The organism is Pseudomonas sp. P65(2024), assembly GCF_057480955.1.
On the sequence record NZ_JBLIYX010000011.1, the window covers coordinates 108,999 to 164,297 of the forward strand.

Here is a 55,299-nt window from a genome sequence, read left to right on the forward strand (position 1 = left end):
TGCCGGGGAGCAGCTGATGGGCGTGTTCCGCGAGGTGCAACGCAAGCAGGCGATCCTCGACGCGATTTCGCGGCCGGCCGAGCGCGTCAAACCGTGGAAGGAGTACCGCCCGATGTTCATCACCGACGCGCGCATCGCCCGCGGTGTGGACTTCTGGCGCCAGCACGAAGCCGTGCTGGCCCGCGCCGAGCAGGAATACGGTGTGCCGGCGCAATACATCGTCGCGATCATCGGCGTGGAGACCTTCTTCGGCCGCAACACCGGCAACTACCGGGTAATCGATGCCCTGTCCACGCTCGGTTTCGACTACCCGCCGCGGGCCGAATTCTTCCGCAAGGAGCTACGCGAGTTCCTCCTGCTGGCCCGCGAGGAACAGCTCGATCCGCTTACGCTCAAAGGCTCCTACGCCGGCGCCATGGGCCTGCCGCAGTTCATGCCGAGTAGCTTCCGCGCCTATGCCGTGGACTTCGACGGCGACGGCCACATCAATATCTGGAACAACCCGGACGATGCCATCGGCAGTGTCGCCAGCTACTTCAAGCGCCACGGCTGGGTGCCCGGGGAGCCTGTGGTCAGCCGCGCCGACGTGGCCGGCGCGCGGGCCGACGAAGGCCTGACCACCGGCATCGAGCCGACCAGGACTGTCGCGCAGTTGCGGGCGCTGGGCTGGTCGGGTCATGATGCGTTGCGCGATGATCTGCCGGTCACCGCCTTCCGCCTGGAAGGCGCGGATGGCCCCGAGTACTGGATGGGCCTGAAAAACTTCTACGCGATCACTCGCTACAACCGCAGCGTGATGTATGCCATGGCGGTGCATCAGCTTTCGGAACAGCTGGTTCTGGCACGGGGCGTCAAGTAAATGCGCGAACTCTTCACCGTCAATACCGCAAAACTGCTCACCTGCGTCGCCGTCGGCCTGGTACTGGCCAGTTGCTCGTCGAGCCGGCCCTCCACCCCGCAGAGCGGCAACACCGTGCGTGCGCAGCCGGGCCTGGACATCAACCGCGCGCACAAGGACGGCGCGCCTTGGTGGGATGTGGACGTGAACAAGATCCCCGACGCCACGCCGACCGTGCATACCGGCAACTACAAGGCCAACCCCTACACGGTGCTGGGCAAGACCTACTACCCGATGCAGGACTCGCGCAACTACCGCGCCGAGGGTACTGCCTCCTGGTACGGCACCAAGTTCCATGGGCAGAACACCGCCAACGGTGAGCTGTACGACCTGTATGGCATGAGCGCGGCGCACAAGACCCTGCCGCTGCCGGCCTACGTGCGGGTGACCAACTTGGCCAACGGCCGTAGCGTGATCCTGCGGGTCAATGACCGTGGCCCGTTCTACTCCGACCGCATCATCGACCTGTCCTACGCCGCGGCCAAGAAGCTCGGCTATGCCGAGATCGGCACTGCCCATGTACGCGTCGAAGGCATCGATCCGCAGCAATGGTGGGCCCAGCGTGGCCAGCAGCCGCCGATGGTGCTCAAGGAGCCGCAGGTGGCCCAGGCCCAGCCGCTTCCTGCCAGCACCGGTCGGGTCGAGCAGTGGACCCCGCCGCCGCAACAGCACGCGGCGCCGGTGGTGCCGGTGCAGGTGGGTGGCAACAACGTGCCGAACGCCAGCGGTGGCAGCATCCTGCAAGTGGGCGCGTTTGCCAACCCGGATGCTGCCGAGTTGCTGCGCTCGAAGCTGAGCACCATGGTCAGCGCACCGGTGTTCATCAGCTCGGTGGTGCGCAACCAGCAGACCTTGCACCGGGTGCGCCTGGGGCCGATCAACAGCCAGGGTGAGATCCAGCAGGCGCAGGACAGCATTCGCCTGGCCAATCTCGGCCAGGCCAAGGTCGTCACTGATTGAGAGCAATCGCGGGGCAAGCCCGCTCCCACGTTCCGCCTTGCAGATGGCGTGGGAGCGGGCTTGCCCCGCGATGAATCGACACGCCGACCTGTCGGTTTGTTCATGAATTGCCGGGCAATGACATGTACAATGCCCGCTTTTGCCCGCAGCGGCATTACGTCGCACTGTCGGGCCAGGCCATCGGCCATAAAACTAGACTGACGGGGCGCTGGGCAAACGAACTTGCCCACGGAACATCAGACCATTAGCGATTTACGAGAGACGGATGAACATCACCAACCTTGCCAAACGACTTTGCCTGCCCGTTCTGCTGATGATCATGCCCGCTGCGTTCGCAGCGGAGCAGATGATGCCGGCACCACCGCAACTGGCCGCCAAGTCCTATGTACTGATGGACGCGTCCAGCGGCAACGTGCTGGTCGAGAACAACGGTGACGAACGCCTGCCGCCGGCCAGCCTGACCAAGCTGATGACCGCCTACATCGCCACCCTCGACATCCGTCGCGGTCAGATCGGCGAGAACGACCCGGTGACCGTCAGCGAGAACGCCTGGCGTACCGGCGGTTCGCGCATGTTCATCAAGGTCGGCAGCCAGGTGACCGTCAGCGACCTGCTGCACGGCATCATCATCCAGTCTGGCAACGATGCCTCGGTCGCCCTGTCCGAGCACATCGCCGGCAGCGAAGACGCCTTCGCCGACATGATGAACAAGACCGCCGCCGACCTGGGCATGGCCAACAGCCACTTCATGAACCCGACCGGCCTGCCGAACCCGGAGCACTACTCCTCGGCCCACGACATGGCCCTGCTGGCGCGCGCGATCATCAACGAAGATCCGGCGCACTACGCCATCTACTCGCAGAAAGAGTTCTTCTGGAACAACATCAAGCAGCCTAACCGCAACCTGCTGCTGTGGCGCGACAAGACCGTCGATGGCCTGAAGACTGGCCACACCGACGAAGCCGGCTACTGCATGGTCGCCTCGGCAGTGCGTGACGGCCAGCGCCTGATCGCCGTGGTGTTCGGCACCAACAGCGAGCAGTCCCGCGCCGCCGAGACCCAGAAGCTGCTGACCTACGGTTTCCGCTTCTTCGAAACCCAGACCTTCTACCAGAAAGGTACCGAGCTGACCCAGGCCCAGGTATGGAAAGGCGCGACCAATCAGGTGAAAGCCGGCCTGGCCAACGACCTGACCATGACCATGCCTAAAGGCCAATTGAAACGCCTCCAGGCTTCGATGACCATGAATCCGCAACTGACCGCTCCAATCGCCAAAGGTGACGTGATCGGCAAAGTGGAAGTCAAACTGGACGAGAAAGTGGTTCACAGCGCTGACCTCATCGCCCTCGACGGCGTGGAGGAAGCTGGTTTCTTCGGCCGTATGTGGGATAGCATCCGCCTGTTCTTCTACGGTTTGTTCAACTGATACGTGACCTGCACGCCCCCGTGAACCAGGCGGGGGCGATGTTGCTGCCACGGCTTACGAGGCCGTTTCCGCCATGAGCGAAGAAGACGTCAAGTCGCACAAGATCGAATTCCCCTGCGAGGACTACCCGATCAAGGTGATCGGCGACACCGTTGTCGGTTTCCGCGACACCGTGATCGAGATCCTCAGCAAGCACGCCAAGGTCGACCTGTCGACCCTGGCCGAGCGCCAGAGCAAGGAAGGCAAGTACACCACGGTACAACTGCATATCGTTGCCGAGAGCGAGAACCAGCTGCACGACATCAACAGTGCCCTGCGTGCCACCGGCATCGTGAAAATGGTGCTGTGATGTCCGGTGTGCTCGGTATTCGCGATCTTGGCCTGCAGCCCTATGAACCGGTGCTGGAGGCCATGCGCCGCTTTACCGAGCAACGCGGCCCGGACAGCCAGGACGAAGTCTGGCTGGTCGAGCACCCGCCGGTATTCACCCAGGGCCAGGCCGGCAAGGCCGAGCACCTGCTGATCCCGGGGGAAATCCCGGTGGTGCAGACTGACCGCGGCGGCCAGGTCACCTACCACGGCCCCGGCCAACTGGTGGCCTACCTGCTGTTGGATGTGCGGCGCCTGAGCATCGGCGTGCGCGAGCTGGTCAGCCGCATCGAGCAGACGCTCATCGACCTGCTCGCCAGCTACGGTGTGCAGGCCGCGGCCAAGCCCGATGCCCCGGGCGTCTACGTCGATGGCGCGAAGATCGCGTCCCTTGGCCTTCGAATTCGCAACGGTCGTTCCTTCCACGGCCTTGCCCTGAACGTGGACATGGACCTTGCGCCATTCCGCCGAATCAACCCCTGTGGGTATGCGGGGCTGGCCATGACCCAGCTGCGTGACCTGGCAGGCCCGATCGAACTCGACGAGGTCAGGACAAGGCTGCGCGGACAGCTGGTCAGGCACCTCGACTATGCTGAGCAGACGACCCTCACGGGCGGAATCGACTGATTATGACAACTGTGCAAGAAGCCGTGCCGAACCTGATCCCCACGCAAGACGTGACTCCGCGCCCTGCGCCCAAAAAAGTCGAGGCCGGCGTGAAACTGCGCGGCGCCGAGAAGGTGGCGCGCATCCCGGTGAAAATCATCCCCACCGAAGAGCTGCCGAAAAAGCCCGACTGGATTCGCGTACGCATCCCGGTTTCGCCGGAGGTCGACCGCATCAAGCAACTGCTGCGCAAGCACAAGCTGCACAGCGTGTGCGAAGAGGCCTCCTGCCCGAACCTGGGCGAGTGCTTCTCCGGCGGCACCGCGACCTTCATGATCATGGGCGACATCTGCACCCGCCGCTGCCCGTTCTGCGACGTTGGCCACGGCCGTCCGAAGCCCCTGGACCTGGACGAGCCGAAGAACCTGGCCATCGCCATCGCCGACTTGCGTCTGAAGTACGTGGTGATCACCTCGGTGGACCGCGACGACCTGCGTGACGGCGGTGCCCAGCACTTCGCCGACTGCATCCGCGAAATCCGTGCGCTGTCGCCGGGCGTCCAGCTGGAAACCCTGGTACCGGACTACCGTGGGCGCATGGACGTGGCGCTGGAAATCACCGCGCAGACCCCGCCGGACGTGTTCAACCACAACCTCGAGACCGTGCCGCGCCTGTACAAGGCCGCGCGTCCTGGCTCGGACTACGACTGGTCGCTGGACCTGCTGCAGAAGTTCAAGCAGATGGTCCCGCACGTGCCGACCAAGTCCGGCCTGATGCTGGGCCTGGGCGAGACCGACGACGAGGTGATCGAGGTCATGCACCGGATGCGCGAGCACGACATCGACATGCTGACCCTCGGCCAGTACCTGCAGCCGTCGCGCAACCACCTGCCGGTACAGCGCTTCGTGCACCCGGACACCTTCGCCTGGTTCGCCGAGGAAGGTTACAAGATGGGCTTCAAGAACGTCGCCTCCGGCCCGCTGGTGCGCTCGTCGTACCACGCCGATCAGCAGGCCCACGAAGCCAAGATCAAGCTCTGAACCGGGCTTGAGCGGGACATGCCGATGCGCGCCGGAAGGCGGCATCGGCATTTTTGTTTTTGAGCGATCTGTTTCAAGCGACAAGCTGCAAGGAGTGGCGCGATGAACTGCCTGGAAACTGCTGAATACCTGTTGCCCAAGGCCTTGCCTGACAACGCCTGCTTCGCCATCGTCGCACCGGCTGGGCCGGCGCGGCTGGATACCGACAAGGCCCGTCAATGGTTCGAAGAGCGTGGTCAGCAATGCCGCATCTACCCTGGAGTGCTGCAGGCGGACGGTTACCTTGCCGGCGGCGACGAGCAGCGCCTGCGCGACCTGCACGATGCGTTCAGTGCCCCGGATATCGACGCCATCCTGTGCATGCGCGGCGGTTACGGCAGCATGCGCCTGCTGGACCGCATCGACTTCGAACTGATCCGTCGCCATCCCAAGCCGTTGGTAGGTTACAGCGACATCACCGCCCTGCATTCGGCGCTCAACCGACATGCCGGGATGCTGGCCTTCCATGGCGCCATGCTCAATGCCGACCTGCTGGGGGGCAAGCTTGAGCCGACCGTCAGCTCACTGTTCGGGCAATTGCGGGGGCGTCTGGGGGCGGGCGATGCTATTGGCCATCCTGTCGAGTTCCCGCTCACCAGCGTGGTGCCCGGGGCTGCCAGCGGGCGTCTGGTGGGTGGCAACCTGTCGCTGCTCGGTGCCACGCTGGGGACGCTGGCGCAAGTCGATACCCAGGACAGCATCCTGTTTATCGAGGACGTCAACGAGCCGCTCTACCGTGTCGACCGGCTACTGACCCAGCTGCGCCTGGCCGGCAAGCTGGAAGGGGTGCGAGGAGTGCTGGTGGGGGACTTTGCCGGGATCACGGTGGCGGCGTTGACGCCGCTGCTGTTGGATATCTTCGGTCCGCTCGGGGTGCCGGTGCTGGCCGGGTGGCGCAGTGGGCACTGTGATCCGAATGTGTGCTTGCCGTTGGGTGCAAAAGTGCGGCTGGATGCCGAAGAGCAGAGTCTGGTGCTGTTGCAGGATCTGTTCAGGGGTTGAGATCGCTTGGGCTGCTTGGCAGCCCAATTCGGTCTGTACCGCGAATGGGGCGCAGAGCGCCCCCGCGTTCCTCTAGCGACGCAGGCTATCGAGCAGCTTGTGCGTCGGATACCCATCCGCTGGCCAACCCTGCGCCTGCTGGGCAGTGCGGATCGCCTTGCGGGTATTGGCGCCGATGATCCCATCCGGATTGCCTGCTTCATGCCCCTTGGCATTGAGCAAGGTCTGCAGCTCGATTCGTTCGCTGCGGCTCAATGGCAGGTCTTCTTTCGGCCAGCTGCCGGCAATGAACCCCCACCCGTAGAAGCGATCTCCCAGCAGGCTGACCGCCAGCGCGTAGGACGACGAATTGTTGTACTTGAGGATGGCGCGGAAGTTGTCCAGCACCAGGAACGCCGGCCCACGGGCGCCCGCAGGCAGCAGCAGGGCGGCGGACAGCTGGCTGCTGCCGGCGGGCAGCGTGGTACCGGCAGGCAGTTTCACGCCCAGCTGCAGCCATTCGCTGACACTCTTGCGCTGGCTGCCATCGGCCAGCCAGTAGTCGAAGCCGGCGGGCACCTGCACTTCGAAGCCCCAAGGCTGGCCACGCTTCCAGCCGGACGCCTGCAGGTAGTGCGCGGTGGATGCCAGGGCGTCGGCGGTGCTGTTCCAGATGTCGCGGCGGCCGTCACCGTCGAAGTCCACCGCGTGGGTAAGATAGGTGGTCGGGATGAACTGGGTCTGACCCATGGCGCCGGCCCAGGAGCCGCGCATCGCGTCGGGCTGGATGTCGCCGTTCTGCAGGATCTGCAGGGCGGCGATCAGCTGGTCCTGGGCGAACTGTGGGCGGCGGCCCTCATAGGCCAGGGTGGCCAGTGAGCGGATCACCGACTTGCTGCCCTGGAACTGGCCGAAGTTGCTTTCCATGCCCCATACCGAGACCAGGACCTGGCGATCGACACCGTAGCGCTGCTCGATGCGGGCCAGCAGCTCGGCATTTTGCTCGAGCAGTTTCTTGCCGTTGCGCACGCGCAGTGGCGACAGGGCGCCGTCCAGGTATTCCCAGACCGGGCGGGTGAACTCGGGCTGGCTGCGGTCGGCCTTGATCACGTCCATGTCCGGGGTGACGCCGAGGAAGGCGCGGTCGAACAGGTTGGCACTGATACCGGCCTGCAGGGCTTGCTGGCGGAAGCCGGCCTGCCATTGGGCGAAGGTCTGCAGGGGCTGGATTTCACTGCTTGCCTCGGGCGCGGTGCCGGGCAGGGTGACGACGGGAGCGGGCTGGGCGGGCGCCAGCGGCAGGGCGTCGGCGGCGGTGGGTTTCTCGGCGCAGGCGACGAGCAGGATGAAGCTTGTGGCCGCGATCAGCTGGCGGGGTTGCCAGCGGAGAGTGAGACGAGAGGGCATGCACGGATCCAGAATTGCAGGTCAGGTGCCGACCATACCATGCCTGCGCATTTCATGCCTTTCATGCCGCCATAAAGCAGGAAGCCTCCCAATCTCTCGATTGGAAGGCTTCGCGGCGGTAGCTGCCTTTGCCTTTTTCCGGCCGTTCCTGGCGGCAGCGGAACAGCGGTTGGGCGACGATGGACTTGGCCTTGTTGGGGCCGTGCTTTTTCGGCTTCTTGCTCATGGCGGGTTCCCGGTCTGGGTGGATGGCGGGCGCACTTTAGGCCTGTCGCGCTACGTGAGCCAATTGATTGTGTTTATGGCGGCGGACTGCCCGCGATGCGCTTTATTCGGCAGGCAGTGCCAAGCGCTGTCCGGCCATGAGCAGGGACAAGCGAGCCAGGCTGGTCCACGGCGAGCCCTCGGCCTGTCCCTTGATCTGCGCATCGATACGCTGGGCATCCTGCAGCAGCATGGCCCAGCGCTGCGCGGAGAGGCGCTGCAAGGCCTTGCTCACCAACGGACGACGTTTGTCCCACACCGGCGGGCGGGCCTGGCTGAATGCCTTGTCCAGCGGTACGCCCTGGCTGAACTGCTGTGCAAGCCCCGCCAGCAGGCGCAGCTCGCGGGCCAGGGCCCAGAGAATCACCGGCGGCTCCACGCCTTCGCCGCGCAACCCTTCGAGCATGCGCAAGGCATGGGCCGCCTCGCCGTTGAGAATGGCGTCAACCAGACCGAAGACATCAAAACGGGCACTGTCGGCGACGGCGGCCTGGACGGTCTCCACGGTGATCTGGTTGCCTTCGGCCAGCAGCTTGAGCTTTTCGATCTCCTGGGCGGCCGCCAGCAGGTTGCCCTCGACCCGAGCGGCAATCAGGTCGACAGCATCACGCTGGGCTGACAGGCCGGCCTGTGACAGGCGCTGGTTGATCCACTGCGGTAACTGCTGGGCGTCCACCGGCCAGATCTGTATGAACTGACAGTGCGCGCCTTCGATCAGCGCCTTGCCCCACTTGGTCTTCTGCGCGCTGCCGTCGAGCTTGGGCAGGCTGATCAGCAGCAGTGTGTCTTCGGCCGGATTGGCGCAGTATTCCATTAGCGCGGCGGCGCCCTTGTCGCCGGGCTTGCCCGAGGGCAGGCGCAGTTCCAGCAATCGGCGCTGGGCAAAGAGCGACAGGCTGGCGCCGGCCAGCAGCAGGTTGCCCCAGTCGAAATTGGCGTCGGCGCTGAACACCTGGCGTTCGTCATAGCCCTGCTGGCGCGCGGCGCTGCGGATGGCGTCGGCGGCTTCCTGGCACAGCAGCGGATCGTCGCCGCTGACGATATAGACAGGCGCCAACGGGCCTTGCAGGTGTTTGCTGAGTTGGGCGGGCGCGAGCTTCATGGGGAGAGGCGGGGCACCTCAGGTGCCCCGTTCAGGCTCAGGGAGCCGGGACTTCCAGTGGCGATTGCTGGGGTGTCTCGTCCTGGATGCGCTGGGCTTCCTGCAGGGCGCGGGCCTCGGCTTTGGCGCGCTCGTCAGCCTTGCGCTGAAGGTCGTCCAGACGTGCCGGGGTAAGCTGCTGCAGGCGAACCATCATGCCCTGCACCAGGTCGCGACGCATTTCCTGGCGGACCTGCGCTGCCTCCTGGCCTGAGCCGTTGATGTTGTTGCCGTCATACACGTAGTACTTTTGCACTTGCAGCTTGTCTTCCAGCAGCACGGTGTCGTTCTGGCCTTCGACCACATAGTTCAGCACGGTGGTCAGCTCGTATTCGGCCGAGCGGTTACCGCCCGTGTAGGTCGCAGCGCGCTGGGTCTCCTGCTCATTGGTAAGCACGAGCTTGTATGGTGCACCGGCGTAGACCTTCACGCCGCTGTTCTGCAGCGTGCGGCGCAGTTGGGTGACGGTTTCGCCATAGGCGTTGCGTGCGCTGAGGTCCAGTTCCTTGATGGTCAGCTCGGTGGTGCCTGTGCCGCGCAGCTGGAAACCGCAGGCGCTGAGCAGGACAGCCAGGCCCATTACCAGCAGATTGCGTTTGATCATGTGTGTAGCTCCCTCGTGGACCGATTACGCCCGCCTGCAGGGTGTGCAGGCGGGCGTTGCCATCAGTTGGCGACGATGTTGACCAGTTTGCCCGGTACGACGATGACCTTGCGGATGGTCAGGCCGTCGGTGAAGCGCAGGACGTTCTCGTTGCTGCGGGCGGCGGCTTCGATGTCCTCGCGGCTGGCGGCGGCCGGCATTTCGACCTGGCCACGCAGCTTGCCGTTGACCTGCACCACCAGGGTCACGGTGTCCTGCACCAGGGCGCTTTCGTCGACGGTCGGCCAGGCCGCGTCGATCGCCGCCTGATCATGGCCCAGCGCCTTCCACAGCTCGTGGGAGATGTGCGGGGTGATCGGTGCCAGCAGCAGGGTGACGGCCTCGAGGCCTTCGTGCAGCAGCGCGCGGTCCTGGGCGGTGGCCTGTGGGGCCTTTTCCAGCACGTTCATCACGGTCATCACCTGGGCGATGGCGGTATTGAACTTGTGGTACTGGCCCACGTCGGTGCTGGCCTGCTTGATGGCGGCGTGGATGGCGCGGCGGATGACCTTCTGCTCGTCGCTCAGGGCGGCGATGTCCAGCGGGCCCGGCAGGCCCTGGGCCACATGGGCCTGGGCCAGGCGCCAGACGCGGCGCAGGAAGCGGCTGGCACCCTCGACGCCGGAGTCGGACCACTCCAGGCTCATGTCGGGCGGCGAGGCGAACATCATGAACAGGCGGCAGGTATCGGCGCCGTACTGCTCGATCATCGATTGCGGGTCGACGCCGTTGTTCTTCGACTTCGACATCTTCTCGGTGCCGCCGATTTCCACCGGCAGGCCGTCGGTCTTCAGGCGCGCGCCGATGATCTTGGCCTTGGCGTCACGCTCGACCTCGACGTCGGCCGGGTTGAACCAGTCCTTGCCACCGTTGCTGGCGACACGGTAGTAGGTTTCGGCGACGACCATGCCCTGGGTCAGCAGGTTCTTGAACGGCTCGTTGGAGGTCACCAGGCCTTCGTCGCGCATCAGCTTGTGGAAGAAGCGCGCGTACAGCAGGTGCAGGATTGCGTGTTCGATACCGCCGATATACTGGTCCACCGGCAGCCAGTGGTTGGCGGCTTTGGGGTCGACCAGGCCCTTGTCGTAGTTCGGCGAGGCGTAGCGGGCGAAGTACCAGGACGACTCCACGAAGGTGTCCATGGTGTCGGTTTCGCGCTTGGCCGCGGTGCCGCATTTCGGGCAGGTGCACTCATAGAATTCGGGCATACGCGCCAGCGGCGAGCCGGCGCCGTCTGGGACAACGTTTTCCGGCAGGGTGACGGGCAGCTGGTCTTCCGGCACAGGTACGTCGCCGCAGGACGGGCAGTGGATGATCGGGATCGGGCAGCCCCAGTAGCGCTGGCGGCTGATGCCCCAGTCGCGCAGGCGGAACTGGGTGCGCGACTTGCCCAGGTCCTTGCGGATCAGCGCGGCCTCGATGGCGTCGAAGGCGCCCTGGAAGTCCAGGCCGTCGAACTCGCCGGAGTTGATCAGCTGGCCATGCTCGCCGTAGGCGGCCAGCCACTCGCTGCCGACTTCGTCGCCGACGCTGGTGCGCACCACTGCCTTGACCGGCAGGTTGTACTTGTGGGCGAACTCGAAGTCGCGCTCGTCATGGGCCGGCACGGCCATGACCGCGCCGTCGCCGTAGTGCATCAATACGTAGTTGGCGACCCACACCGGCAGTTTTTCGCCGGTCAGCGGGTGCTCGACGAACAGGGAAGTGGCCATGCCTTTCTTCTCCTGCGTGGCCATGTCGGCCTCGGCGACGCTGCCGCTCTTGCACTCGTCGATGAACGCCTGCAGCGCCGGGTTGCCCTGGGCGGCCTGGGTGGCCAGCGGGTGTTCGGCGGCGACGGCCACGTAGGTCGCGCCCATCAGGGTGTCCGGGCGGGTGGTGAAGACCTTCAGGGTGCCCGGGTGACCGATGCTGGCCTGGTCGTACGGGAACTGCACCTCCATGCCGCGGGACTTGCCGATCCAGTTGCGCTGCATGGTCTTGACCTGCTCGGGCCAGCCCGGCAGCTCATCGAGGCTTTCCAGCAACTCGTCGGCGTAGTCGGTGATGCGGAAGTAGTACATCGGGATTTCGCGCTTCTCGATCAGCGCGCCCGAACGCCAACCACGGCCGTCGATGACCTGCTCGTTGGCCAGTACGGTCTGGTCCGCCGGGTCCCAGTTCACGGTGCCGTTCTTGCGGTAGATGATGCCCTTCTCGAACAGGCGGGTGAACAGCCACTGCTCCCAGCGGTAGTAGTCCGGCTTGCAGGTGGTGACTTCACGCGACCAGTCGATGGCCAGACCCAGGCTCTTGAGCTGGGTCTTCATGTAGTCGATGTTCTCGTAGGTCCACTTGGCCGGGGCGACGTTGTTCTTCATCGCGGCGTTTTCCGCCGGCATGCCGAAAGCGTCCCAGCCCATCGGTTGCAGGACGTTCTTGCCCAGCATGCGCTGGTAGCGGGCGATCACGTCACCGATGGTGTAGTTGCGCACGTGGCCCATGTGTAGCTTGCCGCTCGGGTACGGGAACATCGATAGGCAGTAGTACGTGTCTTTGCCTGGCTGTTCGGTGACAGCGAACGATTGTTGCTCGTCCCAGGCATTCTGGGCGGCGGCTTCTACATCACGGGGCGTGTATTGTTCGTGCATGGCTACTTTGTATTGAGAGGAATAAGAGACATGTTCCAGGCAGCTCGACCTCGCTGCGTCCGGCACTCCGGTATCTTATGAGAGTGAACGCCGTAGCATACATGAGCGCCGCGCGTCGTGGGAAACCCTGATTGCATTGCCCGTCGCCCGGGCCGTTGGTCGCGGCGCCCGGTCGCTTTTGCGAGTGACGCTAAGCTCATCTGTGGGGGGAGATATTCTTACCTTCAATGAGGTGAACGGATGGGAGAGTCGCAACTAACCGCAAACAAGCCGGAGCTATATGAACGCCTGATCGACCGCCTTGGCCTGGCACTGGAAGTGGCCAGGACCTCGGTGCGATTGCGCGACGAGATGCCTGCCGAACTGGAGTTGCGTGGCCTGAGTCATGCCGAGTTCGAGGTCATCAAGGCCTATCTGGAAACCCTTCCGGAGAGCCGTTTTGCCAGTGCCGGTGCCTACCCGCAACCGGAGCCTTCCTCGGCCAGGATCGTCTGGCTCAAGGACCGCAAGCGCTCCGGCGCTCCAGCCAGCTCCAGGACGTTGCCGTTCCGATAGCCGTTCAGGGTTGCAGGCGCGGATCGACGCGCCGGTTTTACGCAATGCATGCATCGATCGGCGCCGGTTGCCCTTGAGGCCCGGTGCCGATCCTCTTAGGCTGCACGCCTTCCATGGAGGTGTGTGATGCCGCTGCGCTTTTTCATCAAACAATGGCTGATGCCGCCCGGCATCCTGTTCCTGCTGTTGCTGGCTGCCTGGTGGTGGCGCCGTCGCCGTCCGCGTCTGGCGGCGGCCTGTTTTGCCCTGGGCTTGGGGGGCTTGTGGTTGATGAGCCTGCCGTTGACTGTCGAGCAGGTTGCCCGGGCCCTTGAAACAGAGCCAGCGTTGAGGGCCGATGAATGGTCGAGTCTGGCGACCAGGGCCGATGCCATCGTGATCCTGGGGGCCGGGCGCGAGCGCGGTGATCCAGCGTGGGAAGGCACCGACCAGCCGACCTACATCGCGCTGGAGCGCATGCGCTATGCCGCCCAGCTGGCCAAGGCCTCGGGGTTGCCGGTGCTGACCAGCGGTGGCTTGCACTATGGCACGCCGCCCAGTGAAGCTCAGCTGATGGCTGACCGGCTGCTGGCCGACTTTGCTGTGAAGGTCACCTGGAAGGAGGAGGCTAGCCGCACCACTTGGGAAAACGCCGAGTTCAGCGCCAAGGTGTTGCAGCCACTGGGCATCAGGCGCGTGGTGGTGGTGACCCAGGCCTGGCACATGCAGCGTTCGCGCTGGAGCTTCGAGCGGGCCGGGTTCGAGGTGGTGTCGGCGCCGGTGGGCTTCCTCGGGCGCGATCATGCGCGACCGTTCGCCGGGTTGCTGCCGGAAAGCCGGGCCATGTGGCAGAGCGGGCAGTTGCTGAACGAGGCGGTGGGGTTGCTGGGGTATCGGTTGTTCTACTGATGTCCAGCGTACACACCCTCTGAGCGGCCTTGTGTCGCGAAAGGGCCGCAAGGCGGCCCCAGGATCTCATTGTCGACGCAAAGACCGCTGGGGCTGCTTCGCAGCCCTTTCGCGACACAAGGCCGCTCCTACAGGGGGGTGTCGATCAGACTGTCTTGGCAATCCGCCCGGCCAGCAGCGCCCAACCCAGCAATAGCACGCAGACGATCGCCAGCGGCCACGAGCGCCATTGCAGGTAGGGCGTCAGCTGTTGCATCGGCACCACTTCGCCGTACAGCACGCCCCGCTGGAACTGCGGGATTTGCGCGGTGATCCTGCCGAACGGGTCGATCAGTGCCGTCACGCCGTTGTTGGTGGCGCGGATCATCCAGCGACCGGCCTCCAAGGCACGCATCTGGGCCATCTGTAGGTGCTGCAGCGGGCCGATCGATGTACCGAACCAAGTGTCGTTGCTGATGGTCAGCAACAGGTCGCTGCGTGCGGCAAGGCTGGCGGCGAACTCGGGATAGACCACTTCGTAGCAGATGTACGGGGCGACCTGGTAACCCTTGGCCTGCAGCAGGGGCTGGTCCTCGGGGCCGCGGGCGAAGTCCGACATCGGCAGGTTGAAGAACTCGATCAGGCCGCGCAGCATGTCCTGCAGTGGCACGTACTCACCGAACGGCACAAGTTTCTGCTTGAGGTAGGTGCCGTCGCCTTCGCCGGTCACGGTGACGCCGTTGAAGTAGCGGCGCTGATGGTGGACCATCTGCCGCACCGGTACCCCGGTGATCAGCGCCGAGTGCCGTTCGGCGGCAAAGCTGCCCATCATGTCGATGTAGCCCTGGGCCTGGTCCTTGAGCACCGGCACGGCGGTTTCCGGCCAGACCAGCAGGTCGACGGGTTTCGAGCTGAAGCTCATGTCGCGGTACAGCGCCAGTTGTGCATTGACGTGCGCCGGGTCCCATTTCAGGTCCTGCTCGACATTGCCCTGCAGGGCGGCGACCTTCAGCGGATCGCCCACCGGCTGGGTCCAGGCATGGTCCTTGAGGGCCAGGCCGAGGATCCACGGCGCCACCAGCAACACCGCGCCGACCGCCAGGAACGAACGGCGTTCACGCAGGCGGTACAGGTTGCACAGCAAGGCGGCGCTCAAGGCCAGGACGAAGGACACCAGCCAGACGCCGCCCAACGGGGCGAGGCCGGCGAGTGGACCGTCGAGCTGGCTGTAGCCAGCGTACAGCCAGGGAAAGCCGGTGAGGAACCAGCCACGGAAGGCCTCCTGCAGCAACCACAGGGCGGCGAAGCACAGGGCATCGGCCAGTGGCGCCTCGTCGCGGCGCAGCCAGCGCGCCCAGAGCCAGGCGGGCAAGGCGAAGAAGAACGCCAGGCAGGCGAAGAACGCCAGCAGCAGGGCGATCGCCAGCAGTGGCGAGGCGCCCCCGTAGGTGTTCATGCTGACGTAGATCCACCAGGTGCCGGCGCCGTAGAGGCCGAAGCCGAAGCACCAGCCACGGCCCAAGGCCTGGCGCGGCGTCAGTTCGCGCAGGCCGGCGTAGAACAGGGCGATGGAGAGGATGGCCAGCGGCCAGACGTCGAACGGTGCCAGGGCCAGCAGGGTGGAAGCGCCGGCCGCCATGGCCAGCAGGTTACCGGGCCAGCCGGGGCGGGTGATCCAGCGCATTTTCGTCCTTAACGGTTGATCGGGGTCAGGCGCAGCAGGTGTACCCGCCGGCTGTCTGCGTTGAGAATACGGAAGCGGTAGCCGCCGATCTCGGTGGTTTCATTGCGCTTGGGCAGATGGCCGAAAGCGCTCATCACCAAACCGCCGACGGTGTCGAACTCGTCATCGGAGAATTCGCTGTCGAAGAACCCGTTGAAGTTCTCGATCGGCGTCAGCGCCTTGACCAGGAAGTCGCCGCTGGGCAGCGGCTTGATGTAGCTGTCTTCCTCGACATCGTGCTCGTCCTCGATATCACCGACGATCTGCTCGAGCACGTCCTCGATGGTCACCAGGCCCGCCACGCCGCCGTACTCGTCGATGACGATGGCCATGTGGTTGTGGTTGGCGCGGAACTCGCGCAGCAGCACGTTCAGACGCTTGGACTCGGGCACGAAGGTGGCCGGGCGCAGCAGGTCCTTGATGTTGAAGCTGTCGCCGTTCTCCTTGAGGATCAGCGGCAGCAGGTCCTTGGCGAGCAGGATGCCGAGCACATCGTCATGGCTCTCGCCGATCACCGGGTAGCGCGAGTGCGCGGCGTCGATCACCGCCGGCAGGAACTCGCGCGGCGACTGGCTGGCCTTGATGCTGATCATCTGCGAGCGCGGCACCATGATGTCGCGCACCTGCAGGTCGGCGACCTGAATGGCGCCTTCGACGATGGTCAGCGCTTCGCTGTCGAGCAGCTTGTTCTGATGGGCTTCGCGCAGCAGCTCGAGGAGCTCCTGGCGGTTTTTCGGCTCATGGGCAAAAGCCTGGGTCAGTTTACCCAGCCAGGACTTCTGCCCGTTGCTCGATCGGTCTTCGCTCATGGCGGTTACTCGTGATCCTTGCAGTATCAGTGTGTGATTGTTTCGGTTTCGTCGTCGGCGTAAGGGTCCGGATGACCCAGTTCCGCCAGCAATTGCCGTTCCAACGCTTCCATTTCCTCGGCTTCATCCTCTTCGATGTGGTCGTAGCCGAGCAGGTGTAGGCAGCCGTGGATGACCAGGTGCGCCCAGTGCGCCTCCAGGGACTTGCCCTGTTCGGCGGCCTCGCGCTCGACCACCGGCACGCAGATCACCAGGTCGCCCAGCAGCGGGATGTCGAGCAGCTCGTCGGGCACGTCGGCGGGGAAGGACAGCACGTTGGTTGCGTAGTCCTTGTGCCGATAGGTGTGGTTCAGCTCGCGGCCTTCGGCTTCGTCGACCAGGCGAATGGTCATTTCCGAGTCGGCGCTGCGCTGGCGCAGGGCAAGTTCGCACCAGCGGCGCAAGGCGGCGTCATCGGGGGTAGCGGCGTCCGTGGCCCGTTGCAGGTCGAGTTCAAGCATCTTTGCCGGGTGCCTCGGGCTTGGCCTGACGGGCGTCGAAGCGGTCGTAGGCTTCGACGATACGCTGCACCAACGGGTGGCGTACCACGTCCTTGGGCTGGAAATGGGTGAAGCTGATACCCGGGACGTCCTTGAGCACCTCGATCACATGGGCCAGACCCGACTTGGTGCCGCGGGGCAGGTCGACCTGGGTGATGTCGCCGGTGATCACCGCGGTCGAGCCGAAGCCGATGCGGGTGAGGAACATCTTCATCTGCTCGAGGGTAGTGTTCTGGCTCTCGTCGAGGATGATGAAGCTGTTGTTCAGGGTACGGCCGCGCATGTAGGCCAATGGCGCGATCTCGATCACCTGGCGCTCGATGAGCTTGGCCACGTGCTCGAAGCCGAGCATTTCGTAGAGCGCGTCGTAGAGAGGGCGCAGGTACGGGTCGATCTTCTGGGCGAGATCGCCGGGCAGGAAGCCGAGCTTTTCGCCGGCCTCGACCGCCGGGCGCACCAGCAGGATGCGGCGCACCTGTTCGCGCTCCAGCGCATCGACCGCGCAGGCCACGGCCAGGTAGGTCTTGCCGGTACCGGCCGGGCCAATGCCGAAGTTGATGTCGTTGGCCAGGATCTCTTTGACGTAGCGCTGCTGGTTGACGCCGCGCGGACGGATGTTGCCCTTGCGCGTGCGCAGCGAAACGCTGACTTCGTTGACCGCCGGGTTCTCGAGGGTCTCGACCGTCGACTCCTGGAGATAGAGATGGACCGTTTCCGGCGACAGGTCGGTGGCCTTGGCCTCGCGATAGAGGCGGCGCAGCAACTGTTCGGCGGCGAAGGTGGTCTTGGGTTCGCCAATCAGTTCGAATTGATTGCCGCGGTTGCGGATCTCGATGGCCAGGCGTTGTTCGATCAGGCGCAGGTGCTCGTCGAACTGGCCGCACAGGTTGGCGAAACGATGGGCCTCGAAGGGTTCGAGGATGAAACGATGGGGTTGTATGGGTGCGTTCAAGGTCGTTTTTAGCCGCTCGACGGCAATGAATGTGAACTCAAGAATAACCCTTGAGTGGCAGTGGCGAAAGCACTGAAACGATCAAGGGTCGGTGCGACGCTTCCGATCCGCGTGCCGATCATGGCAGGGCAAGTTGACGAAACGGTGATGCCGGTGGGCCGTGCAGGGGCCGGGGCGGCTCAGGGCAGGGGCGAGAAAGGCGTGCGACCTTCGGCGTTCTGCAGTTCCAGCAGGTATTTGCGGAAGATCTGGCCGAGCACCTGGGTGGCGTGCTCGAGCTCGTCGCGGGGCATCTGCTCGGTAACTTCGTCGGCCATGTCCAGGGCGTCTTCGGCGCCGTTGACCGCGGCGATCTTGAGCAGGATGTAGGCCTGCACGTTATTGGCCTTGACCCCTTCGCCATGGAAGAACATCGAGCCCAGGCGGTACTGGGCCTGGCCCTGGCCCTGCAGCGAGGCCTTTTCGAACCACTTGAGCGCCTTGTCGAGATGGCGCGGCGTGCCGCTGTAGTAGAACTCGCCCAGCTCGTACTGCGCTTCGGCATCCCCGGATTCCGCCGTCTGCTCGCAGGCCTTCAGGGCGTTCTGCAGGTCTTCGGGTGCGGTATCGAGCGTGCAGCGGCCCGTCGTTGGAATCAGCAACGAGTTTCCGCCCTCCGCCAAGGCCAGCAGAGGCTGAAGAAGCAACAGGCAGCCCAGGGTCAGGGCGCGGCCGGTGCGGTTCATGGGGATCGACTTACCTCTGCAAAGCTACGGCCAATGTCTCTGGTGGCACATTATGGGATAAGCAGCGCCTACCTTACAAAGTTTTACTCAGATTTCTACTGGGTTGGGGGAGCCAACTGATTGCGCATGGGGATTTATTGATGGTATTGACCTTTGCGGGAGCGGCAAGGCAGCTCCCACAAAGGGGGGGCAGCTATTTACTTCAGGGCAGCGAAGGCCTTTTCGGCGGCGTCCAGGGTGATCTGCAGTTCCTTGTCGCCATGGGCGATGGAGGTGAAGCCCGCCTCGAAGGCGCTTGGCGCCAGGTACACGCCGCCGTCGAGCATCAGGTGGAAGAAACGCTTGAAACGCTCGGCATCGCTGGCCATCACGTCGTCGAAGGTGACGATGTCGTCGGCACCGCTGAAGTACAGGCCGAACATGGCGCCCGCCTGGGTGGTGACGAATGGGATGCCGGCGGCATCGGCGCGTTGTTGCAGGCCATCGAGCATGCGGCTGGTGAAGGCGCTCAGCTCGTCATGGAAGCCCGGGCGGCTGATCAGCTTCAGGGTGGTCAGGCCCGCGGCCATCGCCAGCGGGTTGCCCGACAGGGTGCCGGCCTGGTAGACCGGACCCAGCGGGGCGATGCAACCCATGATTTCACGCTTGCCGCCGAAGCAGCCGACCGGCATGCCGCCGCCGACGATCTTGCCGAAGGTCGACAGGTCCGGGGTGATGCCGTAGTGGCCCTGGGCGCCACCCAGCGACACACGGAAGCCGGTCATCACTTCATCGAAGATCAGTACCACGCCATGCTGGTCGCACAGCGTACGCAGGCCTTCGAGGAAGCCCGGCGCCGGGGGGACGCAGTTCATGTTGCCGGCCACGGGCTCGACGATGATGCAGGCGACGCTCTGGCCGACGTCGGCCAGGGTCTTCTCGACGGCGGCGATGTCGTTGAACGGCAGGGTCAGGGTGTGCTTGGCGAAGTCCGCCGGCACCCCGGCCGAGCTTGGCACGCCTTGGGTCAGCAGGCCGGAACCGGCCTTGACCAGCAGGCTGTCGGAGTGACCGTGGTAGCAGCCCTCGAACTTGATGATGGCGTCGCGGCCGGTGTAGCCACGGGCCAGGCGGATGGCGCTCATGGTCGCCTCGGTGCCGGAGCTGACCATGCGCACCATCTCCATCGACGGCACGATCGAGCAGACCAGGTCGGCCATCTCGGTTTCCATGGCGGTCGGCGCGCCGTAGGACAGGCCGTGCTCGAGTTGTCTGCGCACGGCATCCAGCACGTCGGGGTGGCCGTGGCCGAGAATCATCGGGCCCCAGGAACCGACATAGTCGACATAACGCTTGTCGTCCTCGTCGATGACGTAGGCGCCTTCGGCGTGCTTGAAGAACAACGGGGTGCCGCCGACGCTCTTGAAGGCGCGCACCGGCGAGTTGACGCCGCCGGGGATGTGTTTCTGGGCTTGGGCGAACAGGGCTTCGGAACGGGACATGGAGTCTTCTCTCGAAATCAGGAAACGAACAGGGCGTTGAAGGCGCGGGCGCGGCGGGTGACTTCCTGCGCGCTGTCGGCACCGAACAGGCCGTGGATCACCGCCAGCAGGTCGGCGCCATGGGCGACCAGCGGGGCGGCGTTGTCGAGGGTGATGCCGCCGATGACGGCGATCGGCAGCTTGACCTGGGCGCGGGCTTGTTCCAGCAGTTCGACGCTGGCGGCGGGCGCGCCCGGTTTGGTGACGGAATTGAAGAAGCGACCGAAGGCGACATAGCTGGCGCCTTCGCTGGCGGCCTGCTGCGCGAGGTCGAGGCTGGCGTGGCAGGTCGAGCCGATGATCGCCTGGCGGCCGAGCAGGGCGCGTGCCGGGGTGAGCGGGCCGTCGGTCTGGCCCAGGTGCACGCCGACGCCCAGGCGCGCGGCCAGTTCGGCGTCGTCGTTGATGATCAACTGGGTGCCGTAGCGTTCGCAAAGCTTGGTCAGCGCTTCAGCTTCGCGCAGGCGACGTCCGGCGTCTTCGCTCTTGTCGCGGTACTGCAGCAGGCAGACACCGCCTTCGAGTGCTGCCTCGACATGGCTCAGAAAACGGCCGGCGAGCAGCTGGCTGTCGGTGATGGCATACAGACCGCGGAGCGTCATCGGGTAGCCTCGAGTCAGGAACAGAAATCCAGGGGCAGGCGGCGCGGCACGTACTGGCCCTTGCCCAGTTGTTCGGCGTCGCGCAGGGTCCGCCAGGTGTAGTCCAGGGCGCTGCGCACGGCGCTGGTCAAATTTTCGCCCAGGGCCAGGCGGCCGGCCAGGGCGCTGGCCAGGGTGCAGCCCGAGCCGTGGTAGCTGCCAGGCAGGCGCTGGCAAGTCCAGGTGTACTGCTGGTCGTCGCGGCTATACAGGCGGTTGTGAATTTCCACTTCGTCGCCGTGACCGCCGGTGATCAGCAGGTGTCTACAGAACGGCAGCAGCTTTTCGGCGCATTCGTCCGCGGTGCCTTCAGGCAGTTCCGCCAGGATACGCGCCTCCGGCAGGTTCGGCGTGGCAATGGTGGCCAGCGGCAGCAGGCGTTCGCGCAGCGCGTAGCCGACCTCGTCCTTGCCCAGGCGACCGCCGCCGCCGGCGCGCAGCACCGGGTCGCAGACCAGTGGCAGGTGCGGATGGGCGCCGAGCAGTTCGGCGACGGTGTCGACCATCTCGATCGAGCCGAGCATGCCCAGCTTCACCGCGGCCACCGTGGAGTCGGCCAGCACGGCGTTGGCCTGGGCCAGGACCCACTCGCGGTCGAGCACGCGGAAGTCGGAAACGTTGACGGTATCCTGCACGGTCAGGGCGGTCACGGCGGGCGCGGCGTGACAGCCCTGGGCGATCAGGGCTTCGATATCTGCCTGCAGCCCGGCGCCACCACTGGGGTCGTGGCCGGAGAGACAGAGGACAACGGGGCGGGAGCTGTAGGTATTCATGGTCGGCGAGCTTATCACCAAACCTTTTTCTGCGGTTCGCTCGCGGCGAGAGAATTGCTGATCAAGTGGTCAGTTTGGCCTGGCTGTATATTCTGAAATATGCATTCTAGAGCCTCTGCATTCAAATTCTGGGTGGCTCATTGCCAGTGCTGGAGGCTATGCTAGAGTGCTCGGATAACTCGATAAATGGGTTCTGCTGGATCACGTCGTCTCAAAGGGATGGGAGGCAACCGCGACGCGACCGGACAGGCCATGCTGGGGCTGTATGCGCTATTTGCTGATTGTGCTTCTGGGCTGCTTGCCCGTGCTGGCCGGAGCGGTCGAATTCGACGACGCCACCGGACGCCTGCCGCTGGGTCGGTACATGCAGGTCTATGAAGACCACGATGGCAGCGCCAGCATCGCCCAGGTCAGTTCCGCGGCGTTCGCCGGGCGCTTCCAGGCGCATCAGGACGACGTGCTCAATGCGGGCTACTCCACGTCGGTGTTCTGGCTGCGGGTCGATCTTGCCTATGCCGCCGCCCCTTCGGCTGCGCCACGCCAGTGGCTGCTGGAACTCGCCTATCCGCCGCTGGATCACCTGGAACTCTACCTGCCGGATGCTCAGGGCACCTATCGCCTGGCCCGGCGCACCGGTGACGCGCTGCCCTATGCCAGCCGGGAGATTCGCCAGAACAACTACCTGTTCGAATTGCCGCTGCAGCCCGGCCAGGCGACCACCGCCTACCTGCGCCTGCACAGCCAGGGCTCGATCCAGGCGCCGCTGACTTTGTGGTCGGCCGAGGCCTACCTGGAGGACCAGCCCACACGCCTTTACGTGCTGGGCATGATTTACGGCGTGCTGCTGGTGATGCTGGTGTACAACCTGTTCATCTACCTCAGCGTGCGTGATGTCAGCTACCTGTACTACATCCTTTATATCGCTTCGTTCGGTCTCTACCAGGTGTCGGTCAACGGCGCTGGCATCGCCTATTTCTGGCCCGACAGCCCGTGGTGGGCCAACGCCGCCACTCCGTTGTTCATCGGTGCCGCCGGGCTGTTCGGCTGCCAGTTCGCCCGCCACTTCCTGCAACTTGGCAGCCTCAGCCGGGGCTTCGACCGCCTGCTCAAGGGGTTGATGGCCGGCGGCGCGCTGGTCATGGTGCTGGCAGTGAGCTTGCGCTACGGTGTGGCGCTGCGCATGGCCACGGTGTTGGCGCTGCTGTTCACCGTCGGTATCTTCAGCGCCGGGCTCTATGCCTGGTGGCGCGGTTTGCGCGTGGCGCGCTGGTTCATCATCGCCTGGACCGCCTTCCTCGTTGGCGGGTTGGTCAACACCCTGATGGTGTTGGGCTACCTGCCCAACGTGTTCATTACCATGTACGCCAGCCAGCTCGGCTCGGCACTGGAGGTAGCGCTGCTGTCGCTGGCCCTGGCCGACCGCATCAACAGCCTGCGCGAGCAGCAGGCACAGACCCTGCGCGAGACCGGGCGCACCCTGGAACAACTGAACCTGCAACTGGCGCGTAGCAACCGGCTCAAGGACGAGTTCCTGGCCACCGTGACCCATGAACTGCGCACGCCGATGAACGGCGTGATTGGATCGCTGGAGCTGCTGCATACCTTGCCCATGAGCGCCGAGCAGGCCCAGTACCATCGCACCGCCACAGGTTCCGCCCAGGACATGATGGCGATGGTCGAAGACATCCTGATCCTCACCGAACTGCAGGCCGGGCGCCTGCGCAACCAGGGCATGGCGTTCAGCCTGCGACGCCTGCTCCAGGAACTGCGCGCCGGCTATGCCAGCCAGGCGCTGGCCAAGGGCCTGTACCTGAGCCTGGACATCCCCGCCGACCTGCCCGACAGCCTGGTCGGCGATGCGCAGAAGCTCGCCCGCTGCCTCGCCTGCCTGGTGGATAACGGGCTGAAGTTCACCCATCAGGGCGGTGTCACCGTGCAGGCCCGTGGCCGGCGCACCGGGCCGGACAGCTTGGTCCTGAGCCTCACGGTCAGCGACAGCGGCATCGGCTTCGACGACCTGGACCAGGCGGTGCTGTACCAGCGCTTTTCGCAGGTGGACGGCTCGATGACCCGGAGTTACGGCGGGCTGGGCATCGGCCTGTCGATCTGCCGGCAACTGGGCGAGTTGATCGGTGCGCAGTTGTCCCATGAGTCGACGCCGGGGCTGGGCAGCCGCTTCGAGCTGACCCTGGCCCTCGCGGTGGCGCAGGTGCAGATACCGCCGACGCGTGCCGTTTCGGGGCTGGAGCGCTTCTGACGAGTCCGTTGGTTACAGGGACTGCGCAGGGTTTGAGGGCGCGAAGCGCCCCCATGTAGTCCGTTTTGTCACTTTGACTCGAGGGCCTGCGGTGCTTCACTGGGTTATCCAGGCATGACCGGATCCAGGAGGCCGCCGATGAACCTGCACCAGTTCGCTGAAACCCACGAAGTCACCAACCAGCCGCCGTCCCTGGACGGCGCCAACCTGTATCGCCTCGATCAGCCCCTGCAGGAGTGGTCGCGCCGGTTCGGCGCCGGCTGGGCCGAATCGCGGATCGACGCCTACGGCGCCCTGGCCGGTGGTCCGCTGATGGCTGCGGGTTTCCTGGCCAATGCCCACAAACCCGAGTTCAGCAGCCATGACCGCTATGGCCACCGTATCGACCTGGTGGAGTTTCATCCCGCCTATCATCAGCTGATGCGCACCGCCGTCGAGCACGGCCTGCCCTCGCTACCCTGGGCCGAGCCAAGGGACGGCGCCCATGTGGCGCGGGCCTCGATGACCTACCTGCACAGCCAGGCCGAAGCCGGTACCGGCTGTCCGCTGACCATGACCTTCGCCGCCGTGCCGGCCCTGCGCTTGCAACCCGAGCTTGCCGGCTACTGGCTGCCGAAAGTCCTGGCCCGTGAATACGACCCGCGCAACGTCGGCGACCGGCACAAGGCCGGTGTCACCATCGGCATGGCCATGACCGAGAAACAGGGCGGCACCGATGTTCGCGCCAACACCACCCGCGCCTACCCGGTGGGCACGCCCGGCCCGGGCCAGCCCTATGAGCTGGTGGGGCACAAGTGGTTCTGTTCGGCGCCCATGTGCGACGCCTTCCTCACCCTGGCCCAGACCGAAAAGGGCCTGAGCTGCTTCCTGCTGCCGCGCCACCGGCCCGACGACAACCGCAACCAGTTCTACATCCAGCGCCTGAAGAACAAGCTGGGCAACTGTTCCAACGCCTCCAGCGAGGTGGAGTTCCGCGGTGCCCTGGCCTGGATGATCGGCGAGGAGGGGCGCGGCGTGCCGACCATCATCGAGATGGTGGCCATGACCCGCTTCGACTGCATGGTCGGCTCCAGCGCCCTGATGCGCCAGGCCCTGACCCAGGCCGCGCACCACTGCGCCCACCGTAAGGTCGGCGGGCGCGTGCTGGCCGAGCAGCCGCTGATGCAGAACGTGCTGGCCGACCTGGCCCTGGAGAGCGAGGCCGCCCTGGCCCTGAGCCTGCGCATGGGCCAGGCCCTGGACCGCCTCGACGACCCGCAGCAGGCGCACTTTGCCCGCCTGGTCACGGCCGTGGGCAAGTACTGGATCTGCAAGCGCGCCCCCGGGATGATCAACGAGGCCGCCGAGTGCCTGGGCGGCGCCGGCTATGTCGAGGACAGCATCCTGCCGCGGCTGTACCGCGAGGCGCCGGTCAACTCGACCTGGGAGGGCTCGGGCAACGTGCAGTGCCTGGACGTGCTGCGGGCCTTGTCGAAGGAGCCGGGCGTGCTCGAGGCGCTGTTCTGTGAGTTGGGAGACGGCCATGGCGATCCGCGGCTGGCGGCGTTCATCGGCAACCTCAAGGGTGCCTTCGCCGATACCGGTGATATCCAGTACCGCGCCCGGCAACTGACCGAGGACATCGCCGTGGCGCTGCAGGCCAAGCTGCTGCTCGAGGCGGGCAATGCCACGGTGAGCGATGCGTTCATCGGCAGTCGCCTGGGCGGCGGCGGGCGGGTGTATGGCGCGTTGCCACGCGGCGTGGACGCCGAGGCGCTGGTGGCCAGGGCCACGCCGGCGTGGGCCGGGTAACGCCCTCGTGGGGGTGTATTTGCCCGGCAACGCAGGCAAGATGGCTGTCATGCATCCCCTAAGACAGGAAGCCCAGTGTGAGCCAAGCGTTTGTAGTCGTTGATACCCCCGAACAGGCCGTCGACCGTCTGGCGGCCCTGCATGAACAGGCCACCGGGGCCTTGAGCCAGGCCCTCAAGCGCTACCTCAAGGACCGCACCGAGCCGGGCGACGAGGAGCGTGCGTTGTTCCGCTACCCGGCACTGCGCCTGACCTACTCCAGCCAGGGCGAAGTCGCCGCCACCACCCGCGCCTACGCCAAGGTCCAGGTGGACGGCACCTACAGCGTCACCGTCACCCAGCCCGCGGCGTTCCGTGGCTACCTGCTCGAGCAACTGCGCCCGCTGATGCACGACTACACCGTGACTGTGGAAGTCGGCGTCAGCGAGCAGAACATCCCTTACCCCTACGTGGTCGACCAGGGCGACGAACTGGCCGGCAGCGGTATCACCGCCGCGCAACTGGCGCGGGTGTTCCCCAGCACCGACCTGTCGGCGGCCACCGACAACATCGCCGATGGCCTGTACGACTGGGAAAGCGCCGAGACCCTGCCGCTGGCGCTGTTCGACGCCGCCCGCGTGGACTTCTCCCTGCGCCGCCTGGTGCACTACACCGGCAGCGACTGGCGGCACATGCAGCCGTGGATCCTGCTGACCAACTACCACCGCTACGTCGACCAGTTCATCGCCCATGGCCTTGAGCAGTTGCGCGAGGACCCACGCTTCGTGCGCATGGTCCTGCCGGGCAACGTGGTCATCGAGAAGGGCATGGACAACGGCGAGGCCCAGGCCCTGGTCGCCAGCGTGGTCTGGCACCGCTACCAGATGCCGGCCTACCACCTGATCGCCGCCGACGGCGATGGCGTGACCCTGGTCAACATCGGCGTCGGCCCGTCCAACGCCAAGAACATCACCGACCACCTGGCGGTGCTGCGCCCGCACTGCTGGCTGATGATCGGCCACTGCGGCGGCCTGCGCCAGTCGCAGACCATCGGCGACTACGTGCTGGCCCACGCCTACATGCGTCGCGACGGCATCCTCGACCGCGTGGTGCCGCCGAACATCCCGATTCCGGCCCTGGCCGAGGTGCAGCTGGCGTTGCAGGAGGCGGCCGCGCAGGTCACCGGCGAGCGTGGCGAGCAGCTCAAGAAGCGCCTGCGCACCGGCACCGTGCTCACCTATGACGACCGCAACTGGGAACTGCGCTGGGCCCAGGAACGTCCGTTGATCAACCTGTCCCGCGCCGTGGCGGTGGACATGGAAAGCGGCACCATCGCGGCCCAGGGCTACCGCCTGCGCGTGCCGTACGGCACCTTGCTGTGTGTCTCCGACAAGCCGCTGCACAGCGAGATCAAGCTGCCGGGGTCGGCCAACGCCTTCTACAACCGCGCGGTCAGCCAGCACCTGAAGATCGGCATCGCCGCCCTTGATCTGCTGCGTACCGAGCTCAACTCGCTGCACTCGCGTAAACTGCGCAGTTTCGATGAGCCGCCGTTCCGCTGAGGATCCATGTCCCTGCCACCCCGTAGCACACCGCGCCGCCCTGCGGCGCGGCCCACCGGCCCGCGTCGCCAGCCCAAGGCGCCGCCGGCCGAGCCGCGCTTGATCCTGTTCAACAAACCGTTCGATGTGCTCACCCAGTTCAGCGACGGCGAGGGGCGGGCCACGCTCAAGGACTTCATCGACATCCCCGGCATCTATCCGGCCGGGCGCCTGGACCGGGACAGCGAAGGCCTGCTGCTGCTGACCAACGACGGGCGCCTGCAGGCGCGCATCGCCGATCCGAAGCACAAGCTGGCCAAGACCTACTGGGTGCAGGTTGAGGGTGAGCCGAGCGAGGAGCAGCTAAAGCGCCTGCGTGATGGCGTCGAGCTCAACGACGGGCCCACGTTGCCGGCCCAGGCGCGTCTGCTCGAGGAGCCCGAGCTGTGGCCGCGCAATCCGCCGGTGCGTTTTCGCAAGAGTGTGCCGACCGCCTGGCTGGAGCTGGTGATCCGTGAAGGACGCAATCGCCAGGTGCGGCGGATGACGGCGGCGGTGGGATTGCCCACCTTGCGCCTGGTGCGAGTGCGGATTGGCGACTGGACGATCGAGGGGCTGGAGCAGGGCTGCTGGCGCGAAGTGCCAGCGAAGCTTTGAGCCGCACGCGTCCCCCGGCAGTTTCTGCCTTGATGCGGCAATCTGGGGCTGCTTTGCAGCCCTTTCGCGACACAAGGCCGCTCCTACAAGGAAGGGGGGCGTCAGGCCGCTACACCCCTTCGATAAACCCCACCACCACGCTCTTGATGATGAACGCCAGCACGCCAAGGCCCAGCACAAAGAACAGGATCAGCGTGCCAAAGCGCCCGGCCTTGGACTTCTTCGCCAGGTCCCAGACGATGAAGCCCATGAAACCGATCAGCACGGTGACCAGGACGATCATCATCCATTCTTCGAATACTGCGGGATCCATCGGTTCACTCCAGGCAGGTTGAGCCCCGATCATACGCTGCACGCGCGAGGATTCAACGCAGGTGGGTCAATGGCAGTTCGGTGCTGGCCAGCACCTGGTTGAGCACGAAGCTCGAGCGCACGCTGGTCACCCCTTCGATACGGGTCAGGCTGCCCAGCAGCAGCTTTTGGTAGTGGTCCATGTCCGGCACCACCACCTTGAGCTGGTAGTCGGCGTCCATCCCGGTGACCAGGCTGCACTCGAGTACCTGAGGCAGGCTGCGAATCGCCGCCTCGAAGGTCTCGAAGCGCTCGGGCGTGTGCCGGTCCATGCCGATCAGCACATAGGCGGTCAGGCTCAGGCCGAGCTTCTTGCGGTCCAGCAGGGCCACCTGGCGCGAGATGTAGCCGTCGTCCTCGAGCTGCTTGACCCGACGTGAGCACGGGGAAGGCGACAGGCCGATGCGTTCGGCCAGTTCCTGGTTGGAGATGCGCGCATCGCGCTGCAATTCGGCGAGGATGCTCAGGTCGTAGCGGTCGAGCTTGCTCATGGAAAAGGCCTTTTCTGTTCGGATTGCTGCGAATTATCGATCCTGAGTGAAAAATTGCGCAAGCGCTATTTATCAGAGCAATCTTCGCAATCCTCTGCCCCGGCGTCTGGCCTATCTTTATCACCAGAATCACTGCCCGGACATCAGTCCACGGCGACGCGCCCTAGGCGGGCGGTCGCGGCCAGCCATCCAACAGGATCCGCCAGGCCCCCGGGCTACGCACTGTCCAGAAGACGGCGCGAGGTGAGCCGGTGCCACAAGCGCCGAGCACGGACGACAATTCCCGAAGGGAGGCCGCAAGGCCTCCCTTTTTTATTGCGCCGCAGGCTACGCTTGCCAGGCCAGCGAGCAACCCATTCAGGCCTTTGAGCAATTGGCGCACCAGAATGTCGGCTAATTTAATCTGCCGGTCGCGTTCTGCGGAGTAGACTGCCGACGATAATGGCGGGTGTTTGCATCGAGAGGAACAACATGAGTTCGCGCATCTGGCGGTTGGCAGGTGTTGGTTTGCTGGGCCTGGGCATCAGCCTGGGCGCCCTGGCCGAAGGGCCTGGAGAAGGGCATGACGGTCATGGTGGCCAGCAGGAGCAGGGCGGTGGCGAACGGCGTGGCTCGCCGCTCAATTCGCGTGACGAAGTGCGTCAGACGCAACCGCCACGCCAGGGCTATTACCAGGACATTCCCCGTCGCTACGGCGATAACCGTCACTGGGAAGCGGGCGGTCCGGGTCAGCGCCCCGGTGGCGACTGGTCAGGTCGGCCCGATGGTCATGGCAATGGCTGGGGGCCAGGGCCGCAGTACCATCCCGGGCATACCGTCGACCGCTTCCCGGATCGCTATTGGAAGGTGCCGTACCGCGGACAGGACTACTTCTACTCCGGCGGCTACTGGTACCGCCCCCATGGCGGCGGCTACGTGGTGGTCACACCGCCCTACGGCGTGCGGGTCGGCTACCTGCCGCCCTACGCCCGTGAAGTGTGGCTGAGCGGTGCGCTGTTCTTCCTGGTGGCCGACACCTACTACCAGTACCTGGCCGACAGCCGCGAGTACGTGGTGGTCAACCCGCCCGCTGTGGCGCCTGCGCCAATACCGCAGCAGGGCGGCGGCTACGATGTGATCGCCTATCCGATGTATGGCCAGGGGCCGGAGCAGCAGGAGCAGGACCGCTATCAATGCCATCGCTGGGCGGTGAGCCAGTCGGAATTCGATCCGGCGACCGCCACCTATGCGCCGCCGGCCAATGTGGCGGACAACTATCGACGGGCCTTGGGGGCGTGCCTGAGCGGGCGTGGCTACAGCATCAATTGATGGCGCTTTTGCGATAACCGGCTACACCGGGTCGGCGTGGACCATCACATCGGCCCGTGGATAGCGCTGGCGAATGACCTGCGAGGCCTGCACGCACAGTTCATGAGCGGCATGCAGCGGCATGTCGCCGGGCAGCTCCAGATGCAGTTGCACGAACCACTGGCTGCCGGAGACCCGTGTGCGCAGGTCATGCACCCCCCTTACCCCGGGGATCGCCAGCACCACTTCGAGCATGCGCTCGCCGATATCGGCGGGCAGTTCCTTGTCCATCAGGATCGCCGTGCTCTCGCGGGCGATCTGCAGCGCGCTCCACAGGATGTACAGGGCGATCCCCAGGCCGAACAGGGCGTCGAGCTGAGGCCAGCCGTAGCGGGCCAGGAGCAGCGCCAACAGGATGCTGGCATTGAGCAGCAGGTCGGAGCGGTAGTGCAGCGAGTCCGCGCGCACGGCGGTGGAGCCGGTCAGGCGGATGACCTTGCGCTGGAGCGCCAGCAGCGCCACGGTCAGCGCCAGGGAAAGCAACATCACCGCGATGCCGACCGCGGTATCGCCCAGGGGCTCCGGCGACTTCAGCCGCTCCACCGCCTGCGCCCCGATCAGCACCGCGCTGACCCCGATGAACAGCGCCTGGGCCATGCCGGCCAGGGCTTCGGCCTTACCATGGCCGAAACGGTGGTCGTCATCGGCCGGGCGCAGCGCGTAATGCACCGCCAGCAGGTTGAGGAAGGAGGCGGCGGCATCCAGCGCCGAGTCGGTCAGCCCGGCCAGCAGGCTGACCGAGCCGCTCAGCCACCAGGCCACGGCCTTGCTCAGCACCAGGATACAGGCGACGCTCAGCGAGGCGCGGGTGGCCAGGCGCAGCAGGCGTTGGTGTTCGGCGGTGGCGGTCATGCGCAGGGGATCATCCGGATCAGGTCAGGCCGCGGGTACCAGGCCGTAGCTGGCCAGTTGCTCGACACTGCCGCGGTGCTGGATCAGCCGCGGGTCGTTCAGCGGCAGGCGCTGGCCCAGTTCGCTCTCCAGGATAGCCTGCAGCTTGGTCCTGTCGACCTGCCCGTCGGCATTGATCGCCGGCTTGAGCTTGGCCGGGTCGATCTGCGCGCTCTTGCCGCCAGGGTAGTAGATGGCGCCGGTGGCAAAATCGATGCCGAAGGCGATCAGGCCGGGAATCACGTAGAACAGGATACCGATGGCGTCCATGGCCGCGACCACGGGGTCGATCTTGCCTTCGATCTGGCCGCGACGGTCAGGGTAGAACAGGGTGCCGCAGGCCGTCAGCTGGGTCAGCAAGGTGGCGATCAGGGCGCCACCGATGACGCGGGAAGGGATGCGCATGTGAATCTCCGGAAGATAACGACAAACAAGGGCGCGGCAATCGTGCACGCCTGAGGTTAAGACCATGATAGGGCAGCCTCGGTTCGCCGTTATACTCGGTCGATTGTTCGAGGACCACCATGATTTCATTACCGATCGATGCCGTACTGTCCGACCTGCGCCAGGCCCTGGCCCAACGTGACGAAGCGGTGCTCGAGGCGCCTCCCGGCGCCGGCAAGACCACCCGCGTGCCCCTGGCCCTGCTTGATGAGCCCTGGCTGCGAGGACAGAGCATCCTCATGCTCGAGCCCCGGCGCCTGGCCGCCCGTGCCGCTGCCGAGCGCCTGGCCAGCGAATTGGGCGAGAAGGTCGGCGAAACCGTGGGCTACCGCATCCGCCTGGACAGCAAGGTCGGCCCGAACACGCGCATCGAAGTGGTCACCGAGGGCATCCTCACCCGCCGCCTGCAGGCGGATCCTGCGCTGGAGGGGGTGGGGCTGCTGATCTTCGACGAGTTCCACGAACGCAGCCTGGATGCCGACCTGGCCCTGGCCCTGAGCCTCAACGGCCGGGCGCTGCTGCGCGACGAGCCGCCGCTGAAGATCCTGTTGATGTCGGCGACCCTGGAGGGCGAGCGACTCTCGCGCCTGCTCGACGAGGCGCCAATCATCAGCAGCCAGGGACGCATGCATCCGGTGGAGATCCGCTGGAGCCGGCCCTGGCAGCCTGGCGAGTTCGTCGAGCCGCGGGTGGTCGACTGCGTGCTCCAGGCCTTGGCCGACGAGTCCGGCAGCCTGCTGGTGTTCCTCCCCGGGCAGGCCGAGATCCGCCGCGTGCACCAGGCCCTGCAGGAGGCCGTGGGCGAGCGCCCGGACATGCTGCTCTGCCCGTTGCACGGCGAGCTTGAGCTGAGCGCCCAGCGCGCCGCCATCGAGCCGGCGCCCAAGGGCCAACGCAAGGTGGTGCTGGCCACCAATATCGCGGAAACCAGCCTGACCATCGACGGTGTGCGCGTGGTGATCGACGCAGGTCTGGCGCGGGTGCCGCGCTTCGATCCCGGCAGCGGCATGACCCGCCTGGACACCCAGCGCATTTCCCGCGCCAGTGCCACCCAGCGTGCCGGGCGTGCCGGTCGCCTCGAGCCCGGCGTGTGCTATCGACTGTGGTCCGAGGCGCAGCACGATCAGTTGGCGGCCCATGGCAGCGCCGAGATCCTCCAGGCCGACTTGGCCGGGCTGGCCCTGCAGCTGGCGCGCTGGGGTGTGCCACCGGAGCAGCTCAGCTGGCTCGACCAGCCACCGGCCGCTGCTTACGGCCAGGCCCAGGACCTGCTGGCCCGGCTCGGTGCCTTCAAGCTCGGGTGCCGCGACAACCTGAGCACCCATGGCCAGGCCATGGCCGAGCTGCCTGCGCATCCGCGCATCGCCCATCTGCTGCTGCGCGGCCAGGACCTCGGATTGGCCGACATGGCCTGCGATGTCGCCGCGCTGCTGGGCGAGCGCGACATCCTGCGCGGCGGCGGTGCCGACCTGCACAACCGGCTGGCGCTGCTCAGCGGTGAAAGCCGCGCCTCCCGTGGCGGGCAGGGCGGCGTGCAGCGCGCCCGGCAACTGGCTCGGCAGTACCGCGGCCAGTTGCGTGGCAAACCGCGCAGCCCGGTCGCCGACCCCGACCATCCCCGCTGGCTGGGCGCCGTGCTGGCGCTGGCCTACCCCGACCGGGTGGCGCAGCAGCGTCGCGAAGGCGGCGCCGAGTACCGCCTGGCCAATGGCCGGGCGGCGTTGTTCGCCGAAGCCGATGCGCTGATGAAAAGCCCGTGGTTGGTGATTGCCGACCTGGGCAGCCGCCAGGGACAGCGTGAGGAACGCATCTACCTGGCCGCCGAATTCGATCCGGCGCTGTTCGACGGTGTGCTGGCCGAGCAGGTGGAGCAACTCGACCTGCTCGACTGGGACGAACGTGAACAGGTGCTGCGCGCCGAGCGCCAGCGCAAGGTCGGTGAGCTGGTGCTCAGCCGTGAACCGTTGCCGGGGCTGGATGACGACGCACGGGCCAGGGCATTGCTGGGGTTGGTGCGGCGCAAGGGCCTGAACCTGCTGACCTGGACCCCGGAACTGCGCCAGTGGCAGGCCCGCGTCGCGCTGCTGCGTCAGCTGGATCTGGAAAAGGACGGTCGCAGCGAGTGGCCCGATCTGGGCGACGAAGCCTTGCTCGCCAGCCTGGAAGACTGGTTGCAACCTTATCTGGGCAAGGTGTCGCGGCTGAGCCACTTCGCCAACCTGGACCTGCCCTCGATGCTGCGCAACCTGCTGCCCTGGCCGCTGCCCCAGCGTCTGGACGAGATGGCGCCATCGCACCTGGCCGTGCCCTCGGGCTCCAGCATTCGCCTGGATTACAGCGAGCAGCCACCGATCCTTGCCGTGCGCCTGCAGGAGCTGTTCGGCCTGGCCGACACCCCGCGCATTGCCAATGGCCGCCAGCAGGTCAAACTGCACCTGCTGTCACCGGCGCGCCGGCCGGTGCAGGTGACCCAGGACCTGGCCAACTTCTGGCGGACCACCTATGCCGAAGTGAAGAAGGACCTGAAAGGGCGCTATCCCAAGCACTACTGGCCGGACGATCCGCTGGTGGCGGAAGCCACGGCCAGGGCCAAGCCAAGGAAAGCCTGACGCTTGGTGAATGCCGGTCTCAAGCGCCGGCTTCACCTTCGAGCAGCATGAACAGGCGGTACAGCACCACGGTGCTGAACAGCTGCAGGAAGCCGCTGAGACTGTCCAGGGCCAGTTGCACGCCAGGCTGCGGCTCGGGGAACAACTGCAGCAGCAGACCGTCGATCAACCACAATGGCGCCAGCACCGAAAGCATGCAGACCATGATGCGCAGGAAATGCCCAGTGGTCATGCGCGCACTGGTGCGCATCGACTCGATCACCGGCAGGCCGCGCAGCACCAGCAGGTACTCGGCGAACACCAGGTTCACCATGATCCACACGCCGGGGAAGATCAGCAGCGCCAGGCCCGCCATGATCAGCAGCGAGCTGATCACGATCAGCAGGGCCAGCATCGGCCAAAGCTGCAGCGCGCGGGCGAACAGGTCGCGCTTGGCGGTGTCCTGGCCGTTGCTGCGGGTGTCGAGGTAAAGGATCAGTGCCGCGCTATACAGCGGGTAGAACAGCAGGCTGACAAGCATGCCGTAGACCGGCGAGGCCTGCTCGCCCAGCTGGCTGTAGAGCAATTGGGTGCCGAGGGCCTCAAGCACGACCAACGGCAGGCACAGTTGCAGGATGCTCGTCAGGTGACGGCGGAAGAAGTACAGGGAGTCGCGCAGAACGCTCAGCGGATTCATCGGTCAACATCGCATGGCAGAAAAAGCAGGGCGTAACTTTAGCCCAGTCGGCCCGCTTGCTGAAAAAAGTTTCATGGCCCGGACAATTGAATCGCGACATCCGGGCCTCCATCTTTGACGCTGTCCGATGTCCTGTTCAGCGCACGAGGTTGCCCCGATGAACACTGAAGAACAAACCCTGATCGACGGCCTGTTCGGCCGTCTCAAGCAAGCCGAGGACCCGGCCCAGCCGCGCGATGCCCAGGCCCAGGCGCGCATCGAGGAGCACCTGCGCCAGCAGCCGGCGGCGCCTTACTACATGGCCCAGGCGATCCTGGTCCAGGAGGCGGCGATCAAGCGCCTGGACGAGCAGAACAAGCAGCTCGAGGCCGAGCTGCGCCAGGCGCGTGCGCAAGTGGATGCGAGCCGCCCCAGCAGTGGCGGTAGTTTCCTCTCCAGTATCTTCGGCGCGGGAGCCCGCAATCCAGAGCCGCAGCGCCCGGCCGCGCCGCCTACTTCCTCGGGAGGCTGGCGTGAACCGGCGCCCCAGGCGTATGCCCCGCCACCGCAGCAGCAGGGTTTCGGTGCGCCACCCGCGCCGGCGCGCAGCGGCGCCAGCAGCTTCCTCGGTGGCGCCATGCAGACCGCCGCGGGCGTGGCCGGTGGCGTGTTGCTGGCCCAGGGCATCAGCAGCCTGTTCAACCATCACTCGCAGCCTGAAGAAATCGTCGAGTTGATCAAGGAGGAGCCGGCGCCAGCCAGCGACGCTGGCGGCTGGAACGACCAGGACAGCCAGCGTCAGGTGGCGGACAACGGTGGCTGGGGCAATGACCAGGGTGGTTATGCCGATGCCGATTACAGCGGTGACGATGGCGGCTTCTTCTCGGACGACGATTACGTCTGAGGGCTCTGGCATACTGCTGCTTCCTATCGCGGGGCAAGCCCGCTCCCACCATGGCGTGGGAGCGGGCTTGCCCCGCGAGCGTTTACCACTGCCAGTGAGAGGCTCCAGGTGAAGAAAATCGCGCTGTTCGCCGATGTGCAGAACCTCTACTACACGGTTCGCCAAGGTCATGGCTGCCACTTCAACTACGCCGCGCTGTGGGCCGAGGTCAGCCGCGAAGGGCAGATCGTCGAAGCCGTGGCCTATGCCATCGACCGTGGCGACAGCAAGCAGCAGCAGTTCCAGCAGATCCTGCGCAACCTGGGGTTCGAGGTGCGCCTGAAACCCTTCATCCAACGCGCCGATGGCTCGGCCAAGGGCGATTGGGACGTGGGCATCACCCTTGATGTCATCGAGGCGGCGGCGCGGGTCGACCAAGTGGTGCTGGCCTCGGGCGACGGTGATTTTGACTTGTTGCTGGAGCGAGCGATGCAACGCCATGGCGTGGAAACCGTCGTATACGGTGTGCCGGGCTTGACCGCGTTGTCGGTGATCCGCGCCGCAAACCGTTACGTGCCTATCGAAGGCCGGCTACTGCTGCGCCACTGATCTGTGATGCTGCGAGCCGCGCACGTATAAGGGAGTGGGCTTCAGCCTTTCTTGCCGTTGCTGTCCAGATGCCCCAGCGGCACCCGTCGCGCCACCGCGCTCGACAGGATGATCGACGTCTTTGTGAAGCCCAACTGAGATACGCGGTTGATCAGCGCCTCCAGCTCGCCCATCGAGGTGACGGCCGCCTGCATGATCACGCACGGGTCGCCGGTCACCCGATGGCATTCGGTGAGTTCGGGGATTTTCTCCAGGGCCTCGTAGGCCTGCTGATTGCCATGGCTGGCCAGGCGCAGTTCCATCAAGCACTGGATCGGCAGGCCGATCTTCTCCAGGTCGACCTTGGCCGTGTAGCCGCTGATCACGCCGCAGGCCTCAAGCTTGGCCACCCGCTCGGCCACTGCCGGGGCCGAGAGATTGACCTGGCGCGCCAACTGCGCGTATGTGGCCCGCCCGTTTTCCAGCAGGGCGGCGAGGAGCATGCGGTCGTACTTGTCCATGGGGACTCCTGCTGACTTTGTAATCGATTGGAAAGGCGCCACATAACCATGCATTACAAAGTGTTTCGGTATTTTAAACGTGTTTTGTAACTTAAGTTTGCGCCTGGGCCTTTCTAAACTAATCCACCCGTAAACGGATTTCGAGCCCTTGCCATGTCCTCCTCCCGTCGCTTCCCGTTGTTGCTTGTCGGCGCCTTTCTCGCCCTGTACCTGGTCTGGGGCTCGACCTATCTGTTTATCCGCATCGGCGTGGAATCCTGGCCGCCAATGTTGATGGCCGGGGTGCGTTTCCTGATTGCCGGCAGCCTGTTGTACGGCTTTCTGCGCTGGCGCGGCGCACCTGCGCCGACCTGGCCTCAGTGGCGTGCGGCCGGAGCGATCGGTTTCCTGCTGCTCAGTTGCGGCAACGGCGGGGTGACCCTGGCCGAGCACGCCGGGGTCGCCTCGGGCGTGGCGGCACTGGCGGTGGCCACGGTGCCGCTGTTCACCCTGGTGTTCGGCCTGTTCTTCGGCCATCGCAACTCGCGCCTGGAGTGGGCGGGGATCGCTCTTGGGCTGGTCGGCATCGGCATGCTCAACATGGGTTCGAACCTGCAGGCCAGCCCCATGGGCGCGGCGCTGATCCTGTTCGCCGCGGCGGCCTGGGCCTTCGGTTCGGTGTGGAGCAAGAGCCTGCCACTGCCCCAGGGCCCGATGGCCAGCGCCGCTGAAATGCTGGTGGGCGGTGCCGCGCTGCTGATCGGCAGCGCCGTCAGCGGCGAGCGCCTGACCCAGATGCCCACCGCCGCTGGCTGGGGCGCGCTGGCCTACCTGGTGTTCTTTGGCTCGATCCTGGCGTTCAGCTCCTATATGTACCTGCTCAAGCACGTGCGTCCGGCGGCGGCCACCAGCTATGCCTACGTCAACCCTGCGGTGGCGGTGTTGCTGGGGATCGTCTTCGCAGGCGAGCAGATCGGCGCCGAGGAATGCGTGGCGATGGCGGTGATCATCGGCGCGGTAGTGCTGATCGGCCTGCCGCAGTGGCGCAAGGCGCCGGAGTCGCCCGTGCCGCTTAAAGAAGGGGTGTGCAAGTAAATACCGGCCACCGTGGCACTGGGGTAAACTTGCCGCCTTCGCTGAACCCCCTGACGGTATTGCCATGAATTTCGCCCAACTCGGCCTGATTGAACCGCTGCTGCGCACCCTGCAGACGCTGGACTACACCACGCCCACCCCGGTCCAGGCCAAGGCCATCCCCGCCGTGCTCGCCGGCCGCGACCTGATGGCCGCCGCCCAGACCGGCACCGGCAAGACCGCCGGCTTCGCCCTGCCGGTGCTGCAGCGCCTGGCGCTGGAAGGGGAGAAGGTCGCCAGCAACTCGGTGCGTGCGCTGGTGCTGGTGCCGACCCGCGAACTGGCCGAGCAGGTCCACGCCAACGTGCGTGAGTACGCCGAGAACCTGCCACTGTCCACCTACGCGGTGTACGGCGGCGTCAGCATCAACCCGCAGATGATGCGCCTGCGCCGCGGCGTCGACCTGCTGGTGGCCACCCCGGGCCGTCTGCTCGACCTGTTCCGCCAGAACGCCATCAAGTTCGGCCAGGTGCAGACCCTGGTGCTCGACGAAGCCGACCGCATGCTCGACCTGGGCTTCGCCGAGGAGCTGCAGGCGGTGTATGCGGCGTTGCCGCGCAAGTGCCAGACGCTGCTGTTCTCCGCCACTTTCTCCGACCAGATCCGCCTGCTCGCGGGCCTGGCGCTGAACGACCCGCTGAGCATCGAAGTCAGCCCGCGAAATGCCGCTGCCAACACGGTCAAGCAATGGCTGGTGCCGGTGGACAAGAAGCGCAAGGCCGACTTGTTCTGCCACCTGCTGCGCAAGCAGCGCTGGAAGCAGGTGCTGGTGTTCGCCAAGACCCGCAATGGCGTGGACCAACTGGTCGAGCGCCTGCTAGCCGAAGGCGTGAACGCCGACGGCATCCACGGCGATCGCCCGCAGGCTACCCGCCAGCGCGCCCTGGACAGCTTCAAGGCCCGTGAGGTCCAGGTGCTGGTGGCCACCGACGTGGCCGCCCGCGGCCTGGATATCGATGACTTGCCACTGGTGGTCAACCTCGACCTGCCGATCGTCGCCGAGGACTATGTGCACCGTATCGGCCGCACCGGCCGCGCGGGCAACAAGGGCGAGGCGATCTCGCTGGTGTGTGCCGACGAGGTGCAACTGCTGGCATCGATAGAGACCCTGATCCGCCAGGTGCTGCCGCGCCATGAGGAGCCGGACTTCATCCCCGATCACCGGGTGCCGGTGACCGACGCCAGTGGCCAGGTGCTGAAGAAACCGAAGAAACCCAAAAAGCCGAAAGAGAACAGTGCCAAGCGCGGCCTGGGGCGTTGGATGGACAGCGAGGAGGCCGGGGCTTCGGCACCGGCGGTCAAGGCGGTGCGCAAGGTGCCGAGCTTTGGCGGCAAGCCTGGCAAGCGCAAACCTTGAAGTCACCGGGGCTGCGTAGCAGCCCCGGCATTGCTCAGGCCAGGCGCGCCAGCCAATCCGCCGCCGCATTTCCCGCCCGCAAACCACTGGCGAAACACGCCGTCAGCAGGTAGCCACCCGTCGGCGCTTCCCAATCCAGCATCTCGCCCGCGCAGAAGACCCCAGGCAGGTTGCGCACCATCAGCCCTTCATCCAACCCTTCGAAGCGCACGCCACCGGCACTGCTGATCGCCTCGTCCAATGGCCGGGGCCGCACCAGCATGATCGGCAACGCCTTGATCGCCGCCGCCAGGCGCTCGGGGTCGGCAAAGGTCGCCTGGTCGGTCAGCTCGCGCAACAAGGCCGCCTTCACCCCGTCGATCCCCAACTGGCCGTGCAGGTGCTTGGCCATCGAGCGCGATCCCCTGGGCTTGGCCAGGGCCTGTGCAATCTTGTCCACAGGCCGGTCCGGCAGCAGGTCGAGCAGCAGCGTCGCCCGCCCGTCGCGTTCGATCGCTTCGCGCAGCGCCGCCGACCAGGCATACACCAGGCTGCCCTCCACCCCTTGGGCGGTGAGGATGAATTCGCCCTTGCGCGAGGCGGTGCCGGGCATGCCGAGGGCGATGTTTTTCAGCGGGGCGCCGGCGAACTTGTCCTTGAGCAGATCGCTCCAACCCTCGACCTCGAAACCGCAGTTGCTCGCCCGCAGCGCAGAGATATCCACACCCCGCTCAGCCAGCAGCGGCACCCAGGCGCCGTCCGAGCCCAGGCGCGCCCAGCTGCCGCCACCCAGGGCCAGTATCACGGCATCGGCCCGTACCTGCAGCTCGCCTTGTGGATAACTCATCCGCAGGGCGCCTCCGGCTGTCCAGCCCAGCCAGCGGTGCCGGGTGTGGATAACCACGCCGGACTCGCGCAGGCGCTTGAGCCAGGCGCGCAGCAGTGGCGCGGCCTTCATGTCGCGAGGGAACACGCGGCCCGAGGTGCCGACGAAGGTTTCGATGCCCAGGCCGTGAATCCACTGGCGCAGGGCCTGGCCATCGAAGTCGCGCAGGAGGGTGTCGATCTCGCCCTGGCGCGCGCCGTAGCGGCCGACGAAGGCGGGGTAGGGCTCGGAATGGGTGATGTTCATGCCACCGACGCCGGCCAGCAGGAACTTGCGGCCCACCGAGGGCATGGCGTCGAACACTTGCACCGCCATCCCGCGCCGGGCCAGGGTCTCGGCGGCCATCAGGCCGGCAGGGCCGCCGCCGATCACGGCGACAAGGGGGCTGTAAGCGGGGCGGGGATCGTTCATGGCGGGCGACAGGCTGTGGAAAAGGCCGCGCATTCTACCTCAGCGGGGCCTGCCACGACACAGCTCAAAAAACGATCAATTTTCTGCAGCTCAGGAAGCTAAAGGGCTGGAGCGGCTTTCCCGCAGGTTATCCACAAGCGGTTCCACAGTCATTGTGAACAACCGAGCACCCGCGCCGCGCTGTGGTGGAGGATACCGTGGCGCCGGGCGAGGGCTTCGCGGTCCTTGCTGTAGCCGCCGCCGATCACGCCCACCACCGGGATGTCGCGGCCCAGGCACTGGCGCAACACGTGTTCGTCGCGGGCGGCCAGGCCTGCGTCGGTCAGGTTCAGATAGCCCAGGGCGTCGTCCTTGTGCACATCGACGCCGGCGTCGTACAGCACCAGGTCGGGCTGGTACAGCGGCAGCAGGTAGTTCAGCGCGTCCTCGACCACCTTGAGGTAGGCGCTGTCGTGCATGCCGCGGGGCAGGGGGATGTCCCAGTCGCTCTGGGCCTTGCGTGCCGGGAAGTTCTGCTCGCAGTGCAGTGACACGGTGATCGCTTCCGGAGTGTCCTGGAGCATGCGCGCGGTACCGTCGCCCTGGTGGACGTCGCAGTCGAAGATCAGCACCCTGTGCACGCGACCGGCCTCCAGCAAATAACGGCTGATCACCGCCAGGTCGTTGAAGATGCAGAAACCGGCCGGGTAGTCATAGTGGGCGTGATGGGTGCCGCCGGCCAGGTGGCAGGCGATGCCGTGTTGCAGCGCCTGCTCGGCGGTCAACAGCGAACCGCCCACGGCGCGCACGGTGCGCCGGGCCAGGGCTTCGCTCCAGGGCAGGCCGAGGCGGCGCTGGTCCTCGCGGGACAATTCGCCGTTCATGTAGCGCTCGATGTAGTCGCGGTCATGGGCCAGGGCGAGGATGTCGTTGGGGCAGATCTCCGGGCGCAGCAAGGCGGCGTCGGTGGTCAGGCCGCTGTCCACCAAGTGGTCGCGCAACAGGCGGAACTTGTCCATCGGGAAGCGATGGTCCGGCGGGAACTCCGGGCTGTAGTCATCGTGGTAGATCAGCGGCAGGGGCATGGTGTCGACGCGATGGGGGCGAGCACCGATCTTGCCAGCTTTGGTGGCTCCGATGCCAACCGAATCTGGGCCTGCTATTCGCTCATTGACCTGCCGATGCCAGCACCCTCTGCCAGTCCGGCTCGTTCATCCGCCCGAGGATCCGCGCCTTGCCGTTGCCATCCACCGACACGAACAGCGCACTGACGTAGCCGCTCTCCCGTTCGCCGCCCGGTACATGCTGCTGGCGGGCGAAGTGATCGATGCAACCGTTGTGAGTCACCAGCACCAGGTTGTGCCCGGGCCGTTTGCGGGCCATGGCCTCGGCCGGGAACGGGTGCTCGCAGCGCTCCAGCCAGTCTTCGCTGGTCACGGCCTGGCCGAGGATGAAGTGCGCGGTCTGGCGGGTGCGCAGCTTCGGGCTGCTAAGCAGGTCGGCGCCGGCCAACCCCAGTTGCTGCAGGCCCTGGCCGACCCGTTGCGCCGCCTGGCTGCCGGACACGGTGATGCCGGTCGGATCGTCCAGGCACGGCCCAGGGGCACTGTCGCAGCGTTCGGCGTGGCGGATCATCACGATCACCGCACCTTCCTTCCAATCCTGCAGCAGGCCGCTGTCGCTCAACTGTTGCTCGTTGCCAAGGTTCACGATGTGCGTCCTCGTCGCTAGCCAGGTGCTGGCCCCGGCCAGTGCCAGGAGCAGGCCGATGGCGGCGCCGACCGCGGTGCGCGAGCGGCGGCGTTTGCGGGGGGCCAGCAGGGCCGGATTGTGCAGGGTGTTGCTGGGGTGCATGCGTCACTCCGATGGCAGTGCGGCGTCGACGAAGGCCGCGGTATGTGCCGGCATTGTGCGAAGCGGCCTGTCGGGGGGCGGTGAAGCCGATGTGAAAAAAGCATCGGTTGACTGATGCGCGCGGCCTACGCTGTACACTGCCAGACCGTGATTTCGGAGCCGTGCCCATGACCCCCCTTCTCGAACTGGAAAGTCCGCGCCTGGTGTTGCGCCAATGGCAGGACGACGACCTGCGCGAGTTCGCTGCCCTGTGCGCCGACCCGCAGGTGATGCGCTACTTCCCCGCGCCGATGACCCGGGTCGAGGCGGCGGCGCTGATTGGCCGGATCCGTGGCCATTTCAACGAGTACGGCTTTGGCCTGTGGGCCCTGGAGCGCAAGGACAGCGGCGCCTTCATCGGCATGACCGGCCTGCTCCACGTCAACTTCGACGCCCCGTTCGGCCCGGCGGTCGAGATCGGCTGGCGCCTGGCCCGCCGCCACTGGGGGCTGGGCTTCGCCAGCGAGGCGGCCTGGGCCTGCCTGCGCTGTGCCTTCGCCCAGTTGCACCTGGACGAGGTGGTGTCGTTCACCACCGAGGGCAATCTGCCGTCGCAGAAGGTGATGCAAGCCATTGGCATGGTCCAGGACCTGGCGGGCAGCTTCGAGCATCCGCGCCTGCCCGTCGGCGATCCACTGCGCCCCCATGTGCTGTACCGCATCGACCGTGATCGCTGGCAACAGAACCTGCGCGGCTGAATAGGTCGCCATTCGTACGACGGGACGAACGGCAAAACCCTGTATCATTCGCCGGTATAACCGCGCCGTATTGCCTTGCCAGGAGAACCCCATGAGCCATGTACTCGACGATCTGGTCGACTTGCTGAGCCTCGAGTCCATCGAGGAGAACCTGTTCCGCGGACGCAGCCAGGACCTGGGCTTCCGCCAGCTGTACGGTGGCCAGGTGCTCGGCCAGTCGCTGTCGGCGGCCAGCCAGACGGTCGAGGACGCCCGCCATGTGCATTCGCTGCACGGTTACTTCCTGCGCCCGGGCGATGCCAGCATGCCGGTGGTCTATTCGGTGGACCGTGTGCGCGACGGCGGCAGCTTCAGCACCCGGCGGGTCACGGCGATCCAGAAGGGCCAGCCGATCTTCACCTGCAGCGCGTCGTTCCAGTACGACGAGGAGGGTTTCGAGCATCAGGCGCAGATGCCGGACGTTGTCGGCCCGGAAAACCTGCCCAGCGAAGTCGAGCTGGCCAGCGCCATGGCCGACAAGCTGCCCGAGCGCATCCGCGAAAAGGTGCTGTGCGCCAAGCCCATCGAGATCCGCCCGGTCACCGAGCGCGATCCGTTCGATCCCAAGCCCGGCGAGCCGATCAAGTACGCCTGGTTCCGTGCCGACGGCAACCTCCCGGACATCCCGGCGCTGCACAAGTACCTGCTGGCCTACGCCTCGGACTTCGGCCTGCTGACCACCTCCCTGCTGCCCCATGGCAAGTCGGTGTGGCGCAAGGACATGCAGATCGCCAGCCTCGACCATTCGCTGTGGTTCCACCGCAACCTGCGCGCCGACGAGTGGCTGCTGTACGCCACCGACAGCCCTTGGGCCGGCAATGCCCGTGGCTTCTGCCGTGGCAGCATCTTCAACCGCGCCGGGCAACTGGTGGCCTCGTCCACCCAGGAAGGCCTGATCCGCCATCGCAAGGACTGGGCATGAGCCTCCGGGATATTCGCCACTGGGTATTCGACATGGATGGCACCCTGACGGTCGCCGTGCATGACTTCGCGGCCATCCGCGAGGCGCTCGACATTCCGTCCGACCACGACATCCTCACCCACCTGGCCGCCTTGCCGGCGGAGGAGGCGGCGGCCAAGCATGCCTGGCTGCTGGAGCACGAACGCGACCTGGCGATCGCCTCCAAGGCCGCGCACGGCGCGGTGGAGTTGGTGCGTGAGTTGGCCGGGCGTGACTGCCGGCTGGCCATCCTCACCCGCAATGCCCGCGAACTGGCCCATGTCACCCTCGAGGCCATCGGCCTGGCTGACTGCTTCCCGGTCGAGCATATTCTGGGGCGCGACGAGGCGGCGCCCAAGCCCAGCCCTGACGGGCTGCTGCAGATCGCCAGGGCCTGGGGCGTGAGCCCCGCTGAGATGGTGATGGTCGGTGACTACCGCTTCGACCTGGACTGCGGCCGGGCCGCAGGCACCCGCACTGTATTGGTCAACCTGCCGGACAACCCATGGCCGCAGTTGGCCGACTGGCATGCGGCCGATTGCCGGGCGCTGAGGGCGTTGCTCGGCTGACATCCCTCATGCCCTGCGCGCTCCCTCTGAGCGGCCTTGTGCCGCGAAAGGGCTAAGCTGCACTGCACCTTTTGCCACGATGGAGGCCTCACCCATGAACACCAAGGCCCTTTATGTCCTGCCCGGCGGCGGCTACGACAAGGTCCAGGTCGGCACTTGCGAAACCGCCGCGCCCAAGGCCGGCGAGATCACCGTGCGCCTGCATGCCAGCTCCCTCAACTATCACGATTTCGCCGTGGTCAGCGGCATGTGGGGGCCGAGCGAGCGGCGCATCCCCATGGCTGACGGTGCCGGCGAAGTGGTCGCGGTGGGCGCCGGGGTCAGCGAGTTCCAGGTCGGCGATGCGGTGGTCAGCACCTTCTTCCCCGACTGGCTCGATGGTCAGGCACTGGTCGAGGGTTTTGCCAGCGTGCCGGGCGACGGCATCGACGGCTATGCCCGTGAACAGGTGACCGCCCGGGCCAGCTCCTTCACCCTGGCGCCCAGGGGCTACAGCCATGCCGAGTCGGCGACCCTGACCACCGCCGGCCTCACCGCCTGGCGTGCCCTGATGGGCGATGACCACCTCAAGCCCGGCGACAGCGTGCTGGTGCAGGGTACCGGCGGCGTGTCGATCTTCGCCCTGCAGTTCGCCAAGCTGGCCGGCGCCATGGTGATCGCCACCTCGTCCAGCGATGCCAAGCTGGAGCGTCTCAAGGCACTGGGCGCGGATCACCTGATCAACTACAAGACCACGCCCGCCTGGGGCGAGAAGGTTCGTGCGCTGACCGGCGGACGCGGTGTGGACCATGTGATCGAAGTCGGCGGCCCGGCCACGCTGGAGCAGTCGATGGTTGCCGCCCGGATCGGCGGGCATGTGTCGCTGATCGGCATCCTCACCGGCGTGGCCGGGCAGTTGCCGCTGGTGCAGGCGCTGGTGCGGCAGATTCGCCTGCAGGGCGTGCTGGTAGGCAGCCGCGCTCAGCAGCAGGCGATGGTTCGCGCTATCGACGCCAATGGCCTGCGGCCGGTGGTGGACAAGCATTTCGAGCTGGAGCAGATGGTCGAGGCCTTCAAGTACCAGGAGAGCAACAGGCATTTCGGCAAGATCTGCCTGACCTGGTGACGCTCTCCCCAAGGTGTTGGAGTGAGCAAGCGCCTGGTTTGGTGTGGGGGCGGGGGCGCGCCGATGCTCCCACGCAGCCCCAGTACCCATTCAGGTGTGGGACAGCAGCGGAAACATCAGCACCTGTCCATCGACATAGGTTTTCGATGCACCCCAGACGAACAGTGCATCATCGTTATCCACAACCCGCGCCGCGAAGCCCTCGCTGCTCAGCGGCGCAAACCCCAGCAGCACCTCCCGGGTCGTTGCCCTGACCAGTTCGGCCACCACATCGGCCAGCATCAGTTCGCGCTCGCAGAATACATCCACCAGCACCATCCGCTCGCCGTCGTGCTCCACCACCACGTATGCCTCGTGTCTTGAGGAATGGAACAAGGCTTCTCGGTAGGGGCCGTCACAGTAGAACATTGTCAACGGTACATTCGGCACGAGGCTCAACCGTGCCTGTGGGCAACTCTTCATTACCGCTGCCATGAAGTGTTCACGTTGTGTGCTGTCGCCAAGATCCACAGGATGGAACGTGCTGACTTCAGGGGGCGTCGACCTGGCTTGGAAATATTCGTGTTCGATCACCCGGCGGAAGCCGAACCGGGGATAGAGATCCAGCACGGTGCTATTGGCGAACAGGTACAACAGGTCACATTTACCTGCCCAGCGCTCTACAAGCACTTCCATCAGGTAGCGGCTGTAGCCACGGCCTTGTGCCGCAGGCGCTGTCATCACCGTGCCGATCTGCACACAACGCAGAGGCTGGCCATCGAGGGTGAAGTCGAGCAGGTTGGCCGAGGCGTTGGCCAGCATTTTCCCGCTGCGAACCAGTGAGCACGGCTGGTTGTCTTCTTGCCAGAAGCCAGCCTGGTACCAATCTTCGAAGTCGAAGCCGTAGGTCTGACGGGTGAGGGCATTGAGTTCGGCGCGCAGGTGCGGGTCGTCGCGATAGTGCTCGACTTGCGCGAGGGAGGGGTCGTCGGCGAGGAGTGCCATGGCGTCCATACCTGTCTGTAATTTGAGGGTGAACGTTAACCGTTGCGCGGATGAAAAGTTGTAAGGGTTTGTGCTATCGCGGTCGGGGGCAGGCGCAGAAAGGTGGCCGCCCGCACCGAGGTCAAGGGGGTGGTCTCTGTTTACACCGCAGTTTCACCCCCTGCATACACCACCACCGCCGCCCGCAACTTGCGCCCGCCGAACAGGCTCATGCGCTGGAACGCCTGGTGGCTGACCGGCAGGTGCTGGCAGTCCAGGGCCTGGCGGTGACGAGCGTGGTCGGTGTCGGGATCGTGCAGGTAGACGAAGTCGTCGTCGCAGGCGGTGACCAGCACCCAGTGCGGTGCCTTGCTGCCGGTCAGCCGGTAGTTACTGATCAGCACCAGCGCCAGGCCGCCTTCGGCCAGCACCCGAGGCAGGTTGGGCGCCTGCCGCGCGATGACCACGTCGCTGTCCTGCAACTCGGCGCAGAAGTCCTCATGGACCAGGCGCATGACCTCCTTCTTGCCGGGCTGGCGCACACCGTCGAGAAACAGCGGCCCTTCGGTATTGAGCAGCAGCCGTACGCGAAAGCCCCGGCGCCAGGCGGCCAGGGCCAGGCCATGGGGGCTGCAACCGCCGTGACCGGAGGTCATGAACACGGTGGTCGCCTCGCGCCACAGGCGCAGTTCCTCGCGCCGGCTTGGCGGGCGCAGCGGTTGCAGGGCGGCCATGGCCATCAGCAGGCAGGCCGGGCCGCAGGTGAAGTCGGTGGTCTGGGCGTAGTAGGGGACCAAGCGCGTCTCGCCCGCCGGGTGTGGGAGGATGCGCTTCTCGTAACGCAGGGCGCTGGTGTGGTCCTCGTAGTAGTCATCGACCAGGGCAAAGCGGCGATAGCCATGGCGTTCATACAGGGCGATGGCCTTGGGGTTGTCGGTGCGTACCTCAAGACGCAGGTAGGCACGGTCATGCTCCAGGGCGCAGCGCTCGGCCTGTTCCAGCAGCCTGGCACCAAGGCCATGGCCACGCGCCTGTTCGGCAATGGCGATGGAATACAGCCGGGCCAGCGAGGTGCCACGGTGGAAGAGTAACAGCGCATAACCCATCAACTGGCCGTCGCGTTGCGCCACCAGCAGGCTGGCGTTGGCGTGGGACAGCATCCAGCGAAAGCTGCGCGGGGTCAGCCGGTCGAGCGCGAAGCACTGGTTCTCCAGCGCCAGCAGGGCCGGCAGGTCGTCAACAGTTGCCAGGCGAAATTCGATGTGCATAGGGCCGCCGTAAAAGTTGCGTAATGAAACGGGACATTCGAAAAACTTCGTGCTTAATAGAAACCGTGTCTACCCAACACAGGGCTTCAAATATGTCATCGTTTCAGGAACCCTTACCTGGCTGGCCCGGGGAAAGTTCACACTCACGTACGGCTGGTGTTATTTATCCACTGACCCTGGATAACAAGTCAAGTCAGCTGGTTATCATCGTGGAGCGGCGTGAGGACTGGGCTTCGTACCTGCCCAGCGAGGATGTCGTGACGGCCCAGGAATACCTGGAGGCCCCACGCGAAGCCGATAACGGCAAGCGTGTCCAGGTAATAAACCTATGCCGTAATTATAAGTATCTAGGCCACGGTTATTATTGTTCGTTGTTGGCCGAGGCGCGCGGACACAAAGTCATTCCTTCGGTCAGAAGTATCAGTGAATTGACCCGCAAGTCGTTATATGGATTGGCCCTGGACGACATGGCGCGCAGCTTGGAAAGTGCCCTGGCCAATCACCCCTACGGCGAAACCGAAGGGTTCACCCTGACCCTGTATTTCGGCCGTACCGATCTGGAACCGCTGCAAGACATTGCCCGCCAGCTGTTCGAAAGCTTCCCGTGCCCGATCCTGCTGGTGGAGTTCCGCAAGACCAGCACCTGGCATATCGCCGGGGTCAAGGTCGGCGCGCTGCACAAGTTGCGTGAAGACCAGCAGGACCCCTTCGCCAATGCCCTCGATGGCTTCAGCCGGCGGATCTGGCGTCAACCGCGCTCGCGGCGGGTGTCGCGCTACGACCTGGCGATCCTCCACGACCCTGATGAGGCGCTGCCGCCGTCGAACCCCAAGGCGCTGGAGCACTTCATTCGCGCCGGTCGCCAGCTCGGGGTCGACGTCGAGCTGATCGGCAAGAAGGACTACGCCCGCCTGGCCGAATACGACGCGCTGCTGATCCGCGAGACCACCAGCGTCGACAACCACACCTATCGCTTTGCCAAGAAGGCCGAGAGCGAAGGGCTGGTGGTGATGGACGACCCGGCGTCGATCCTGCGCTGCACCAACAAGGTCTACCTGACCGACCTGTTGCGCAGTCATCGCCTGGCCATGCCGGCCAGCGAAATCCTCTACCGCGACAACCCCCAGGCGCTGGAAGGTATTGGCGAGCGGCTGGGCTTTCCACTGGTGCTGAAGATCCCTGACGGCTGTTTCTCGCGGGGCGTGATCAAGGTCAAGGACGCCGCCGAACTTCAGGCCGCCACCGCCGAACTGTTCGAGCACTCGGTGCTGCTACTGGCCCAGGAATACCTCTACACCGAATACGACTGGCGCATCGGCGTGCTCAACCGCAAGCCGATCTTCGCCTGCCAGTACTTCATGTCCAAGGGCCACTGGCAGATCTTCAACCATCAGGCCCAGCGCGACGAGGTCAACGGCGAATGCCGCACTCTGGCTGTGCACGAAGCGCCACGCGCGGTGGTGGATCTGGCGGTGAAGGCCGCCAATCTGATCGGCGATGGCCTGTACGGCGTCGACCTCAAGCAGGTCGGTGACCGGGTGGTGGTGATCGAGGTCAACGACAACCCCAACCTCGACGCCGGCATCGAGGACGCCTACCTGCACGACGACCTCTACACCCTGGTGCTGGAGGAATTCATCCGCCGCCTGGAGCAGAAGCGCCGGGGGCAAGCCTGGTAACGAGGTGCTGGCATGATCGAAAGCTACAGCCTGGCCCATGGTCAGTTGCGCAAGCGCGAGGGGCTCGATCGCGAGGTGCTGCTGTTCGTCGAACCGGACAGTGCCGAGCGTGAGCTGCTGCAGGCCTGGTTCCACCTGGATGCCCATGCCCTGGCTTCGGCGCTGGATCCGGACGAGGTGTCGCGCATCGAATTGCATCGCGATGGCCTGTTCCTGATCTGGAAGCGTCCGCAGAGCTACACCGGTGGCGACAGCTTCGCCTTCCAGGTGTCCTCGTTCGGCATGCTGATGGTCGACGGCCACCTGGTGCTGATCGCCCCGGATGCCTCCCTGCTCGATGGCCTCGGGCAGCGCCATGCGCTGCACGATCCGATGGATGTGCTGCTGGCCATCCTGCTGGACAACCTGCATCACTACCTGGGGCACCTGAAGGTGATCAAGATGGTCGCCCGCGAGCTGCAGCAACGCTTCGAGCAGTCGCTGGAGAACCACCACCTGATGCAGATGTTCAACCTCAGCGAGAGCCTGATTCACTACATCAACGCCATCCACAGCAATGGCGCGGTGCTCTCGCGCCTGCGCGCCCATGGCGAGAAGCGCCATTTCAACCCTGAGGTGCTGGCGCTGATCGACGACCTGGTCATCGAGAACGACCAGTGCCACAAGCAGGCCGAGATCTACTCGACGGTGTTCGCGGGCTTGATGGACGCCCGGGGCAACCTGGCCAACAACGCGATGAACGAGACTCTGCGCAAGCTCACCCTGATCAACGTGGTGTTCCTGCCGCTGAACCTGATCGCCAGCATTGGCGGCATGTCCGAGTTCAGCATGATGACCGCGGGCGTGCCCTGGTGGCTGGCCTATGCCTTGCTGGTGCTGGCGATGGTGCTGCTGGGCGTGCTCATGGTGCTGGCGCTCAAGCGTCTGGCCCGGGGGCGTCGCCCTGTCGCGTCCCCTGCGCAAACCGAGCGCCCTGCTGTGCGGCCCACCCCTTCATTCCCTGGAATCGCCAGTTGGAGAACACCATGAGCAATCTGCAGATCGGCCTGATGATCGTCACGGTGATCGTGGTGTTCGCGGTGGTGAACTTCTACTGGCACTACCGGCGTGACCGCGACTGACGCAAACAGGCACGTCCGGGGGCTTGACTGACGTGCGTGGGCACGCGGTGTCGTGATCGAACAGTTGTCTGACGTTTTCGAGCATTTTGCTCGCGCCGCGCCCGGCTTAAAGTGAAGCCCGCATCCCCACGGTGCGTTGCCCGGGCGCGTGAGAAGGCCGTAACAGAGCGTGCGCAACGTACTCCGCCCTTTGCCGAGGAGACCGTTTCGCCTGCCCCTGCCCGTCCCTTCCTTGTGTCAGCAAAAAGAGAACAAGACCAATGAACACCGTGGGAACTGATGGCAACCTTGCTCAAGGTTTCAAGCCACGTCACGTAACGATGCTGTCCATCGCCGGCATCATCGGCGCGGGGCTCTTCGTCGGCTCCGGGCACGCCATCGCGGCGGCCGGCCCGGCCACCATCCTCTCCTATTTCGTGGCCGGCACCCTGGTGGTGCTGGTCATGCGCATGCTCGGCGAAATGGCCGTGGCCCACCCCGACACCGGCTCGTTTTCCACCTACGCCGACCAGGCCATCGGTCGTTGGGCCGGCTACACCATCGGCTGGCTGTACTGGTGGTTCTGGGTACTGGTGATCCCCATCGAGGCGCTGGCCGCCGGGCATGTGCTCAACGCCTGGTTCCCCCAGGTGGACAGCTGGATCTTCGCCCTGGCCTCGGTGCTGCTGCTGGCCTGCACCAACCTGTTCAGCGTGGCCAAGTACGGTGAGTTCGAGTTCTGGTTCGCCATTCTCAAGGTCACCGCCATTCTCGGCTTCATCGGCCTGGGCTTCGCCGCGCTGCTGGGTTGGTTGCCTGAGCGCGAGGTCAGTGGGCTGAGCACGCTGATGGACGAGCACGGCGGTTTCGCGCCCAAGGGCTGGTCCGCGGTGGTCGGTGCCTTCATCACCGTGATGTTCAGCTTCATCGGCACCGAGGCGGTGACCATCGCCGCCTCCGAGTCCAGCGACCCGGCACGCAACATCGCCAAGGCCACCCGTTCGGTGATCTGGCGTATCAGTACGTTCTATATATTGTCGATCTTCGTGATCATCTCGGTGGTGCCGTGGAATGACCCGCAACTGGCGGTAGTGGGTTCCTACCAGCGTGCGCTGGAAATCATGAACATCCCGAACGCGGCGCTGATGGTCGACATCGTGGTATTGATCGCGGTGACCAGCTGCATGAACTCATCGATCTATATCGCTTCGCGGATGATGTACTCGCTGGCCAAGCGTGGCGATGCCCCGGCCTTGCTGAAGCACACATCCAAGGTGGGTGTACCGCGCGCCGCGGTATTCGGCAGCACCCTGATCGGCGCAGCCATCGCCATCCTCAACTACTTTGCACCCAAGGGCGTGTTCGAGTTCCTGCTCGCCAGCTCCGGCGCCATCGCGCTGCTGGTGTACCTGGTGATCGCCATTTCACAACTGCGCATGCGTGGTCGGCTGGAGCGCGAGAACGCCAACCTCAAGTTCCGCATGTGGCTGTTCCCCTGGCTGACCTGGGCGGTGATCCTGTTCATCAGCGGTGCCCTGGCCGTGATGATGTTCACCGAGGAGCACCGCGCCGAGGTGACCGCCACCTTGAGCCTGGCGATCGTGATCTCGTTCCTGGGGATCGTCACCACCCGTGGACATTCCCGCAGGGCCGTGGGAGCGCGTTCGCTGGGTTGAGGTCATTGCGACGGCGTTGACCGCCACTCGGAGGATTTGCCGGATCCTTCGAGTCGCCCGGTTCTTCATCCAGGTGATGTATCCGTGCCATCATTTTTTGCCTTACACTCCCGGCAACCAGCTCGCAAGGGAGTGCGCAACATGCTTCACGGTATCCGTCTGGCTTTGATCTTGTGTGTGTTGCACCTGCCGCTGGCGCATGCCGGCGAGTCGCCTGCCGACCCCTTGCTCGACACCGCCTCCAGCAGCAGCGCCGAACAGAATCCCCGTGGCGTGCTGCGGGCCCGTGACCAGGCCGTGTTGTCCAGTGAACTGGCCGGGCGCATCGTCGAAATGCCTTTCGCCGATGGCCAGGACTTCAGAAAGGGCAGCACCCTGGCCCGCTTCGATTGCAGCGCCTATCAAGCCCAGCTCAACGCCGCCCAGGCCGCCGTGCGTGCCGCCAGTGAGGAACTCAGGCACAACCGCCAGTTGGCTGCCCTGAAGTCAGTCGGCCAGTTCGAAGTGTCGCTGGCCGAGGCCAAGCAGGCCCAGGCCCAGGCCGAAGCTCAGGTGTACCAGGTGCAGATCAAACGCTGCGTGGTCAGCGCGCCGTTCGACGGGCGGGTGGTGCAGCGCCGAGCCCAGCCCCATGAAAGCGTGCCCAGCGGTGCGCCGTTGATCGAGGTGGTGGACAATCGCTCGCTGGAAATCCATCTGCTGGTACCCTCACGGTGGTTGGGGCGGCTCAAGCCCGGTCAGCCGTTCGAATTCGTTCCGGATGAAACCGGCAGCCCGCTGCAGGCGCAGGTCAAGCGTGTCGGCGCGCGGATCGACGAAGGCAGCCAGACCCTGCAACTGATCGGTGAACTGCCCAGCGACAGCCAAGGGCTGCTGGCCGGCATGAGCGGTACCGCCCACTTCGCGCAACAGCCATGACCGCCGCTGCCGCAGGTGTGGCCGAGCATGCCTTCGCCCACTTTCTCGGTTTGCAGCGCCAGGCGCGCCAGGCCGCCAGCACCGAGCAGTTGGCTTACAGCATGGTCAATGACGGCCAGGCGTTGTTCGGCTTTCGTCATGCCGCGCTGCTGATCGCTGGCAAGGTTCGGGCGCTGACCGGCATCAGCGTGGTGGAGCCCCATGCGCCGTTCGTGGCGTTCGTCGAGCGCGCCGCTCACCGTTTGCAAAGGGCTGGATTGGCTGCTCAGGCCGCCGTGGTAGACCCGGCCAGGCTGGATGACCAGGCACTGGCCGACTGGCAATCATTGTCGGCCGCTCATGCCTATTGGTTGCCGCTGCTCGACCGCAATGGCGATGTATTCGGTGGCCTGTGGCTGGCCCGTGATCAAGCCTTCACCCCCGCCGAGCAGGCCCTGCTCAACCAGTTGGGCGATACCTACGCCCATGCCTGGCTGGCCCTGCACCCGGTCCGCCCCTGGCGCCTGCGCTGGCCACGGCGGCGTCTGCTGACGGTGGCCGCAGCACTGTTGCTGGTATTGCTGGTGCCGGTGCGCCAGTCGGTGCTGGCACCGGCCGAGGTCGTGCCACGGGCGGGACGGGTGGTCGCCGCGCCGCTGGACGGGGTGATCGCCGAATTTCTGGTCAAGCCCAACCAGACGGTCGCCGTTGGCGACGTGCTGGTGCGCTTCGATGCCACCACGCTCAAGGCCCAGGCCGACGTCGCCGGGCGCGCCCTTGGCGTGGCCGAGGCTGAGCTCAAGGCCAGCACCCAGCGCGCCTTCAGCGACGCCGAGTCCAACGCACGCCTTGATCTGCTGGCTGCTCGTGTGGAGCAGAAGCGTGCCGAGCTGGATTACGCCCGCCAGCTCCTCGGCCGCAGCGAGATCCGCGCCGAGCGCGCGGGGATCGCGGTGTTCGCCGATGCCGAGCGCTGGACCGGCAAGCCGGTGCAGACCGGCGAGCGGCTGATGCAACTGGCTGATCCGCAGCAGGCCGAGCTGCGCCTGGAACTGCCGGTGGGCGATGCCATCGCCTTGCAGCCTGGCGCCGAGGTGGCGCTGTTTCTCGACAGCGATCCGCTGCATCGCCATGGTGCTCGTCTGCAGCGCGCCGCCTACGAGGCCCAGGCGACTGCCGCCGGGCAGCTCGCCTACCGGCTTGATGCCGGTTTCGAGGAGGCGCCGCCGCGGATCGGCCTGCGCGGGACCGCCAAGCTGTATGGCGAGCGCGCGCCGCTGGTCTACTACCTGCTGCGTCGACCACTGGCGGCATTGCGCCAGGGGCTAGGGCTATGAACCTGCCGCCGCTGCGGGCCGACCTGCAACTGTCCGCGGCGGCGCCTGGCCACGATGGCGCGCCCCAGTGGACCCTCGCCGACCCGTTGCGCGGGCGCTACTTCAAACTCGGTGCCATTGCCGTGCGCTTGCTGCAACACTGGCGCCTGGGCGACCCGCAGCATGTGCTGGCGGCGGCCAATGCCGAACCCGGCCTGGCCGTCGACCAGCAGGCGCTGGAAGAACTGTTGCTGTTCCTCGGCCAGCACGATCTGATCAGCGCCGAGGACGCCCGCCAGCGCGACAGCTATGCGACCAAGGCCGCCGCGAGCCGTCAGAGCCTGTGGACGCGCGTGCTGCACCAGTACCTGTTCTTCCGGATTCCGTTGTGGCGTCCGGACGCTTTCCTCAATCGTGCCTGGCCGGTACTCGAACGTCATGGCGGCTGGATGGTGCGCGTGGCCCTGCCGCTGCTGCTGGCGTTGGGCGTGTTCCTGGTGGCGCGCGACTGGTCGCGCTTCATCGCCACCTTCCCGCACCTGTTCAGCCTGGGCGGCATCCTCGCCTTCGGCGTGGCGCTGGGGTTCGCCAAGCTCTGCCACGAGTTCGGCCATGCGTTCATGGCCAAGCGTGCCGGCTGCCGGGTGCAGAGCATGGGGCTGGCGTTCATGGTGCTGCTGCCGATGTTCTATACCGATGTCAGCGATGCCTGGCGGGTGCGTGACCGCCGTTCGCGGCTGCTGATCGACGCCGGCGGGGTGTTCGCCGAGCTGGTGCTGGCGGTTTTGGCGCTGCTGGCCTGGTCGCTGTTGCCCGATGGCCCGGCGCGCACGGCGGCATTCATGCTGGCCAGTGCCACCTGGATCACCACCTTGCTGGTCAACCTCAACCCATTCATGCGCTTCGATGGCTACTTCC

The 55,299-nt window shown here is 65.6% G+C and carries 53 protein-coding genes (2 of these 53 running past the window's edge); 29 read left to right on the forward strand and 24 right to left on the reverse strand.

Annotation, left to right across the window (positions count from 1 at the left end; translation table 11 throughout):
- From mltB to AC25MA_RS16375, 7 genes are all read left to right on the forward strand, one after another.
- Positions 1-859, forward strand: the 3' portion of a protein-coding gene (gene mltB, locus AC25MA_RS16345) for a lytic murein transglycosylase B (protein ID WP_028690388.1). The gene continues 152 nt to the left of window position 1, outside the view; the window shows 859 of its 1,011 coding nt (coding positions 153-1,011); its start codon lies off the left edge, out of view; its stop codon occupies positions 857-859.
- Positions 860-1,858: a septal ring lytic transglycosylase RlpA family protein gene (locus AC25MA_RS16350; RefSeq protein ID WP_028690389.1), complete on the forward strand. Its 999-nt coding sequence runs from the start codon at positions 860-862 to the stop codon at positions 1,856-1,858.
- 265 nt (positions 1,859-2,123) lie between these two features.
- Positions 2,124-3,284, forward strand: a complete 1,161-nt coding sequence (locus tag AC25MA_RS16355; protein WP_062361950.1) for a D-alanyl-D-alanine carboxypeptidase family protein — start codon at positions 2,124-2,126, stop codon at positions 3,282-3,284.
- Positions 3,285-3,357: 73 nt separating this feature from the next.
- Positions 3,358-3,633, forward strand: coding sequence for a DUF493 domain-containing protein (locus AC25MA_RS16360; protein WP_011535839.1), 276 nt, complete (start codon positions 3,358-3,360; stop codon positions 3,631-3,633).
- Positions 3,633-4,280, forward strand: coding sequence for a lipoyl(octanoyl) transferase LipB (lipB, locus tag AC25MA_RS16365; protein WP_028690391.1), 648 nt, complete (start codon positions 3,633-3,635; stop codon positions 4,278-4,280). Before AC25MA_RS16360 ends, lipB begins: the two co-directional genes overlap by 1 nt.
- Positions 4,281-4,282: 2 nt before the next feature.
- Positions 4,283-5,299 (forward strand): lipoyl synthase, encoded by a 1,017-nt coding sequence (lipA, locus tag AC25MA_RS16370; RefSeq protein WP_028690392.1) that lies wholly within the window; start codon positions 4,283-4,285, stop codon positions 5,297-5,299.
- Positions 5,300-5,401: 102 nt separating this feature from the next.
- Positions 5,402-6,340 (forward strand): S66 peptidase family protein, encoded by a 939-nt coding sequence (locus AC25MA_RS16375; RefSeq protein ID WP_028690393.1) that lies wholly within the window; start codon positions 5,402-5,404, stop codon positions 6,338-6,340.
- A 72-nt stretch (positions 6,341-6,412) separates the two neighbouring features.
- Here the strand turns inward: AC25MA_RS16375 and AC25MA_RS16380 are convergent, their stop codons facing one another.
- The 5 genes from AC25MA_RS16380 to leuS form a co-directional block, all read right to left on the reverse strand.
- Positions 6,413-7,726, reverse strand: coding sequence for a lytic murein transglycosylase (locus AC25MA_RS16380; protein WP_028690394.1), 1,314 nt, complete (start codon positions 7,724-7,726; stop codon positions 6,413-6,415).
- Between the two features lie 61 nt (positions 7,727-7,787).
- Positions 7,788-7,952: an alternative ribosome rescue factor ArfA gene (arfA, locus tag AC25MA_RS16385; protein WP_028690395.1), complete on the reverse strand. Its 165-nt coding sequence runs from the start codon at positions 7,950-7,952 to the stop codon at positions 7,788-7,790.
- A gap of 102 nt (positions 7,953-8,054) precedes the next feature.
- Positions 8,055-9,092, reverse strand: a complete 1,038-nt coding sequence (holA, locus tag AC25MA_RS16390; RefSeq protein ID WP_062361957.1) for a DNA polymerase III subunit delta — start codon at positions 9,090-9,092, stop codon at positions 8,055-8,057.
- Positions 9,093-9,129: 37 nt separating this feature from the next.
- Positions 9,130-9,735 carry an LPS-assembly lipoprotein LptE gene (locus AC25MA_RS16395; RefSeq protein WP_028690397.1) on the reverse strand — a complete coding sequence of 202 codons (606 nt, stop codon included), beginning with the start codon at positions 9,733-9,735 and terminating at the stop codon, positions 9,130-9,132.
- A gap of 62 nt (positions 9,736-9,797) precedes the next feature.
- Positions 9,798-12,404 (reverse strand): leucine--tRNA ligase, encoded by a 2,607-nt coding sequence (gene leuS / locus AC25MA_RS16400; RefSeq protein WP_028690398.1) that lies wholly within the window; start codon positions 12,402-12,404, stop codon positions 9,798-9,800.
- 240 nt (positions 12,405-12,644) lie between these two features.
- On the opposite strand from leuS, the gene AC25MA_RS16405 reads away from it, so the two are divergent.
- Positions 12,645-12,959 (forward strand): hypothetical protein, encoded by a 315-nt coding sequence (locus tag AC25MA_RS16405; protein WP_028690399.1) that lies wholly within the window; start codon positions 12,645-12,647, stop codon positions 12,957-12,959.
- 126 nt (positions 12,960-13,085) lie between these two features.
- Positions 13,086-13,847 (forward strand): YdcF family protein, encoded by a 762-nt coding sequence (locus AC25MA_RS16410; protein ID WP_062361959.1) that lies wholly within the window; start codon positions 13,086-13,088, stop codon positions 13,845-13,847.
- A gap of 145 nt (positions 13,848-13,992) precedes the next feature.
- Here the strand turns inward: AC25MA_RS16410 and lnt are convergent, their stop codons facing one another.
- The 8 genes from lnt to AC25MA_RS16450 form a co-directional block, all read right to left on the reverse strand.
- Positions 13,993-15,510: an apolipoprotein N-acyltransferase gene (gene lnt, locus AC25MA_RS16415; protein ID WP_088851644.1), complete on the reverse strand. Its 1,518-nt coding sequence runs from the start codon at positions 15,508-15,510 to the stop codon at positions 13,993-13,995.
- A gap of 8 nt (positions 15,511-15,518) precedes the next feature.
- Positions 15,519-16,358, reverse strand: coding sequence for a CorC family transporter (locus tag AC25MA_RS16420; RefSeq protein WP_028690402.1), 840 nt, complete (start codon positions 16,356-16,358; stop codon positions 15,519-15,521).
- 26 nt (positions 16,359-16,384) lie between these two features.
- Positions 16,385-16,858, reverse strand: a complete 474-nt coding sequence (ybeY, locus tag AC25MA_RS16425; RefSeq protein ID WP_028690403.1) for an rRNA maturation RNase YbeY — start codon at positions 16,856-16,858, stop codon at positions 16,385-16,387.
- On the reverse strand, positions 16,851-17,849 hold the full coding sequence (locus AC25MA_RS16430) for a PhoH family protein (protein WP_028690404.1): 999 nt from the start codon (positions 17,847-17,849) through the stop codon (positions 16,851-16,853). The genes ybeY and AC25MA_RS16430 overlap by 8 nt, the downstream gene beginning before the upstream one ends.
- Before the next feature lie 179 nt (positions 17,850-18,028).
- Positions 18,029-18,574, reverse strand: coding sequence for a tetratricopeptide repeat protein (locus tag AC25MA_RS16435; RefSeq protein WP_050707046.1), 546 nt, complete (start codon positions 18,572-18,574; stop codon positions 18,029-18,031).
- Between the two features lie 197 nt (positions 18,575-18,771).
- A complete protein-coding gene (gene hemL / locus AC25MA_RS16440) occupies positions 18,772-20,055 on the reverse strand; it encodes a glutamate-1-semialdehyde 2,1-aminomutase (protein ID WP_028690406.1) in 1,284 nt (427 codons plus the stop codon).
- Between the two features lie 17 nt (positions 20,056-20,072).
- Positions 20,073-20,696 (reverse strand): thiamine phosphate synthase, encoded by a 624-nt coding sequence (gene thiE, locus AC25MA_RS16445; RefSeq protein WP_028690407.1) that lies wholly within the window; start codon positions 20,694-20,696, stop codon positions 20,073-20,075.
- Between the two features lie 14 nt (positions 20,697-20,710).
- Positions 20,711-21,508, reverse strand: coding sequence for a hydroxymethylpyrimidine/phosphomethylpyrimidine kinase (locus AC25MA_RS16450; RefSeq protein WP_182323807.1), 798 nt, complete (start codon positions 21,506-21,508; stop codon positions 20,711-20,713).
- Between the two features lie 265 nt (positions 21,509-21,773).
- On the opposite strand from AC25MA_RS16450, the gene AC25MA_RS16455 reads away from it, so the two are divergent.
- The 4 genes from AC25MA_RS16455 to AC25MA_RS16470 all read left to right on the forward strand — a co-directional run bounded on the left by AC25MA_RS16455 (position 21,774) and on the right by AC25MA_RS16470 (position 27,733).
- The gene (locus AC25MA_RS16455; RefSeq protein ID WP_486972215.1) at positions 21,774-23,765 is read left to right on the forward strand and encodes a sensor histidine kinase; all 1,992 of its coding nucleotides are present in this window, start codon (positions 21,774-21,776) and stop codon (positions 23,763-23,765) included.
- A gap of 138 nt (positions 23,766-23,903) precedes the next feature.
- Complete coding sequence (locus AC25MA_RS16460) at positions 23,904-25,556, forward strand: acyl-CoA dehydrogenase family protein (RefSeq protein ID WP_028690410.1); 1,653 nt, start codon at positions 23,904-23,906, stop codon at positions 25,554-25,556.
- Positions 25,557-25,633: 77 nt separating this feature from the next.
- Positions 25,634-27,097 carry an AMP nucleosidase gene (amn, locus tag AC25MA_RS16465; RefSeq protein ID WP_028690411.1) on the forward strand — a complete coding sequence of 488 codons (1,464 nt, stop codon included), beginning with the start codon at positions 25,634-25,636 and terminating at the stop codon, positions 27,095-27,097.
- A 6-nt stretch (positions 27,098-27,103) separates the two neighbouring features.
- Entirely contained in the window at positions 27,104-27,733 is a 630-nt protein-coding gene (locus tag AC25MA_RS16470) for a pseudouridine synthase (protein ID WP_069016277.1), read from the forward strand.
- 109 nt (positions 27,734-27,842) lie between these two features.
- Here AC25MA_RS16470 and AC25MA_RS16475 read toward each other — a convergent pair whose 3' ends face one another.
- A complete protein-coding gene (locus AC25MA_RS16475; RefSeq protein WP_028690413.1) occupies positions 27,843-28,046 on the reverse strand; it encodes a DUF2788 domain-containing protein in 204 nt (67 codons plus the stop codon).
- A gap of 52 nt (positions 28,047-28,098) precedes the next feature.
- Positions 28,099-28,575 (reverse strand): Lrp/AsnC family transcriptional regulator, encoded by a 477-nt coding sequence (locus AC25MA_RS16480; RefSeq protein WP_011535815.1) that lies wholly within the window; start codon positions 28,573-28,575, stop codon positions 28,099-28,101.
- A gap of 471 nt (positions 28,576-29,046) precedes the next feature.
- Here AC25MA_RS16480 and AC25MA_RS16485 point away from each other — a divergent pair, with 471 nt between their 5' ends.
- Positions 29,047-29,883 (forward strand): DUF6515 family protein, encoded by an 837-nt coding sequence (locus tag AC25MA_RS16485; RefSeq protein WP_186597029.1) that lies wholly within the window; start codon positions 29,047-29,049, stop codon positions 29,881-29,883.
- A 21-nt stretch (positions 29,884-29,904) separates the two neighbouring features.
- Here AC25MA_RS16485 and AC25MA_RS16490 read toward each other — a convergent pair whose 3' ends face one another.
- Together AC25MA_RS16490 and AC25MA_RS16495 are read right to left on the reverse strand one after the other, a co-directional pair.
- Positions 29,905-30,774, reverse strand: a complete 870-nt coding sequence (locus AC25MA_RS16490; RefSeq protein WP_028690415.1) for a cation diffusion facilitator family transporter — start codon at positions 30,772-30,774, stop codon at positions 29,905-29,907.
- 24 nt (positions 30,775-30,798) lie between these two features.
- A complete protein-coding gene (locus tag AC25MA_RS16495) occupies positions 30,799-31,218 on the reverse strand; it encodes a hypothetical protein (RefSeq protein ID WP_028690416.1) in 420 nt (139 codons plus the stop codon).
- A 119-nt stretch (positions 31,219-31,337) separates the two neighbouring features.
- Here AC25MA_RS16495 and hrpB point away from each other — a divergent pair, with 119 nt between their 5' ends.
- Entirely contained in the window at positions 31,338-33,866 is a 2,529-nt protein-coding gene (gene hrpB, locus AC25MA_RS16500) for an ATP-dependent helicase HrpB (protein WP_486972216.1), read from the forward strand.
- A gap of 19 nt (positions 33,867-33,885) precedes the next feature.
- Here hrpB and AC25MA_RS16505 read toward each other — a convergent pair whose 3' ends face one another.
- A complete protein-coding gene (locus AC25MA_RS16505) occupies positions 33,886-34,542 on the reverse strand; it encodes a YciC family protein (protein ID WP_028692070.1) in 657 nt (218 codons plus the stop codon).
- A gap of 157 nt (positions 34,543-34,699) precedes the next feature.
- On the opposite strand from AC25MA_RS16505, the gene AC25MA_RS16510 reads away from it, so the two are divergent.
- On the forward strand, positions 34,700-35,425 hold the full coding sequence (locus AC25MA_RS16510) for a DUF2076 domain-containing protein (protein ID WP_236248253.1): 726 nt from the start codon (positions 34,700-34,702) through the stop codon (positions 35,423-35,425).
- A gap of 108 nt (positions 35,426-35,533) precedes the next feature.
- A complete protein-coding gene (locus AC25MA_RS16515) occupies positions 35,534-36,013 on the forward strand; it encodes an NYN domain-containing protein (RefSeq protein ID WP_028692068.1) in 480 nt (159 codons plus the stop codon).
- A gap of 41 nt (positions 36,014-36,054) precedes the next feature.
- Here the strand turns inward: AC25MA_RS16515 and AC25MA_RS16520 are convergent, their stop codons facing one another.
- The gene (locus tag AC25MA_RS16520; RefSeq protein WP_486972217.1) at positions 36,055-36,513 is read right to left on the reverse strand and encodes an Lrp/AsnC family transcriptional regulator; all 459 of its coding nucleotides are present in this window, start codon (positions 36,511-36,513) and stop codon (positions 36,055-36,057) included.
- A gap of 153 nt (positions 36,514-36,666) precedes the next feature.
- Between AC25MA_RS16520 and yedA the strand changes: the two genes are divergently transcribed.
- Together yedA and rhlE1 are read left to right on the forward strand one after the other, a co-directional pair.
- Positions 36,667-37,587 (forward strand): drug/metabolite exporter YedA, encoded by a 921-nt coding sequence (gene yedA / locus AC25MA_RS16525; protein WP_028692066.1) that lies wholly within the window; start codon positions 36,667-36,669, stop codon positions 37,585-37,587.
- Between the two features lie 64 nt (positions 37,588-37,651).
- A complete protein-coding gene (gene rhlE1, locus AC25MA_RS16530) occupies positions 37,652-38,983 on the forward strand; it encodes an RNA helicase RhlE1 (RefSeq protein ID WP_486972218.1) in 1,332 nt (443 codons plus the stop codon).
- A gap of 34 nt (positions 38,984-39,017) precedes the next feature.
- Here rhlE1 and AC25MA_RS16535 read toward each other — a convergent pair whose 3' ends face one another.
- From AC25MA_RS16535 to pmrG, 3 genes are all read right to left on the reverse strand, one after another.
- Positions 39,018-40,259 carry a TIGR03862 family flavoprotein gene (locus tag AC25MA_RS16535; RefSeq protein ID WP_486972219.1) on the reverse strand — a complete coding sequence of 414 codons (1,242 nt, stop codon included), beginning with the start codon at positions 40,257-40,259 and terminating at the stop codon, positions 39,018-39,020.
- A 149-nt stretch (positions 40,260-40,408) separates the two neighbouring features.
- A complete protein-coding gene (locus tag AC25MA_RS16540) occupies positions 40,409-41,323 on the reverse strand; it encodes a histone deacetylase family protein (RefSeq protein ID WP_486972220.1) in 915 nt (304 codons plus the stop codon).
- An 82-nt stretch (positions 41,324-41,405) separates the two neighbouring features.
- Positions 41,406-42,092 carry a lipopolysaccharide core heptose(II)-phosphate phosphatase PmrG gene (pmrG, locus tag AC25MA_RS16545; protein ID WP_062361992.1) on the reverse strand — a complete coding sequence of 229 codons (687 nt, stop codon included), beginning with the start codon at positions 42,090-42,092 and terminating at the stop codon, positions 41,406-41,408.
- Between the two features lie 167 nt (positions 42,093-42,259).
- Here pmrG and AC25MA_RS16550 point away from each other — a divergent pair, with 167 nt between their 5' ends.
- The 4 genes from AC25MA_RS16550 (at position 42,260) to AC25MA_RS16565 (ending at position 45,482) form a co-directional block, all read left to right on the forward strand.
- On the forward strand, positions 42,260-42,829 hold the full coding sequence (locus tag AC25MA_RS16550) for a GNAT family N-acetyltransferase (protein WP_028692061.1): 570 nt from the start codon (positions 42,260-42,262) through the stop codon (positions 42,827-42,829).
- Positions 42,830-42,920: 91 nt separating this feature from the next.
- Positions 42,921-43,790, forward strand: a complete 870-nt coding sequence (gene tesB / locus AC25MA_RS16555) for an acyl-CoA thioesterase II (protein WP_062361994.1) — start codon at positions 42,921-42,923, stop codon at positions 43,788-43,790.
- A complete protein-coding gene (locus AC25MA_RS16560; protein WP_028692059.1) occupies positions 43,787-44,377 on the forward strand; it encodes an HAD family hydrolase in 591 nt (196 codons plus the stop codon). Before tesB ends, AC25MA_RS16560 begins: the two co-directional genes overlap by 4 nt.
- Before the next feature lie 94 nt (positions 44,378-44,471).
- Positions 44,472-45,482 (forward strand): zinc-dependent alcohol dehydrogenase family protein, encoded by a 1,011-nt coding sequence (locus AC25MA_RS16565; RefSeq protein WP_028692058.1) that lies wholly within the window; start codon positions 44,472-44,474, stop codon positions 45,480-45,482.
- 90 nt (positions 45,483-45,572) lie between these two features.
- Here AC25MA_RS16565 and AC25MA_RS16570 read toward each other — a convergent pair whose 3' ends face one another.
- Together AC25MA_RS16570 and rimI are read right to left on the reverse strand one after the other, a co-directional pair.
- Positions 45,573-46,466: a GNAT family N-acetyltransferase gene (locus AC25MA_RS16570; protein WP_486972221.1), complete on the reverse strand. Its 894-nt coding sequence runs from the start codon at positions 46,464-46,466 to the stop codon at positions 45,573-45,575.
- A 140-nt stretch (positions 46,467-46,606) separates the two neighbouring features.
- Positions 46,607-47,713, reverse strand: a complete 1,107-nt coding sequence (gene rimI, locus AC25MA_RS16575) for a ribosomal protein S18-alanine N-acetyltransferase (RefSeq protein ID WP_028692056.1) — start codon at positions 47,711-47,713, stop codon at positions 46,607-46,609.
- Between the two features lie 92 nt (positions 47,714-47,805).
- Here rimI and AC25MA_RS16580 point away from each other — a divergent pair, with 92 nt between their 5' ends.
- From AC25MA_RS16580 to AC25MA_RS16605, 6 genes are all read left to right on the forward strand, one after another.
- On the forward strand, positions 47,806-49,392 hold the full coding sequence (locus tag AC25MA_RS16580; RefSeq protein WP_238348153.1) for a RimK family protein: 1,587 nt from the start codon (positions 47,806-47,808) through the stop codon (positions 49,390-49,392).
- A 12-nt stretch (positions 49,393-49,404) separates the two neighbouring features.
- Complete coding sequence (locus AC25MA_RS16585) at positions 49,405-50,421, forward strand: magnesium transporter CorA family protein (RefSeq protein WP_028692054.1); 1,017 nt, start codon at positions 49,405-49,407, stop codon at positions 50,419-50,421.
- A gap of 352 nt (positions 50,422-50,773) precedes the next feature.
- Positions 50,774-52,168 (forward strand): GABA permease, encoded by a 1,395-nt coding sequence (gene gabP, locus AC25MA_RS16590; protein WP_028692053.1) that lies wholly within the window; start codon positions 50,774-50,776, stop codon positions 52,166-52,168.
- 141 nt (positions 52,169-52,309) lie between these two features.
- Entirely contained in the window at positions 52,310-53,086 is a 777-nt protein-coding gene (locus AC25MA_RS16595) for an efflux RND transporter periplasmic adaptor subunit (protein WP_247283654.1), read from the forward strand.
- Positions 53,083-54,402, forward strand: a complete 1,320-nt coding sequence (locus tag AC25MA_RS16600; RefSeq protein WP_028692051.1) for an efflux RND transporter periplasmic adaptor subunit — start codon at positions 53,083-53,085, stop codon at positions 54,400-54,402. Before AC25MA_RS16595 ends, AC25MA_RS16600 begins: the two co-directional genes overlap by 4 nt.
- Positions 54,399-55,299, forward strand: the 5' end (the start) of a protein-coding gene (locus AC25MA_RS16605) for a site-2 protease family protein (RefSeq protein WP_213883814.1). Its footprint extends 1,196 nt past the window's final position; 901 of the gene's 2,097 nt are visible here — the first part of the coding sequence; its start codon is at positions 54,399-54,401; its stop codon lies beyond the right edge, outside the window. The genes AC25MA_RS16600 and AC25MA_RS16605 overlap by 4 nt, the downstream gene beginning before the upstream one ends.

Excerpts from the sequence above, each read along its gene's own strand:
- AC25MA_RS16455 (WP_486972215.1), top strand. The coding sequence starts at position 21,774 with ATGCGCTATTTGCTGATTGTGCTTCTGGGCTGCTTGCCCGTGCTGGCC.
- AC25MA_RS16490 (WP_028690415.1), bottom strand. The coding sequence starts at position 30,774 with ATGACCGCCACCGCCGAACACCAACGCCTGCTGCGCCTGGCCACCCGC.
- AC25MA_RS16505 (WP_028692070.1), bottom strand. The coding sequence starts at position 34,542 with ATGAATCCGCTGAGCGTTCTGCGCGACTCCCTGTACTTCTTCCGCCGT.
- AC25MA_RS16410 (WP_062361959.1), top strand. The coding sequence starts at position 13,086 with ATGCCGCTGCGCTTTTTCATCAAACAATGGCTGATGCCGCCCGGCATC.
- AC25MA_RS16405 (WP_028690399.1), top strand. The coding sequence starts at position 12,645 with ATGGGAGAGTCGCAACTAACCGCAAACAAGCCGGAGCTATATGAACGC.
- holA (WP_062361957.1), bottom strand. The coding sequence starts at position 9,092 with ATGAAGCTCGCGCCCGCCCAACTCAGCAAACACCTGCAAGGCCCGTTG.
- AC25MA_RS16520 (WP_486972217.1), bottom strand. The coding sequence starts at position 36,513 with ATGGACAAGTACGACCGCATGCTCCTCGCCGCCCTGCTGGAAAACGGG.
- rimI (WP_028692056.1), bottom strand. The coding sequence starts at position 47,713 with ATGCACATCGAATTTCGCCTGGCAACTGTTGACGACCTGCCGGCCCTG.
- leuS (WP_028690398.1), bottom strand. The coding sequence starts at position 12,404 with ATGCACGAACAATACACGCCCCGTGATGTAGAAGCCGCCGCCCAGAAT.
- AC25MA_RS16535 (WP_486972219.1), bottom strand. The coding sequence starts at position 40,259 with ATGAACGATCCCCGCCCCGCTTACAGCCCCCTTGTCGCCGTGATCGGC.
- AC25MA_RS16580 (WP_238348153.1), top strand. The coding sequence starts at position 47,806 with ATGTCATCGTTTCAGGAACCCTTACCTGGCTGGCCCGGGGAAAGTTCA.
- thiE (WP_028690407.1), bottom strand. The coding sequence starts at position 20,696 with ATGACGCTCCGCGGTCTGTATGCCATCACCGACAGCCAGCTGCTCGCC.
- AC25MA_RS16550 (WP_028692061.1), top strand. The coding sequence starts at position 42,260 with ATGACCCCCCTTCTCGAACTGGAAAGTCCGCGCCTGGTGTTGCGCCAA.
- AC25MA_RS16435 (WP_050707046.1), bottom strand. The coding sequence starts at position 18,574 with ATGAACCGCACCGGCCGCGCCCTGACCCTGGGCTGCCTGTTGCTTCTT.
- AC25MA_RS16395 (WP_028690397.1), bottom strand. The coding sequence starts at position 9,735 with ATGATCAAACGCAATCTGCTGGTAATGGGCCTGGCTGTCCTGCTCAGC.
- AC25MA_RS16420 (WP_028690402.1), bottom strand. The coding sequence starts at position 16,358 with ATGAGCGAAGACCGATCGAGCAACGGGCAGAAGTCCTGGCTGGGTAAA.
- AC25MA_RS16375 (WP_028690393.1), top strand. The coding sequence starts at position 5,402 with ATGAACTGCCTGGAAACTGCTGAATACCTGTTGCCCAAGGCCTTGCCT.
- AC25MA_RS16485 (WP_186597029.1), top strand. The coding sequence starts at position 29,047 with ATGAGTTCGCGCATCTGGCGGTTGGCAGGTGTTGGTTTGCTGGGCCTG.
- hrpB (WP_486972216.1), top strand. The coding sequence starts at position 31,338 with ATGATTTCATTACCGATCGATGCCGTACTGTCCGACCTGCGCCAGGCC.
- AC25MA_RS16380 (WP_028690394.1), bottom strand. The coding sequence starts at position 7,726 with ATGCCCTCTCGTCTCACTCTCCGCTGGCAACCCCGCCAGCTGATCGCG.
- AC25MA_RS16475 (WP_028690413.1), bottom strand. The coding sequence starts at position 28,046 with ATGGATCCCGCAGTATTCGAAGAATGGATGATGATCGTCCTGGTCACC.
- AC25MA_RS16360 (WP_011535839.1), top strand. The coding sequence starts at position 3,358 with ATGAGCGAAGAAGACGTCAAGTCGCACAAGATCGAATTCCCCTGCGAG.
- AC25MA_RS16350 (WP_028690389.1), top strand. The coding sequence starts at position 860 with ATGCGCGAACTCTTCACCGTCAATACCGCAAAACTGCTCACCTGCGTC.
- rhlE1 (WP_486972218.1), top strand. The coding sequence starts at position 37,652 with ATGAATTTCGCCCAACTCGGCCTGATTGAACCGCTGCTGCGCACCCTG.
- AC25MA_RS16480 (WP_011535815.1), bottom strand. The coding sequence starts at position 28,575 with ATGAGCAAGCTCGACCGCTACGACCTGAGCATCCTCGCCGAATTGCAG.
- yedA (WP_028692066.1), top strand. The coding sequence starts at position 36,667 with ATGTCCTCCTCCCGTCGCTTCCCGTTGTTGCTTGTCGGCGCCTTTCTC.
- AC25MA_RS16355 (WP_062361950.1), top strand. The coding sequence starts at position 2,124 with ATGAACATCACCAACCTTGCCAAACGACTTTGCCTGCCCGTTCTGCTG.
- hemL (WP_028690406.1), bottom strand. The coding sequence starts at position 20,055 with ATGTCCCGTTCCGAAGCCCTGTTCGCCCAAGCCCAGAAACACATCCCC.
- AC25MA_RS16540 (WP_486972220.1), bottom strand. The coding sequence starts at position 41,323 with ATGCCCCTGCCGCTGATCTACCACGATGACTACAGCCCGGAGTTCCCG.
- lipB (WP_028690391.1), top strand. The coding sequence starts at position 3,633 with ATGTCCGGTGTGCTCGGTATTCGCGATCTTGGCCTGCAGCCCTATGAA.
- AC25MA_RS16460 (WP_028690410.1), top strand. The coding sequence starts at position 23,904 with ATGAACCTGCACCAGTTCGCTGAAACCCACGAAGTCACCAACCAGCCG.
- AC25MA_RS16510 (WP_236248253.1), top strand. The coding sequence starts at position 34,700 with ATGAACACTGAAGAACAAACCCTGATCGACGGCCTGTTCGGCCGTCTC.
- AC25MA_RS16470 (WP_069016277.1), top strand. The coding sequence starts at position 27,104 with ATGTCCCTGCCACCCCGTAGCACACCGCGCCGCCCTGCGGCGCGGCCC.
- pmrG (WP_062361992.1), bottom strand. The coding sequence starts at position 42,092 with ATGCACCCCAGCAACACCCTGCACAATCCGGCCCTGCTGGCCCCCCGC.
- AC25MA_RS16595 (WP_247283654.1), top strand. The coding sequence starts at position 52,310 with ATGCTTCACGGTATCCGTCTGGCTTTGATCTTGTGTGTGTTGCACCTG.
- AC25MA_RS16450 (WP_182323807.1), bottom strand. The coding sequence starts at position 21,508 with ATGAATACCTACAGCTCCCGCCCCGTTGTCCTCTGTCTCTCCGGCCAC.
- lnt (WP_088851644.1), bottom strand. The coding sequence starts at position 15,510 with ATGCGCTGGATCACCCGCCCCGGCTGGCCCGGTAACCTGCTGGCCATG.
- AC25MA_RS16565 (WP_028692058.1), top strand. The coding sequence starts at position 44,472 with ATGAACACCAAGGCCCTTTATGTCCTGCCCGGCGGCGGCTACGACAAG.
- ybeY (WP_028690403.1), bottom strand. The coding sequence starts at position 16,858 with ATGCTTGAACTCGACCTGCAACGGGCCACGGACGCCGCTACCCCCGAT.
- AC25MA_RS16570 (WP_486972221.1), bottom strand. The coding sequence starts at position 46,466 with ATGGCACTCCTCGCCGACGACCCCTCCCTCGCGCAAGTCGAGCACTAT.
- AC25MA_RS16600 (WP_028692051.1), top strand. The coding sequence starts at position 53,083 with ATGACCGCCGCTGCCGCAGGTGTGGCCGAGCATGCCTTCGCCCACTTT.
- AC25MA_RS16585 (WP_028692054.1), top strand. The coding sequence starts at position 49,405 with ATGATCGAAAGCTACAGCCTGGCCCATGGTCAGTTGCGCAAGCGCGAG.
- lipA (WP_028690392.1), top strand. The coding sequence starts at position 4,283 with ATGACAACTGTGCAAGAAGCCGTGCCGAACCTGATCCCCACGCAAGAC.
- tesB (WP_062361994.1), top strand. The coding sequence starts at position 42,921 with ATGAGCCATGTACTCGACGATCTGGTCGACTTGCTGAGCCTCGAGTCC.
- gabP (WP_028692053.1), top strand. The coding sequence starts at position 50,774 with ATGAACACCGTGGGAACTGATGGCAACCTTGCTCAAGGTTTCAAGCCA.
- AC25MA_RS16560 (WP_028692059.1), top strand. The coding sequence starts at position 43,787 with ATGAGCCTCCGGGATATTCGCCACTGGGTATTCGACATGGATGGCACC.
- arfA (WP_028690395.1), bottom strand. The coding sequence starts at position 7,952 with ATGAGCAAGAAGCCGAAAAAGCACGGCCCCAACAAGGCCAAGTCCATC.
- AC25MA_RS16495 (WP_028690416.1), bottom strand. The coding sequence starts at position 31,218 with ATGCGCATCCCTTCCCGCGTCATCGGTGGCGCCCTGATCGCCACCTTG.